This is a genomic window from Flavimaricola marinus (assembly GCF_900184895.1).
Classification (GTDB): Bacteria; Pseudomonadota; Alphaproteobacteria; order Rhodobacterales; family Rhodobacteraceae; genus Flavimaricola; species Flavimaricola marinus.
In genome coordinates this window covers 1-52,325 of the sequence record NZ_FXZK01000017.1, presented here as the reverse complement: position 1 = coordinate 52,325, position 52,325 = coordinate 1, and the positions used below count along the sequence as shown (strand labels likewise).

The 52,325-nt window shown below is 60.1% G+C and carries 55 protein-coding genes and 1 pseudogene; 39 read left to right on the top strand and 17 right to left on the bottom strand.

The features are described from left to right. On the bottom strand, positions 1–533 hold a 533-nt coding region (locus LOM8899_RS24020; protein ID WP_442345831.1), incomplete at its 3' end, for a hypothetical protein. A 68-nt stretch (positions 534–601) separates the two neighbouring features. On the opposite strand from LOM8899_RS24020, the gene kynU reads away from it, so the two are divergent. Next, positions 602–1,798: a kynureninase gene (gene kynU / locus LOM8899_RS21260; protein WP_211096249.1), complete on the top strand. Its 1,197-nt coding sequence runs from the start codon at positions 602–604 to the stop codon at positions 1,796–1,798. A gap of 266 nt (positions 1,799–2,064) precedes the next feature. Beyond that, positions 2,065–3,267 (top strand): aminopeptidase P family protein, encoded by a 1,203-nt coding sequence (locus LOM8899_RS21255; protein WP_093994253.1) that lies wholly within the window; start codon positions 2,065–2,067, stop codon positions 3,265–3,267. A gap of 39 nt (positions 3,268–3,306) precedes the next feature. On the opposite strand, the gene LOM8899_RS21250 is transcribed toward LOM8899_RS21255, so the two are convergent. Genes LOM8899_RS21250 through hutI form a run of 6 tightly spaced genes read right to left on the bottom strand, consistent with a single transcriptional unit; the run spans position 3,307 to position 10,665 of the window. Next, on the bottom strand, positions 3,307–4,383 hold the full coding sequence (locus tag LOM8899_RS21250) for a GlxA family transcriptional regulator (RefSeq protein WP_228069645.1): 1,077 nt from the start codon (positions 4,381–4,383) through the stop codon (positions 3,307–3,309). 42 nt (positions 4,384–4,425) lie between these two features. After that, positions 4,426–5,466 carry an aromatic ring-hydroxylating dioxygenase subunit alpha gene (locus tag LOM8899_RS21245; protein WP_093994252.1) on the bottom strand — a complete coding sequence of 347 codons (1,041 nt, stop codon included), beginning with the start codon at positions 5,464–5,466 and terminating at the stop codon, positions 4,426–4,428. A gap of 3 nt (positions 5,467–5,469) precedes the next feature. Then, entirely contained in the window at positions 5,470–7,140 is a 1,671-nt protein-coding gene (gene hutU / locus LOM8899_RS21240; protein WP_093994251.1) for a urocanate hydratase, read from the bottom strand. Continuing rightward, positions 7,137–7,937, bottom strand: coding sequence for an N-formylglutamate deformylase (hutG, locus tag LOM8899_RS21235; protein ID WP_093994250.1), 801 nt, complete (start codon positions 7,935–7,937; stop codon positions 7,137–7,139). Before hutG ends, hutU begins: the two co-directional genes overlap by 4 nt. Then, positions 7,934–9,475, bottom strand: a complete 1,542-nt coding sequence (hutH, locus tag LOM8899_RS21230) for a histidine ammonia-lyase (protein ID WP_093994249.1) — start codon at positions 9,473–9,475, stop codon at positions 7,934–7,936. Before hutH ends, hutG begins: the two co-directional genes overlap by 4 nt. Beyond that, positions 9,472–10,665 (bottom strand): imidazolonepropionase, encoded by a 1,194-nt coding sequence (gene hutI / locus LOM8899_RS21225; RefSeq protein WP_072704121.1) that lies wholly within the window; start codon positions 10,663–10,665, stop codon positions 9,472–9,474. The genes hutH and hutI overlap by 4 nt, the downstream gene beginning before the upstream one ends. Positions 10,666–10,740: 75 nt before the next feature. Between hutI and LOM8899_RS21220 the strand changes: the two genes are divergently transcribed. From LOM8899_RS21220 to LOM8899_RS21210, 3 genes are read left to right on the top strand one after another with little or no spacing between them, the layout of a single operon-like run. Then, a complete protein-coding gene (locus LOM8899_RS21220) occupies positions 10,741–12,111 on the top strand; it encodes a formimidoylglutamate deiminase (protein WP_093994248.1) in 1,371 nt (456 codons plus the stop codon). After that, positions 12,108–12,809 carry a histidine utilization transcriptional repressor HutC gene (hutC, locus tag LOM8899_RS21215; protein ID WP_072704116.1) on the top strand — a complete coding sequence of 234 codons (702 nt, stop codon included), beginning with the start codon at positions 12,108–12,110 and terminating at the stop codon, positions 12,807–12,809. Before LOM8899_RS21220 ends, hutC begins: the two co-directional genes overlap by 4 nt. A gap of 41 nt (positions 12,810–12,850) precedes the next feature. Beyond that, positions 12,851–15,856 (top strand): aminotransferase class III-fold pyridoxal phosphate-dependent enzyme, encoded by a 3,006-nt coding sequence (locus tag LOM8899_RS21210; RefSeq protein ID WP_211096248.1) that lies wholly within the window; start codon positions 12,851–12,853, stop codon positions 15,854–15,856. Between the two features lie 2 nt (positions 15,857–15,858). On the opposite strand, the gene LOM8899_RS21205 is transcribed toward LOM8899_RS21210, so the two are convergent. Continuing rightward, positions 15,859–16,731 carry a LysR family transcriptional regulator gene (locus LOM8899_RS21205; protein WP_093994247.1) on the bottom strand — a complete coding sequence of 291 codons (873 nt, stop codon included), beginning with the start codon at positions 16,729–16,731 and terminating at the stop codon, positions 15,859–15,861. An 84-nt stretch (positions 16,732–16,815) separates the two neighbouring features. On the opposite strand from LOM8899_RS21205, the gene LOM8899_RS21200 reads away from it, so the two are divergent. Together LOM8899_RS21200 and LOM8899_RS21195 are read left to right on the top strand one after the other, a co-directional pair. Continuing rightward, positions 16,816–17,613, top strand: a complete 798-nt coding sequence (locus tag LOM8899_RS21200; RefSeq protein WP_093994260.1) for a phytanoyl-CoA dioxygenase family protein — start codon at positions 16,816–16,818, stop codon at positions 17,611–17,613. A 24-nt stretch (positions 17,614–17,637) separates the two neighbouring features. Then, complete coding sequence (locus LOM8899_RS21195; RefSeq protein ID WP_093994246.1) at positions 17,638–18,873, top strand: MFS transporter; 1,236 nt, start codon at positions 17,638–17,640, stop codon at positions 18,871–18,873. Here LOM8899_RS21195 and LOM8899_RS21190 read toward each other — a convergent pair. From LOM8899_RS21190 to LOM8899_RS21175, 4 genes are all read right to left on the bottom strand, one after another. Continuing rightward, complete coding sequence (locus LOM8899_RS21190; RefSeq protein WP_093994245.1) at positions 18,870–19,913, bottom strand: PLP-dependent cysteine synthase family protein; 1,044 nt, start codon at positions 19,911–19,913, stop codon at positions 18,870–18,872. The genes LOM8899_RS21195 and LOM8899_RS21190 overlap by 4 nt on opposite strands. Positions 19,914–20,124: 211 nt before the next feature. Further along, complete coding sequence (locus LOM8899_RS21185) at positions 20,125–20,658, bottom strand: sulfite exporter TauE/SafE family protein (protein ID WP_245820679.1); 534 nt, start codon at positions 20,656–20,658, stop codon at positions 20,125–20,127. A 189-nt stretch (positions 20,659–20,847) separates the two neighbouring features. Beyond that, a complete protein-coding gene (locus tag LOM8899_RS21180; RefSeq protein ID WP_219929034.1) occupies positions 20,848–21,144 on the bottom strand; it encodes a DUF6522 family protein in 297 nt (98 codons plus the stop codon). Between the two features lie 9 nt (positions 21,145–21,153). After that, on the bottom strand, positions 21,154–21,567 hold the full coding sequence (locus tag LOM8899_RS21175; protein WP_093994244.1) for an RrF2 family transcriptional regulator: 414 nt from the start codon (positions 21,565–21,567) through the stop codon (positions 21,154–21,156). A gap of 139 nt (positions 21,568–21,706) precedes the next feature. On the opposite strand from LOM8899_RS21175, the gene LOM8899_RS21170 reads away from it, so the two are divergent. From LOM8899_RS21170 to LOM8899_RS21135, 8 genes are all read left to right on the top strand, one after another. Beyond that, the gene (locus LOM8899_RS21170) at positions 21,707–22,117 is read left to right on the top strand and encodes a group III truncated hemoglobin (RefSeq protein WP_093994243.1); all 411 of its coding nucleotides are present in this window, start codon (positions 21,707–21,709) and stop codon (positions 22,115–22,117) included. 15 nt (positions 22,118–22,132) lie between these two features. After that, on the top strand, positions 22,133–22,606 hold the full coding sequence (locus LOM8899_RS21165) for a hemerythrin domain-containing protein (RefSeq protein ID WP_093994242.1): 474 nt from the start codon (positions 22,133–22,135) through the stop codon (positions 22,604–22,606). 13 nt (positions 22,607–22,619) lie between these two features. Next, positions 22,620–23,315 (top strand): 5-formyltetrahydrofolate cyclo-ligase, encoded by a 696-nt coding sequence (locus tag LOM8899_RS21160; protein ID WP_093994241.1) that lies wholly within the window; start codon positions 22,620–22,622, stop codon positions 23,313–23,315. Beyond that, positions 23,312–24,523: an NnrS family protein gene (locus LOM8899_RS21155; RefSeq protein ID WP_093994240.1), complete on the top strand. Its 1,212-nt coding sequence runs from the start codon at positions 23,312–23,314 to the stop codon at positions 24,521–24,523. Before LOM8899_RS21160 ends, LOM8899_RS21155 begins: the two co-directional genes overlap by 4 nt. A gap of 4 nt (positions 24,524–24,527) precedes the next feature. Then, a complete protein-coding gene (locus LOM8899_RS21150) occupies positions 24,528–25,196 on the top strand; it encodes an NnrU family protein (RefSeq protein WP_245820677.1) in 669 nt (222 codons plus the stop codon). 72 nt (positions 25,197–25,268) lie between these two features. Then, positions 25,269–25,712: a CBS domain-containing protein gene (locus LOM8899_RS21145; RefSeq protein ID WP_211096247.1), complete on the top strand. Its 444-nt coding sequence runs from the start codon at positions 25,269–25,271 to the stop codon at positions 25,710–25,712. 145 nt (positions 25,713–25,857) lie between these two features. Continuing rightward, a complete protein-coding gene (locus LOM8899_RS21140) occupies positions 25,858–26,139 on the top strand; it encodes a DUF6455 family protein (RefSeq protein ID WP_133065085.1) in 282 nt (93 codons plus the stop codon). Next, a complete protein-coding gene (locus LOM8899_RS21135; protein ID WP_211096246.1) occupies positions 26,136–26,405 on the top strand; it encodes a DUF6455 family protein in 270 nt (89 codons plus the stop codon). Before LOM8899_RS21140 ends, LOM8899_RS21135 begins: the two co-directional genes overlap by 4 nt. Positions 26,406–26,411: 6 nt before the next feature. On the opposite strand, the gene LOM8899_RS21130 is transcribed toward LOM8899_RS21135, so the two are convergent. Further along, on the bottom strand, positions 26,412–26,726 hold the full coding sequence (locus tag LOM8899_RS21130; protein WP_093994237.1) for a carboxymuconolactone decarboxylase family protein: 315 nt from the start codon (positions 26,724–26,726) through the stop codon (positions 26,412–26,414). A gap of 10 nt (positions 26,727–26,736) precedes the next feature. Then, complete coding sequence (locus LOM8899_RS21125; protein ID WP_093994236.1) at positions 26,737–27,432, bottom strand: cyclic nucleotide-binding domain-containing protein; 696 nt, start codon at positions 27,430–27,432, stop codon at positions 26,737–26,739. Between the two features lie 260 nt (positions 27,433–27,692). Between LOM8899_RS21125 and LOM8899_RS21120 the strand changes: the two genes are divergently transcribed. The 19 genes from LOM8899_RS21120 to LOM8899_RS21035 all read left to right on the top strand — a co-directional run bounded on the left by LOM8899_RS21120 (position 27,693) and on the right by LOM8899_RS21035 (position 48,574). After that, entirely contained in the window at positions 27,693–30,425 is a 2,733-nt protein-coding gene (locus LOM8899_RS21120) for a nitrate/nitrite transporter (protein WP_093994235.1), read from the top strand. A gap of 13 nt (positions 30,426–30,438) precedes the next feature. After that, entirely contained in the window at positions 30,439–34,179 is a 3,741-nt protein-coding gene (locus LOM8899_RS21115; RefSeq protein ID WP_093994257.1) for a nitrate reductase subunit alpha, read from the top strand. Beyond that, the gene (gene narH / locus LOM8899_RS21110) at positions 34,176–35,699 is read left to right on the top strand and encodes a nitrate reductase subunit beta (protein WP_093994234.1); all 1,524 of its coding nucleotides are present in this window, start codon (positions 34,176–34,178) and stop codon (positions 35,697–35,699) included. Before LOM8899_RS21115 ends, narH begins: the two co-directional genes overlap by 4 nt. A 1-nt stretch (position 35,700) precedes the next feature. Continuing rightward, positions 35,701–36,405 (top strand): nitrate reductase molybdenum cofactor assembly chaperone, encoded by a 705-nt coding sequence (gene narJ, locus LOM8899_RS21105; RefSeq protein WP_072779869.1) that lies wholly within the window; start codon positions 35,701–35,703, stop codon positions 36,403–36,405. A 12-nt stretch (positions 36,406–36,417) separates the two neighbouring features. Further along, the gene (gene narI / locus LOM8899_RS21100; RefSeq protein WP_072779868.1) at positions 36,418–37,167 is read left to right on the top strand and encodes a respiratory nitrate reductase subunit gamma; all 750 of its coding nucleotides are present in this window, start codon (positions 36,418–36,420) and stop codon (positions 37,165–37,167) included. Positions 37,168–37,172: 5 nt separating this feature from the next. After that, positions 37,173–37,970 (top strand): peptidylprolyl isomerase, encoded by a 798-nt coding sequence (locus LOM8899_RS21095; RefSeq protein ID WP_093994233.1) that lies wholly within the window; start codon positions 37,173–37,175, stop codon positions 37,968–37,970. 100 nt (positions 37,971–38,070) lie between these two features. Then, positions 38,071–38,559 (top strand): hemerythrin domain-containing protein, encoded by a 489-nt coding sequence (locus LOM8899_RS21090; protein ID WP_245820687.1) that lies wholly within the window; start codon positions 38,071–38,073, stop codon positions 38,557–38,559. After that, entirely contained in the window at positions 38,549–39,166 is a 618-nt protein-coding gene (locus LOM8899_RS21085) for a carbonic anhydrase (RefSeq protein WP_093994231.1), read from the top strand. The genes LOM8899_RS21090 and LOM8899_RS21085 overlap by 11 nt, the downstream gene beginning before the upstream one ends. Next, positions 39,163–40,440, top strand: a complete 1,278-nt coding sequence (locus LOM8899_RS21080; RefSeq protein WP_093994230.1) for a molybdopterin molybdotransferase MoeA — start codon at positions 39,163–39,165, stop codon at positions 40,438–40,440. The genes LOM8899_RS21085 and LOM8899_RS21080 overlap by 4 nt, the downstream gene beginning before the upstream one ends. Positions 40,441–40,456: 16 nt before the next feature. After that, positions 40,457–40,975, top strand: a complete 519-nt coding sequence (locus LOM8899_RS21075) for a DUF2478 domain-containing protein (RefSeq protein ID WP_093994229.1) — start codon at positions 40,457–40,459, stop codon at positions 40,973–40,975. Between the two features lie 169 nt (positions 40,976–41,144). Further along, positions 41,145–42,494, top strand: a complete 1,350-nt coding sequence (gene hemN / locus LOM8899_RS21070) for an oxygen-independent coproporphyrinogen III oxidase (protein WP_093994228.1) — start codon at positions 41,145–41,147, stop codon at positions 42,492–42,494. Positions 42,495–42,593: 99 nt separating this feature from the next. Next, a complete protein-coding gene (locus tag LOM8899_RS21065; protein WP_072779861.1) occupies positions 42,594–43,208 on the top strand; it encodes a TetR/AcrR family transcriptional regulator in 615 nt (204 codons plus the stop codon). After that, positions 43,205–44,368: an efflux RND transporter periplasmic adaptor subunit gene (locus LOM8899_RS21060; RefSeq protein ID WP_072779860.1), complete on the top strand. Its 1,164-nt coding sequence runs from the start codon at positions 43,205–43,207 to the stop codon at positions 44,366–44,368. Before LOM8899_RS21065 ends, LOM8899_RS21060 begins: the two co-directional genes overlap by 4 nt. Beyond that, a complete protein-coding gene (locus LOM8899_RS21055; protein ID WP_093994227.1) occupies positions 44,365–45,501 on the top strand; it encodes an ABC transporter permease in 1,137 nt (378 codons plus the stop codon). Before LOM8899_RS21060 ends, LOM8899_RS21055 begins: the two co-directional genes overlap by 4 nt. A 3-nt stretch (positions 45,502–45,504) precedes the next feature. Then, complete coding sequence (locus LOM8899_RS21050; RefSeq protein ID WP_093994226.1) at positions 45,505–46,215, top strand: ABC transporter ATP-binding protein; 711 nt, start codon at positions 45,505–45,507, stop codon at positions 46,213–46,215. Then, entirely contained in the window at positions 46,212–46,625 is a 414-nt protein-coding gene (locus LOM8899_RS21045) for a hypothetical protein (RefSeq protein ID WP_306456565.1), read from the top strand. The genes LOM8899_RS21050 and LOM8899_RS21045 overlap by 4 nt, the downstream gene beginning before the upstream one ends. Before the next feature lie 227 nt (positions 46,626–46,852). Then, positions 46,853–47,083 (top strand): DUF1858 domain-containing protein, encoded by a 231-nt coding sequence (locus LOM8899_RS21040; RefSeq protein ID WP_093994224.1) that lies wholly within the window; start codon positions 46,853–46,855, stop codon positions 47,081–47,083. A 93-nt stretch (positions 47,084–47,176) separates the two neighbouring features. Next, positions 47,177–47,635, top strand: a complete 459-nt coding sequence (locus LOM8899_RS23275) for a hypothetical protein (protein ID WP_133065084.1) — start codon at positions 47,177–47,179, stop codon at positions 47,633–47,635. Between the two features lie 192 nt (positions 47,636–47,827). Continuing rightward, entirely contained in the window at positions 47,828–48,574 is a 747-nt protein-coding gene (locus LOM8899_RS21035) for a hypothetical protein (RefSeq protein ID WP_245820674.1), read from the top strand. A gap of 120 nt (positions 48,575–48,694) precedes the next feature. Here the strand turns inward: LOM8899_RS21035 and LOM8899_RS21030 are convergent, their stop codons facing one another. From LOM8899_RS21030 to LOM8899_RS21020, 3 genes are all read right to left on the bottom strand, one after another. Further along, entirely contained in the window at positions 48,695–48,922 is a 228-nt protein-coding gene (locus LOM8899_RS21030; RefSeq protein WP_093994223.1) for a hypothetical protein, read from the bottom strand. A gap of 168 nt (positions 48,923–49,090) precedes the next feature. Next, positions 49,091–49,348, bottom strand: coding sequence for a helix-turn-helix domain-containing protein (locus LOM8899_RS21025; RefSeq protein ID WP_093994222.1), 258 nt, complete (start codon positions 49,346–49,348; stop codon positions 49,091–49,093). A 124-nt stretch (positions 49,349–49,472) separates the two neighbouring features. Beyond that, on the bottom strand, positions 49,473–49,733 hold the full coding sequence (locus LOM8899_RS21020) for a hypothetical protein (protein WP_093994221.1): 261 nt from the start codon (positions 49,731–49,733) through the stop codon (positions 49,473–49,475). 203 nt (positions 49,734–49,936) lie between these two features. On the opposite strand from LOM8899_RS21020, the gene LOM8899_RS21015 reads away from it, so the two are divergent. The 5 genes and pseudogenes from LOM8899_RS21015 to LOM8899_RS20995 form a co-directional block, all read left to right on the top strand. Then, a complete protein-coding gene (locus LOM8899_RS21015; protein ID WP_093994220.1) occupies positions 49,937–50,290 on the top strand; it encodes a hypothetical protein in 354 nt (117 codons plus the stop codon). 43 nt (positions 50,291–50,333) lie between these two features. Continuing rightward, positions 50,334–50,948, top strand: coding sequence for a lytic transglycosylase domain-containing protein (locus tag LOM8899_RS21010; protein ID WP_093994219.1), 615 nt, complete (start codon positions 50,334–50,336; stop codon positions 50,946–50,948). Beyond that, positions 50,945–51,238: a TrbC/VirB2 family protein gene (locus LOM8899_RS21005; RefSeq protein ID WP_093994218.1), complete on the top strand. Its 294-nt coding sequence runs from the start codon at positions 50,945–50,947 to the stop codon at positions 51,236–51,238. Before LOM8899_RS21010 ends, LOM8899_RS21005 begins: the two co-directional genes overlap by 4 nt. Further along, positions 51,231–51,509, top strand: a complete 279-nt coding sequence (locus tag LOM8899_RS21000) for a VirB3 family type IV secretion system protein (RefSeq protein ID WP_035252740.1) — start codon at positions 51,231–51,233, stop codon at positions 51,507–51,509. The genes LOM8899_RS21005 and LOM8899_RS21000 overlap by 8 nt, the downstream gene beginning before the upstream one ends. Then, a pseudogene (locus LOM8899_RS20995) lies at positions 51,499–52,325 on the top strand (VirB4 family type IV secretion/conjugal transfer ATPase); the annotation flags it as partial. The gene LOM8899_RS21000 and the pseudogene LOM8899_RS20995, both read left to right, overlap by 11 nt.

The following is a 52,325-nucleotide window of genomic DNA, read 5'->3' as shown; positions in this document are numbered from 1 at the left end:
AGCCACCCGCCGGAATCACGTCGCTTAACGCCTTGAACCGAAACGTCGCTCCCGGGCGACCAGTGCTTTTTTGAAATCACGACTATCCCTCCCGAATGTTCCAAGCTCAGGATAGTTGCGCCACACAAATTGAGGCAGAACCGATTTAAGGGCAAAGCGACAAGAATGTTGAACAGCAATTCCGCAAGGCGGAGGCTGCCAACCCGATCCCCAAGACCAAGCTGATGGGCCTGAAAGGGCTTTGGAAGATCGACATGTCTGGCGCAGGTCTTCTGCTGAAAGAAATTCGGCGCGCGCGAAAGGCCGGAGCGGATTTTCATATTTCTACGACCAACGCACCTTCCCTGCGCATCCTGAAAAGACTGCACGTCTTTGATGAGCTGGGCTCTGATAATCTGCACAATAACAAGGGCGAAGCCATTGCTGCCGCCGTGGCTGGTGCCGACGACAATATCTGCAAGGACTGCAAGCTGCGGGTATTTTTGGAATGCGCCCAAAAATCGGGGCATCGAAATGAAACCCAACAATGACATGCACGGCTGTCAGAGCGGACAGGCATGTTGCGAAGGAAAGACGCATACACGTTGAGAAAGGACAAAAATTGACTGATTTTGAATGGACAAGACAGCAATTCGATCTGCCAGAAGGCATGATCTATCTGAACGGCAACTCACTTGGCCCGATGCCGCGCGCCTCCGTGCCTGCCATGACCAACTTTCTCACCGACGAATGGCGTACAGAGCTGATCAAGAGCTGGAATACCAAAAACTGGTTCACGCAGACCAACACGCTGGGTGACCGCGTCGGGCATTTGATTGGGGCGGGAGCGGGCACCACGGTGGTCGGCGACACGCTGTCGATCAAAGTGTTTCAGGCCGTTGCTGCCGGCATGGCCATGGTGCCGGAGCGCCGCGTGGTTTTGTCGGACAGCGGCAATTTCCCCACGGATCTTTATATGGTCGAGGGGCTGATGAAACTAAAGGATGCGGGCTACACCCTTCACACGCCCGCCCCCGAGGATGTTATGGAGGCCATCACCGAGGAGGTCGGCGTGGTGATGCTGACCGAAGTGGATTACCGAACGGGCCGCCGCCATGACATGAAAGCCGTTATTGAAAAGGCGCATGCAGTTGGGGCAGTGGTCGTGTGGGACCTGGCGCATTCAGCGGGCGCGGTGCCGGTCGATGTGGGCGGATTTGACACCGATTTCGCCATCGGCTGCACCTACAAATACCTCAATGGCGGCCCTGGCGCCCCGGCTTTTATATACGTCGCGCCCCGCCTGCTGGAGACGGTAGAGCCGTTCCTGTCGGGCTGGTACGGCCACGAGGCACCTTTTGCCTTCGACACCGACTACCGTCCGATGCCGGGCAAGATCGAGCGGATGCGCATCGGCACACCGTCGATCGCGTCCTTCGCGCTTTTGTCGGTTGCATTGGACATCTGGGACAAGGCCGACATGGGCGAGGTTCACGCCAAGTCCATCGAACTGTCAGAGTTGTTCATCCGCGAGGTTGAAGCCCGATGCCCCGGCCTGAAGTTGGTCAGCCCGCGCGATCCGGCCGCGCGCGGCAGCCACGTGTCCTTCGCATTCGAGCACGGCTATGCCGCCATGCAAGCGTTGATCGCTGACAACGTGATTGGTGATTTTCGGGCCCCTGACGTCATGCGCTTTGGCATCACACCGCTGTTCGTGAATGAGGCCGATATCATCGATGCCGTCGACAAGCTGGAACGCATCCTTGAGGAAGAACGCTTCAAGGACGCGGAATTCCAGAAACGCGCGTTGGTCACGTAGACTCTCATCACGATGAGGCCAACGGCTCGGATAACGAAGAAAAAATTGGCTGAAGAATTGCCAAAAGCGACATGAAGTGGCGTGAAGGTGTTAGCCGGGTTGCGTGTCAGTATCTTACCAGCGCGACGAGGGTCGGCGATGGCGTCGCCAGCACAAAGTGCACACCCTCTTTCACCATCCTGAACGCCGGGATCTTGCTTTGTCGTTTGCGCGATGAGGAGAGATTTCCATCTCCATCGCTCAAACGCTTGATAGGAGTTGGATTGATGGAGCGTCCACAACATTACCGCTTTCACCAGGGTCAGAAGACCCTGCCGTTTTCAGATGCCGAATATGAGGCGCGCCTAGGCAAACTGCGCGCGCAGATGGCTGAGATGGGCGTCGACGCTTGCGTCCTGACGTCGATGCACAACGTCGCCTATTATTCAGGTTTCCTCTATTGTTCCTTTGGTCGTCCCTACGCACAGGTTGTGACGCCCACTGAAACCGTGACCTTCAGCGCTGGCATCGACGCGGCGCAGCCGTGGCGGCGCGGTTATGGCGACAACATCACCTACACTGACTGGCAGCGGAACAACTACTGGCGCGCGATCCAGTCTGTGACAGGGTCGGGCAAGGTCATTGGCTTTGAAGGCGATCACATATCCTACGCGCAGTTGGGTTTGCTGGATGAATTCCTGGCCCCGTCGGCGAAGAAAGACATCGCGCCCACGACGATGAAACTGCGTATGCACAAGTCCGCGGCTGAGATTGAGTTGATCCGCGCAGGTGCTGCGACCGCTGACGTGGGTGGCTATGCGATCAAGGATGCGATCAAAGCAGGCGTCCGCGAGGTCGATGTGGCGATGGCGGGCCGTGATGCCATGGAGTTGGAAATCGCCCGGCGTTTTCCGGACAGCGAGATCCGCGATACCTGGGTCTGGTTCCAGTCCGGCATCAACACCGATGGGGCCCACAACCCGGTGACAACCCGCGTTCTGGAGCGTGGCGATATCCTGTCGCTCAACACCTTCCCGATGATCTCAGGCTACTACACCGCGCTGGAACGGACATTGTTTGTTGAAGAAGTTGACGCCGCCAGTCTGAAAATCTGGGAAGCCAACGTCGCCGCGCATGAGCTAGGCATTAGCCTGCTGAAGCCGGGTGCAACTTGCGCCGAGGTTACGCACAAGATCAACGATTTCTTTGCAGAGCATGATCTGCTGCAGTACCGGAGCTTTGGGTACGGCCATTCCTTCGGCGTTCTGTCGCACTACTATGGCCGCGAGGCGGGTCTGGAGTTACGCGAGGACATCGATACGGTGCTTGAGCCGGGCATGGTGATCTCGATGGAGCCGATGCTGACCATTCCCGAAGGTCAGCCCGGGGCAGGCGGCTACCGCGAGCATGACATCCTTGTCATCACCGAGGATGGCAACGAAAACATCACGGGTTATCCGTACGGCCCTGAGTTCAACGTGGTTGGCTAGTTTGCAGACATCTGAAGTGAGCAATAACTATTGCTCACTTCATTCACTTTTCTGTTTGTTTTTCTGGTGCGCAGAAGGAGAGTTTCCAAACCGGTCCTTGTAGTGGCGGGAAAGTACTCCAGTAGAACTGAACCCGCTCGCAATGGCAATTTCCGCAACAGTCATATCAGTTTCAACGACAAGTGCGCGTGCTCGATCCAGCCGGATGTTGCGGTACGCAATCATGGGGCTTTCCCCCAAATATTGCTTGAATTGACGCTCGATCTGTCGACGAGACAGCCCGGTTATCTCACTCAGCTCATCAAAGGATACCGGCTCTTCGATATTGTTGTACATCGCCTGAACGACCTGAACCAATTTGGCGTTGCGGGTACTTAGCGCGCGAGCAAGTGAGGACCTTTGTGCTGCGTGCGGTGCCAATTCACCGTAGTTGAGGCACATGTCAGAGACGACAATCGCGAAATCCCGACCATAATCGCGCTGGATGATCGAAAGCATCATCTCGGTTGCAGCAGCACCGCCACCACATGTCCAGAGATCACCGTCAATCTCGAACCGCTTCGGCGAAGGGATCAAGTCAGGATACCTTTCCACAAACCCGGGCTGGTTTTCCCAATGCATGGTGAAGATGCGATCGTTCAGCAAACCTGCACGTGCAAGAGTGGCGGCGCCCGTACAAATCCCCCCGACCTTGCCACCAAAGCGGACGTGTTTGCGAAGCCGCGCAACCGTCGCGTCTGACGCCGCGTCCAACCCCTGATTGCCTGAGCAGACCAGCAAACGCAGGTCTTTTGGCAAGGAATCCAGGCTGCCATGGACGCTTACATCCATCCCGGAAGATGAGGTGATGGCCTGACCATTCTCGGAAAAAACGGTCCATCGATAGAGTGGCTTTTGCGCAAGCTGATTGGCGATACGCAGTGGATCAAGGGCAGCACTGAAGGCCAGCAGCGTGAAACGCGGCAAGAGCAAGAACCCCAGATCCAAAGGTACTTTGAAGTCTTCCACAGGGAAGAAAAACGCACCTTCCGGGACTACTTCAGGTCCGAGGCCAAGATCAGGGTCATTTTGGTTCACCACAACGGCAATGCTAATGGCCCGAGCGGCCTTGTCCAAGCCGACATCGAGAATTTGGGGTGGACCCAGTGGCACATACCGCTATTCGGCCATTTGCCGGTCGACTTGTCGTTCTTCGTTGATCATGGCCTGCAACTGGCGGCGGAAGCGCAATTGCCCGCCGTCAATGGGCAGATCAATATGTGGCGAGGTCTTGTTGCTCATGCCCTTTTGCACTTCGTTCAGCACGTCCCTGTCCTCTTCGAAAGCGTGCTGAACGTCTTCGGACATCATCCTGGAAAGCTCGTCGTCATCGGGCCTGATGTTGCGCAATTGGAACCAGTAATAGCGCGTCCGCCCCTCATCTGTGGGGGTCATGAAATTGTAGCTGTCCATGATGAAGGTGTTTTCGTGCAACGAACCGTCCGGCCCTCCGGTGCCGGCGGGGGTGAACACCGCCTTGATGAGCGCATGGGACGGATGGCGCACTTCGTAATGCTGAAGGCGGTCGCAGTTGCCCTCGAACTCCACCACTTTTCTGTAAAATGGCGCGGGTTCGTGATCCATCATCCAGCGGTGCACGATCACGCCATTTTCGGTTTTGGTGATCCGCAGCGGCGTGTCCTTGGTGGCGTCCGCGGCAAAGCTGCTTTGGTGCACCCATGCCACGTGGGTCGGATCCAGCAGGTTGTCGCACATCAGCAGATAGTTGCAGTCCAGTTCCATCGCGGCACCGCGATTGATGCCCCAGGCCGGGTTGTCGTAATTCTCGATCTCGAAGATGTCGGCCGGATCGGCCAGCGCGGGGTTACCCATCCAGATCCAGACCAGCCCGTATTTTTCGTGCAACGGATAGGCGTGCACCTTGGCATTGGACGGGATTCCGCCGGATCCGGGCGCCCAGACGCATTGGCCGACGCAGTTGAATGTCAGGCCGTGGTAGCCGCATTCGACAGTATCGCCTTTGATGCGCCCTTTGGACAGGGGCAGCTTGCGGTGGGGGCAGGCGTCTTCGAGGGCGACAAGCGCGCCAACCTCGCTGCGGAACACGCAGATTTTCTCGCCAAGCACCATGATCTGTTGCAAGTCGCGGGTTATCTCATGATCCCAGGCGGCGACGTACCAGGCGTTTTTCAGGAACATGTGTTATCTCCCCAGAATGCCGGGCAAGTTCAGCCCTTTTTCGCGCGCGCAGTCCAGCGCGATGTCATAGCCCGCGTCGGCGTGGCGCATGACGCCGGTGGCCGGATCATTCCACAGGACATTGGCGATCCGGCGATCCGCGTCTTCGGTGCCATCACAGCAGATCACCATGCCGGAGTGTTGCGAGAACCCCATGCCGACGCCGCCGCCGTGGTGCAGCGACACCCATGTCGCGCCGCCTGCGACGTTCAGCATCGCATTCAGGAGTGGCCAGTCTGAAACCGCGCCAGAGCCGTCTTTCATCGCCTCGGTTTCGCGGTTGGGCGAAGCCACCGACCCACTGTCCAGGTGATCGCGGCCAATGACCACAGGTGCCGACAACTCGCCATTGCGCACCATCTCGTTGAAAGCAAGGCCGAGCTTGTCGCGCAGGCCCAGACCGACCCAGCAGATGCGGGCGGGCAGGCCCTGAAACGCGATCCGCTCGCGCGCCATATCGAGCCAGTTGTGCAGATGCGGGTCGTCGATCAGTTCCTTGACCTTGGCATCGGTCTTGTAGATGTCCTCGGGATCACCCGACAGCGCGCACCAGCGGAACGGCCCGACGCCGCGGCAAAACAGCGGGCGGATATAGGCGGGCACGAAGCCGGGGAAGGCAAAGGCGTTCTCAAGCCCTTCCTCCTGCGCGACCTGACGGATGTTGTTGCCATAGTCCAGCGTCGGCACGCCTGCGTTCCAGAAATCGACCATCGCCGCGACCTGGATCTTCATCGAGGCGCGCGCGGCAGCCTCGACAGCCTTGGGATCGCTTTCCTGCTTTTCGCGCCACTCCGCAACGCTCCAGCCTTGGGGCAGGTAGCCGTGGACCGGATCGTGGGCCGAGGTCTGGTCGGTGACCATATCCGGCCTGACGCCGCGCTTGACCAGTTCGGGGAAAACATCGGCGGCGTTGCCGATCAGAGCCACGGACTTGGCTTCACCCGCCGCAGTCCAGCGCTCAATCATCGCAAGCGCTTCGTCCAGATCGTGCGTTTTCTCATCCACATAGCGCGTGCGAAGACGGAAATCGGCGCGGGTCTCGTCGCATTCGACAGCCAGACAGCATGCACCCGCCATCACCGCGGCCAGCGGCTGCGCGCCGCCCATGCCGCCAAGACCCCCAGTTAAGATCCACCGACCTTTCAGGTTGCCTTCATAATGCTGGCGGCCCGCTTCCATGAAGGTTTCATAGGTGCCCTGCACGATGCCCTGCGTGCCGATGTAGATCCACGACCCGGCGGTCATCTGGCCGTACATCGCCAGGCCCTTTTTATCCAACTCGTTGAAATGATCCCAGGTGGCCCAATGCGGCACTAGATTGGAGTTGGCGATCAACACGCGCGGCGCATCCTTGTGCGTGTTGAACACGCCTACGGGTTTGCCCGATTGCACCAGCAGCGTTTGTGTATCGTCCAGATCCTTGAGCGCCGCGACGATGGCGTCAAAGTCTTCCCAGGTGCGCGCGGCACGGCCGATGCCGCCGTAAACGACCAGCTCGTGCGGGTTTTCAGCTACATCGGGATGCAGGTTGTTCATCAGCATCCGCATGGGTGCCTCGGTGAGCCAGCTTTTGGCGGTGATCTCGGGGCCGGTCGGGGGGTATATGTCGCGCAGGTTGTGGCGGGGGTTGGTCATGATGTGCCTCCTAGGGTCGGGGCCAGATCGGCCAGAGTGGTCAGGATTTCGGCCAGATGCGGGCGCAGCTTTGCCGCTTTGGTTTCGTCATAGGCCCAGGGCGCGGCTTCGTCTTGCAGGTAGGTGGACTGTGCCAGTTCCATCTGGATTGCATGGACGCCCTGTGCGGGCTGGCCATAATGCCGCGTGGTCCAGCCGCCCTTGAACCGGCCATTGGACGTGCTGGAATAGTCAGCGGCCCTTTCGCAGATCTGACGTGCGGATTGCTCAACGGCTGGCGCACAGGTGCGCCCCTGGTTCGTGCCGATGTTGAAATCCGGCAAGGTGCCTTCAAACAGGAACGGAATGCGCGACCGGATCGAGTGGCAATCATACAGGATCGCGCAGCCGTGCAAGGCATGCACGCGCTTCAGCTCGGCTTCCAGCGCCGCGTGATAGGGCGCGTGAAAAGCCGCGCGGCGGGTGTCGATATCCGTCGCCGTGGGCGGTTCGGCCCAGATCGCGGCACCGTCGAAATCGGTGAGCGGGACCAGGCTTGTCGTGTTCTGGCCGGGATAAAGGCTTTCCCCCTGCGGATCACGATTGGCGTCGATCACGTAGCGGTGGAAATTGGCGGTAACGGTCGTCGCGTCGGGCAGCAAGCCCGCATAGAGCCGGTCGATATGCCAATCTGTATCCGCCAGCTTGCGGCCATTTTCGTTCAACGTCGCCATGATGGCGTCAGGAACGAAGGTGCCTGTGTGCGGCAGGCCCAGAACGACAGGGCCGCTGCCCTGGGTAACGGAAACCGGATTCATGCCGCGTACCCTCTGACAAAGGCAGGCAGGTCCACAGACGCGGCCAACGCACCGTTTTCCACCAGAGCAGCGGCCGCCTCAAGTGAGGGCGCCATGTAGCGGTCTTCGGCAAGGCTGGGCACGGCCTCGCGCAAGGTTGCCATCGCCACCTGAAGCGGTGCGCTGGTTTGCAGGGGCGCGCGGAATTCGATGCCCTGCGCACCGCACATCGCCTCCACCCCGAGGATCACGTTCAGGTTCGCGTTCATCCGCAACAGGCGGCGCGCGGCATGGGCTGCCATGCTCACGTGATCTTCCTGGTTGGCAGAGGTGGGCGTACTGTCGGTGGTGCAGGGGTTCGCCAGATGCTTGTTTTCGCTCATCAATGCGGCAGTCGTCACCTCGGCGATCATCAGGCCGGAGTTGAGGCCGGGATCAGGCGTCAGGAAGGGCGGCAGATCAAAGCTGAGCGTTGGATCCACCATCAAAGCCACGCGCCGCTGTGCAATCGCGCCAATCTCGGAAATGGCGACAGCGATCTGATCAGCGGCAAAACCAACGGGCTCCGCGTGGAAATTCCCACCCGAGACGATCAGATCGTCCTCGACCAGAACCAACGGATTGTCGGTGACAGCGTTGGCCTCAACCTCAAGCGTGCGCGCCGCGAAATGCAGCAGGTCCATCGCGGCGCCCGTCACCTGTGGCTGGCAGCGGATGCAATAAGGGTCTTGCACGCGGGTGTCGCCGTCCTGGTGGCTTTCGCGGATTTCCGAGCCCTCCATCAGCGCGCGTTGGGCGCGGGCCACAGCGATCTGGCCGGCATGGCCGCGCAGGGTGTGGATGGCATCCTGCAAAGGCGCGGTGGAGCCCATGATCGCGTCGGTGGACAGCGCACAGGTCAGCACGCTGGTCGCGGCATTACGCCAGGCGCCCCACAGACCCACCAGCGCGCAAGCGGTCGAGAATTGCGTGCCGTTGATCAGGGCCAGCCCCTCTTTGGGACCCAGAACAATGGGCGTGATCCCCGCCTTGGCCAGCGCCTCACCGGCCGGCATGCGGGTGCCGTCATAGGTGGCTTCACCCTCTCCGATCATCGCTGCGGCCATATGGGCGAGCGGGGCCAGATCGCCGGACGCGCCAACCGACCCCTGGCTGGGAATCACCGGCGTGACGCCGCGCGCAAGCATGTCTTGAAGGATCTCGACTGTGGTCATGGCAACGCCAGAGGCACCGCGCCCCAGCGACAACAGCTTGAGCACCATCATCAGTCGCGTCGTGGGTTCGTCCAATGGCTCTCCGACACCGCAGCAGTGGGACAGGATCAGGTTGCGCTGCAGAGTGGCCACGTCTTTTGCCGCGATCTTGACGCTGGCCAGTTTGCCAAACCCAGTGTTGACGCCGTAAACCGCCGCGTCACCGTTGGCGGCCTTTGTCACCAGTTTCTGCGCAGCGGCGATGCCGGCATGGCAGGCAGGGTCTAGCGCGACAGCATGGCCTTTGGCCCAGATGTCCTGCAACTGGGCCAGGGTTGCGACACCCGGCGTAATCGTGATTGTCATAGCGATCCCCTGAAGATGCGTTGGTGAAGCGGGTTGAACCCAATGCGGTAGGCAAGTTCTGCCGGGTGGGTCACGTCCCAGACACACAGATCGGCCTGCGCCCCTGCGGTGATGCGCCCGCGATCGGCCATGCCCAAAGCCGCCGCCGCATGGGCGGTCATACCCAGCAAGGCCTCAAGCGGTGTCATGCGAAACAGCGTGCAGGCCATGTTCATCGCCAGCAGGGGCGAGGTCAGCGGGGATGAGCCGGGGTTGCAATCGGTGGCCAGCGCCATCGGCACGCCGTGATTGCGAAAGGACTGGATCGGCGGGCTTTGGGTTTCGCGCAGGGTGTAGAACGCGCCGGGCAGCACGACAGCCACCGTGCCAGACGCCGCCAGGGCTTGCGCATCCGCATCGGTGGCATATTCCACATGATCCGCGCTGAGCGCGCCGTATTCTGCGGCAAGCTGCGTGCCGCCGATGTTTGACAACTGCTCGGCATGCAGCTTGACCGGCAGCCCCAATTCCACGGCGACGTCAAAGACGCGGGCGATCTGGCCTGTGTCAAAGGCGATGCCCTCGCAAAACCCATCCACCGCATCGACCAGCCCTTCGGCATGGGCGGCGCGCAGGGTGGGAATGCAGATCTCGTCGATATAGGCGTCGGGCCTGCCCTTGTATTCGGGCGGCACAGCATGGGCACCAAGAAAGCTGGTGCGCACTTCGACAGGCCGCGCCTGCGCGATCTGACGGGCCACGCGCAGCATCTTCAACTCGGTGTCCTGATTCAGACCGTAGCCGGACTTCACCTCGATCAGGGTGATGCCTTCCGCGATCAGAGCGTCCACGCGGGTCAGCGCATCGGCCAAGAGCGCGTCCTCGGAGGCCGCGCGGGTTGCCGACACGGTGGATACGATCCCGCCGCCTGCGCGGGCCACCTCTTCATAACTGGCTCCGTTCAGGCGCAGCTCAAACTCCGCCGCCCGGTTGCCACCAAAGACAACATGCGTGTGACAGTCGATCAGCGCGGGCGTGACAAGCCGTCCGCCCAGATCATGCGTTTGCGCGTCGGCATAGGCTGCGGGACGCTCTGCCGCCCGACCGACCCAGGCAATGCGGGCATTCGCAAGGGCAATCGCGCCGTCTTCGATCAGACCGTAGGTCTGGTTGTCTTTCAGTGTCGCGATCGTGGCATTCGTCAGGAGCATGGCCGACTCACTTGCAAATTACGGTGCTTAATGTCTTTATGTGCGTACATAATAATCTGTCAAGCGGAGTGTGCCATGCAGATGATCTGGGCTGAAACGGCCTTGTTGCCGACCGGCTGGGCGAACAAAGTGCTTGTCGAGATTGACGGGCAGGGCCGGATCGGCGGCGTGCAACGCGGGGCCTCTGCGCCGGATCAGGCCACGCAGGTTCCGCTGCTGCTGCCCGCGCCGGTCAACGTGCACAGCCATGCGTTTCAACGCGCCATGGCGGGCCTGACAGAACGCCGTGGCCCTGATCCAAGCGACAGCTTCTGGACCTGGCGGCAGCTCATGTTCCGCTTTCTGGACCGTCTGACGCCCGAGCATATCGAGACGATCACCGCCTTTGTGCAGATGGAAATGCTTGAAGCGGGCTACGGCGCGTCGGTCGAATTCCACTATCTGCATCACCAGCCCGGTGGCGTTGCCTATGACGATATCGCGGAAACATCCGCCCGTGTCGTCGCGGCGTCGGATCGCACCGGCATGGGGCTGTGCCTGCTGCCTGTGCACTATCAGTTCGGCGGCTGTGATCAACGCGGGCTGAGCGCGGGGCAAATCCGGTTCGGCAATACGTTCGAACAGTTTCAAACGCTTCATGACGCGGCAGCGGCCCACATCAAACAAGCATCCGCCGACAGCGCCATCGGTGTCGCCCCGCATTCCCTGCGCGCGGTCGGGATCGAGGATCTCAAGGGCTACAACACCGCCTTTCCCGATGGACCCATTCACATGCACCTTGCCGAACAACGCGCAGAGGTTGCTGAGGTTGAGGCGCATTGGGGCGCGCGGCCGGTGGCCTGGGCGCTCGATAACATGCAGTTGGATGGGCGCTGGTGCCTGATCCATTGCACCCAAATGACACCGGACGAGACCATCGCGCTGGCCCGTTCCGGTGCCGTCGCCGGTCTGTGTCCGATCACTGAAAGCAGTCTGGGGGACGGGATCTTTGACGCGGTGCGCTGGCTGGACAATGGCGGGGCTTTTGCCATCGGGTCAGACAGCAACATCCGCATTTCGCTAAGCGAGGAATTGCGCACGCTGGATTACTCGCAACGCCTGCGCGACGGCACGCGCGCAGCACTGGCGACGCCGGACAAATCGACCGGTCGGCGAATGTTCGACGGGATGCTGCAAGGCGGCGCACAGGCCTCTGGCCGAAAGACCGGGCGCATCGAGGCGGGATGCTGGGCCGATATGCTGGCGCTGGATACACTCTCTGAACATATGTGGGGCAGGCAGCTCGACACCGCGCTGGACGCCTGGATTTTCGCAGGCGACGATCGCCTGGTGACGGATGTTTGGTCCGCTGGCCGCCATATGGTAAAGCACGGCCGGCATGTGCAGCGCACCAGTATTGTCGCTGCCTATAAACGCACGATTGACGCATTGAGAGACGCCTTGTGAACTCGCCCACGTTTCGGAACTGGCAAAGCGTGCAGGACGAAGTCCTGCGCCGCATTCATGCCCGCGAATGGCCGCCCGGCGCCCTGATCCCCAACGAAGCCGATCTGGCGATCGAGTTTGGCTGCGCCCGGTCCACGGTGAACCGTGCCTTGCGATCCTTGGCTGAAAGCGGTTGGCTTGACCGCAAACGCAAGGCGGGTACTCGGGTTGCCGCGCAACCGGTTGCCAAGGCAACGCTTGATATCGCGGTGATCCGGCATGAGGTCGAGGAACACGGCGCGACCTACGGCTATCAATTGATTTCGCGCAGCGTTGCCGTGCCGCCGGCCCCTGTCAGCGGGACGATGAAAACCAGAGCGCAAGACAAGCTGCTGAATCTGCGCGCGCTGCATCTGGCCGATGACGCGGCCTATGCTGTCGAAGACAGGTGGATCAATACAAGCGTGGTCCCCGACGCTGCGGCGGAACCGTTCGATGTGCTCAGCGCCAACGAATGGTTGATGCAACACGCGCCCTACACGCACGGGGATATCGCCTTTTCCGCCGTGCAGGCCGACCAGCAGGATGCGGAGGTGCTTGGGATCGCCCCCCACAGCGCCTTGTTTGCCATTGACCGGGTGACTTGGGACAATGCGGTATCCGTCACAAAGGTCAGGCTGCTTTTTGCGCCCGGCTACAAACTGCGCACGCAAATCTAGGTGGCCCGCGTTTCGGCTTTTCCAGAACCAAGGACATTTCCATGCGGCACATCCAGCATTGGCAGACGGCCCTGGCACAGCATTGGGGCATCACTGCGGAGCTGAGCCCGCTTGACGGTGAGTATGATCTGAATTTTCTGGCGAAAGCCGATGATGACAGCGGGTACATCCTCAAGGTCATGCGCACGGGATGCGAAGCGTGGCTGGTGGATATGCAGGTCAGCGCCTTCGAGCACATCACCGCGAAACGACCTGACCTGCCGTGTCCGGTGGTTGTACGGGCCGCCGGGGGCGCATCGGTTGTGACTTTGAAGGACGAGACAGGCGCGGAACGCCTAGCCTGGGTTCTGCGCCAACTGCCAGGGCGCTGCTATGCCCATGTGGCGCCAAAAAGTCGGGCGCTGATCCACCAGATCGGGCAGGTGCTGGGCGGGACGGCCCTGGCGCTGGCAGATTTCGAGCATGCCGGTTTGGTGCGTGATTTCAAATGGGATCTGATGCGCGCCGGGTGGATCGCGGATCAAACGGGTTGCATCCCCGATCCGGCGCGGCGTCGGATCGTCGAGGGGATCCATGCCCGGTTCGCGGCGCTGAAGCCTGCGCTGGATGCCCTGCCGCATCAGGCGATCCACAACGACGCCAATGACTACAACATCCTGGTCGAGGGCACATGGAACGACGCGCGCCGCGTGTCCGGCCTGATTGATCTTGGCGATATGTGCGCCGCCCCGCGTGTGTGCGATTTGGCCATTGCTGCGGCCTACATCGTGCTGGATCATCCAAAGCCCGAAGCCGCGTTGGCGGCCCTTGTCGCGGGTTATCACGAGGCCAATCCGCTTGCGGCGCAAGAGGTGGACTTGATCTGGCCGCTGATGCGGATGCGGCTGGCGGTCAGCGTTGTGAACTCCACCTTGATGGCCGCAGAGAACCCCGATGACCCCTATGTCACGATTTCGCAGGCGCCCGCGTGGCGGTTCCTGGAAGGCTGCGCGCTGCACGGCGGATTGCTCAGCGCAAGGCTGCGTGCTGCCTGCGGCCTGCCCGTGGTCGAAGGGGCGGACCGTGTGGCGACATGGCTTGACCGGGAACGCGGGCATTTCGCGCCCCTGATGGGGTGCGATCTGTCGCAGGCCCCATTGGGGTCCTTGTCCGTCGAGGAATCGGCCTGGCCGCAGAACCCGTTTCATATGCCCCTGGAAGAAGCCGCCCGCGTGGGCGAGGAATTCGAGGATCACGGGCGCATGTGGCTGGGCTACTATCACGAGCCACGCCTGATCTATGCCGAGCCTGCCTTTCGCAAGGGGCCATGGAAGGCCAGCGACCGCCGCACGGTGCATCTGGCCGTCGATGTGTTTGCACCCGCCGGGACGCCAATGTTCGCGCCTTTGCGGGGCGAAGTGTTCATCGCGGAGTATCGCGCGGGGCATCTGGATTACGGTGGGGTGATCATCCTGCGCCATGAAACGCCCGAGGGTGATCCGTTCTTCACGCTCTATGGGCACCTCGACCCAGAGTTTCTGGACCGCCTGCGCGTGGGTCAGGTGATCGAGAAAGGTGAGGAATTCTGCCGCCTTGGTGATCCAAGCATGAATGGCGGCTGGGCACCGCATGTGCATTTCCAGCTTGCGCTGACCACTGAAGGGATCGAGGCCGACTGGCCCGGTGTGGGCGATCCTGACGAGATGTATCTGTGGCGCGCGGTCTGTCCCAACCCGGCCGCCTTGCTGAACCTGCCCGACGACAAGCTTTGCTATGTCCCGACAGACAAGGCTGGGATCAGGCAGGGTCGTGAGGCGCATTTCGGCGGCAATCTCAGCCTGACCTATGATGACCCCGTGATGCTGGTGCGCGGCTGGCGGCACCATCTCTTTGACGAATGGGGCCGCCCCTATCTCGACGCCTACAATAATGTGCCGCATGTGGGCCACGCCCATCCGCGCATTCAGGCGGTGGCGGCGGATCAGCTCAGGCGGATCAATTCCAATACGCGTTATCTGCATCCCGCGCAGACCGCTTTTGCGGACAAGATCCTGTCCAAGATGCCCGGCCACTTGCAGGTCTGCTATTTCGTGAACTCGGGGTCTGAAGCGAACGAGTTGGCTCTGCGGCTAGCGCGGGCGCACACCGGTGCCAAAGGTATGGTCACGCCCGATCATGGCTATCACGGGAACACTACGGGTGCGGTCGATATTTCTGCTTACAAGTTCAACAAGCCAGGCGGTGTTGGCCAGGCCGATTGGGTGGAGCTGGTGGAAATCGCAGATGACTACCGCGGCTCGTTCCGCCGCAACGACCCTGAGCGCGCCCAGAAATTCGCAGACCTTGTCGATCCTGCGATCGCGTCCTTGCGGCAAAAAGGGCAGGGCGTCGCGGGGTTCATCGCCGAAACCTTCCCGTCGGTTGGCGGTCAGATCATTCCGCCCAAAGGCTATCTGTCGGCGGTCTATGCCAAGGTCCGCGCGGCGGGCGGCATCTGCATCGCGGACGAAGTGCAGACCGGGCTGGGGAGATTGGGTGAATACTATTTCGGCTTCGAACACCAAGAGGTGCTGCCGGACGTCGTCGTGCTGGGCAAACCAATTGGCAATGGGCATCCAATGGGAGTGGTCGTCACGACCAAGGCAATTGCGGAGAGCTTTGACAACGGGATCGAGTTTTTCTCGACCTTCGGAGGCTCAACCCTGTCCTGCCGGATCGGACGTGAGGTGCTGCAGATCGTGGACGATGAAGGCTTGCAGGAAAACGCCCGCGTGATCGGCGGCCAGTTGATGGCAGGTCTGAAAGCGCTGGAAGCGAAACATGATTGCGTGGGCGACGTGCGCGGCATGGGGCTGTTTCTGGGTGTGGAACTGATCCGGACCGATGGCTCTGAGGCCACAGAGATATGCGCCTACGTCAAGAACCGCATGCGCGATCACCGCATCCTCATCGGCAGTGAGGGGCCAAGGGACAATATCCTCAAGTTCCGCCCGCCGCTGACAATTGAGGCGGAGGATGCGGGGATGATCATCGCTGTTCTGGATCAGGTCCTTGGCGAATGTGCCTGACTTCACGGTGAAAGCACATCAAGTATGGCGCGGAAATCGGGGCTGTCTTCCCGCAGGCTTGACCAGATCAGGGAGATCTCTGTTTTCGCCTGTGGCGTGGCAATCGGCACGGTCACAAGGGGTTTGCCGTCATAGCTCAGATCACCGGGCGGGCGGGAATAGCTGATGCCGACACCCACACCATTGGCAGCCAGCGATCGCATCATCTCCAGCGATGCCACCTTTTGCTGGATCACCGGTGTCAGGTGCATCCGCGCGAACAGATCGCGCATGAATCCCTGCGACAGGTCCTCATTGAACAGGATCAGGGGTATGCCCTCGAGGTCGGACAGTTCCAGCTCATCCCGTCCGGTCAGGGGATGATCAATTTCGACAAAAGCCACAGGCGCAATATCGGTCAGCTTGCGGCGCATGAAATTCCCTTCGAACCCAACATCATAGGAAATCACGAAGTCCAACAGTCCTTCGGCCAAATCGCGCGCCAGATCCGCAAAACGCCCTTCGCGTCCCGAAAAGGACAATGCTGGAAAACGGTCCGCAAGTCGTTTGAGCGCGGGCGCCAGATACCACGGCGCGATGTCTGCAAAACAGCCAACGCCCCAAGTATGCGTAGCGTCGTGGCCCTGCTCAATCTCGGTTGCAAGCGTCAACAGGGACCGCGCCTGCGCAATGAGACGGTGCCCGAAAGGGGTGATCTCGATTGCTGACCCTTTTCCGCGCAGGAAGATCGCTCTCCCTAGGTGTTGTTCGACCCGAGTGATTGCGACCGAAAGCGATGGCTGCGACACATTCAGTTGCGCCGCTGCTTTGGTCAGACTGCCTGCGTCGGCAACGCCGACGATATATTCATACTGGCGCAGGGTAATGTTTAACATGAAGCTATTATTAGTATGATAAAATATTATTAGAAGTTAAATCTTTTGTTGCGTATGCCTGCCCCGAATACGGAGGATCACAAGATGCACGCACTTCTTACCCAAGACCATGTCGATACCTTCCAGCGCGATGGCGTTGTGCTGATCAAGGGTCTGTTTGCCGATCATGTCGAGACGATCCGCGCCGGTATCGAACGCAACATGAAAGAACCCGGTCCCTATGCTGCCGAGAACCTCAAGGAAGGCGAGGGCGGCCGTTTCTTCGATGACTATTGCAACTGGACCCGCATTCCCGAATTTGAAGAGGTGATCCGCAACTCCGACGTGGGTGAAGTGGCCGCCGACCTGATGCAATCGAAGCGCGTTCAGGTGTTCCATGATCATGTGCTGGTCAAGGAGCCGGGCACGTCGAAGCCGACGCCCTGGCATCAGGACGGCCCATATTACTTCGTCGACGGAATGCAGAATGTCAGCTTCTGGTCGCCGATGGACACGGTCAGGGGCGCAAGCCTGCGCTGTGTCGCGGGCAGCCATGCCTGGGAAAAGCCCGTGTTGCCGACCCGTTGGCTCGCAGAGACCAGTTTTTACCCGAACGAGGATGACTACATGCCGGTGCCGGATCCCGATGCCGAAGGCATGGAAATCCGCGAATGGGAGATGGAGCCGGGTGATGCGGTGGCCTTCAACTATGGCACGCTGCATGGCGCGCGCGGCAACACCACAGAGTCCCGCCGCCGCGCATTTTCCTTGCGCCTCGTTGGGGATGATGCCCGCTATGTAGAGCGCCCCGGTCCGACCTCGCCGCCGTTTCTGGGCCATGGCATGACACCGGGGCAGATGCTGCGCGAAGATTGGTTTCCTGTGATCTACCAACGGACCTAACGACTTCTGAAAGGCCCCGTGCTCATGACACAGCCAGATCATAAATCGCCCGTGCTGGCGATTGTGACGATCCTGCTGTGTGCAGGCCTTTTGTTTGCGGGCAACGGGTTGTTCCAGACCCTGCTGCCCATTCGCGCGGGGCAGGAGGGCTATACCGCCGCGATGATCGGCGTAATGGGCACGGCCTATTTCGGCGGCTTTACCATCGGCTGTTTCGTTGGGCCGAGACTGATCAGCGCGGTTGGCCATGTGCGTGTATTCGCGGGGCTAACCGCGCTTTTGACAGCGACGTTTTTGGCCTTTCCGCTTTATGTTGACCCGTGGGTCTGGGGCGGCTTGCGCATCGTCAGCGGTATTTGCATCGCCGTGATCTATGTCGTCGTCGAGAGCTGGCTGAACGACGCGTCCTCAAACGCCAATCGCGGGCGGGTCTTGTCGGTTTACATTATCGTGACAAACATCGTCACGATGATTGGACAGTTGTTGGTGAACGCCTCTGATACAGCTGGTTCGACCCTGTTTCTGGTCGTTGCAATCCTGATTTGTCTTGCGATTGTGCCGATCAGCCTGACGCCCACGCCGGCTCCTACTCCAATTCCAGCGGCGCGGCTGGACCTTCGCAAGCTCTATGCGGTATCTCCGGTGGGTATTGTCGGCTGCTTCTCATCAGGCATGGCTGAAGGTGCGTTCTGGTCGCTGGGTCCGGTATTTGCGCAAGGGCGGGACATGATCACCAGCGACATCGCACTGCTGATGGCAGCTTTCGTGTTGGGCGGCACGCTGTCACAATGGCCACTTGGCTGGATTTCAGACAAGATTGATCGGCGAATTGTGATTGGGATAGTGTCTTGCGGCACCGTGCTTTCAGGATTGGCCATTGGCTTTGACGTGACCGCGCCCGGGGCACCGATACTGATGCTGGCAGTACTGCACGGCGCGCTCATGATCCCGATCTATGCCTTGTGCATATCCCATGCCAATGATGCCGTCCCCAACGCGCTGATGGTGGAGACCAGCGGCGGATTGATCCTCGCCTTTTCCGTTGGGGCCACAATTGGCCCTGTAGCGGCGTCCCTGTTCATGAGTGGCAATTCCGAAGGCGGGTTGTTTCTTTTTATCGGTCTGGTGTTGTTCCTGTTTGGCATCTTCGCGTTTTTCCGGCTCGCTGTGGACACGCGCCAGCGGATCAAGGACAAGGTACACTTCGCGGCAACACCGGCGGCATCACACACCGTATTCCCGCGAGAGGACCAGCTTTAGCTGTAGGTTTCTTCCAGAACAACGTCGAAATCCTGGTAGTCGCCAATGCAGTCACGCACCCACTCCGGGTTGTGATAGGTATCCAGATACCGATCTCCACTGTCACAGAGCAGGGTCACGATGGAGCCCTCTCGTTTTGCCTGTCGCATATCCTGCGCAATCTGCAACGCCCCCCAGAGGTTTGTCCCGGTCGACGAGCCGGTCTTGCGCCCGATCAGTTTTTCCAGCCACAGCATCGTCGCAATGCTGGCCGCATCGGGCACCCGGATCATCGCGTCAATGACGCCGGGCTGGAAGGAATGCTCAACCTTGGGCCGCCCGATCCCTTCGATACGACTGGATTTATCTGACCGCAGATTGCAATCACCGGTCATGTAACCATCATAGAAAACTGAGTTTTCAGGGTCCACGACTGTCAGCTGTGTATCATAGCCCTTGTAGCGGATATAGCGACCCAAGGTGGCCGAAGTGCCGCCTGTGCCCGCGCTCATCACCAGATGGGCCGGGACGGGGTGGGGTTCATACGCCATCTGCGTGAACACGCTTTCGGCGATGTTGTTGTTGCCGCGCCAATCGGTTGCCCGTTCGGCATAAGTGAACTGATCCATGAAGTAGCCGCCGATCTGCTCGGCCAAGGCGACGGAAGCGTCATGCATCTGCGGTGCGCTGTCCACGAAATGCGTCTGACCGCCATAGAACTCGATCAGACGGATCTTGCTGCGCGCGGTGCTTTTGGGCAGGACCGCAATGAAAGGAACCCCGATCATGCGGGCAAAGTAGGCCTCGGACACCGCTGTGCTGCCAGAGGACGCCTCAACCACGGTTGTGCCTTGCGTGATTTTGCCGTTGCACAGGGCGTACAAAAACAGCGATCGCGCCAGCCGGTCTTTCAGACTGCCGGTCGGGTGGGTGCTTTCGTCCTTGAGGTAGATATCGACGCCTTCGAGCCGCGGGATCGGGAGTTTGAACAGATGCGTATCGGCCGAGTGGCGGGCATCCGCGTTGATCTTGTTGATTGCGTCCGTGATCCACTTGCTCATGTTATCATCCCGCGCTCTTCCTAGATTGATTTCAGCAAGAGCAATACGGCCCCGCCGGACGCAATGAAAAGCATCACAAAGCGCCCGATGTTGCGACTCATGTAGCCTCTATCCCGCTTTTCATTAGCATACCCCACGATCAAACCGGGCAGCATCAGCAGCGCAGGAAATGCCAGATGTAACGAAAAGACACCCGCGACACTCCGCGCGATCAGAGATGAGATTTAGGAAAACGTAAAGACCAACACCATTGTCGGCCGTGTCTTTTCAATTGGTTCGTTTTGATACAGGACGACCAGAGCCCCCCGGGAATGCCGGTGGCAGTCCCCATCACCCCAACGGCCACGCCACAGATTGCAAGATTGCCTGATGTCATCGCAAGTGCTTTTGCGAAGACAGTGATTGCAACAGCCACAAGGATCTTAAGGGCAAATACAATACCCAGAATGTCGCCCGGCAATAGCATGATGATTGCCGCACCAATCAATGTGCCCACAAAGATCGTCGGAAGCAGCAGTGTCACCTCTTTGCGCACCACGAAACTTCTGCCGTCGCCCAACATCAACAATGAAAGAAACAAGTTCACGAACAGCATCGGGCCTGGCACGCAATCAAGACTGATCAATGCAAGTAGCGGGGCGGCGATCATGCCAAACCCCATGCCGGTAGAGGTCTGGACAAGGGATGCAAAGACGACAAAACCGTTGGCGACCAAAAGAGATGGGAGCGACTGCGTCAGTTCCAATTCATCTCATCCCTTGTCGCGATTGCGCGGGCGGATTGACCGCTGGGAAGTGGGGCGGGTCACACCCGCTGCGCAATCAACTGAACGCCTTGTGCGGTTTTCTCAAGCGGTATCGAGCAATAGCCGAGCCCGAAAACTTTATCGGATGATCCTCACGGCGAAAGCCGGGCACGCCTGCCCCTCCGTCGCTTAGGCAGTGCGCCCGGGGGTATCGAACAGCGTACGTTTCAGAACCTCACCCTGAGCGTCGACGGTTAAACGCAACGTCCGACCATTGTAAAAGAACGTGATACGCCAACGACCTGCGTCCTCCTCCACCCCGGTCTCACTACGGCTCGTGATCGTACCTTGTCGCATCAGGTCGGGCACGTCGGCGGGGGCCAAATCAAACGATGTGGCGATCAGTTCGGCCGGGACCAGAAAGCGGTTACCGTCAAAGGTAATCACGTCCGGCGTTGTGGTCGGCCTGGAACTTGATGTCGTCATTTGTCTGCCTCATATGCTCTGCGATTGGCGCAATGCGATGTCGGCGAGCGTGCTGCGGTCGAGCGATTCCAGAAAAGCGGTCTCGGCCACACGCAGCCGTGCTTTGAGACCGCAGGAGCCATCGAGCGTGCAGGCATTTCCGGTGGAGAAGCATTCGACCATGGGCTGATCTTCCTCCAGCAGCTTGATCAACGCCCCGAGCGGGATATCACTTGCCGGTTTGGCAAGCCGTGCTCCGCCGCCTCCCCCACGCCGCGTTTCGACGACACCGGCTGCCGACAACCGCTGCATGATCTTGCTCAGGTGATTGCGGGACAGACCGAACTCATCGGCCATCTCAGCCGTGGAGTGGGCGCGGTCCGGCGCACCAGCCATGCGCATCAGCATGCGAAGGCCGTAATCCGTAAAAGATGTGAGACGCAAAGGGCTCTCCACTACATGAATAGGTATTTACAATACCCATTAGCAGGTCTACGTCTTGGTGCAACGGAAAAACCCTCAGGACGCCAGAATGGTCGGCATGCAATCAGAACAACCTCGCATTTCATCAGCACGACCCGAGATGACCCGCGCGATCATGGACAAGATCGGCCTCGATCAAGGGATGCTGACGGATTTGGTACATCGATTTTACGGCAAGGTTCGCGCAGACAGTGTTCTCGGACCGATCTTCGCAAGCCGCATCACCGACTGGGAGCCACATCTTGCGCGGATGATAGCCTTCTGGTCGTCCGTCGCGTTGATGACAGGGCAGTATCACGGTGCACCGGTGCCGGCGCATGCGCATCTGCCGGTAACACGGACGCATTTCGACCGTTGGCTGAGCCTGTTTCGCGAGACCGCCTATGAGACCTGCCCACCTGCCGGTGCCGCGCATGTGATGATCCGCGCCGAGCGGATTGCACACTCTTTGCACATGGCCGTGGAGGACACGGCTCGCGCCAACTCAAAAACCGTTCCAAACCTGCGCTGACGAAAGGATGCTGCAATGCCTGATGCAAGCCCGCCACAAGACCCTGCTGAGCTGACCCGGTACATCGAAACGCGCTATCATGAGCGGCACCGCGAACAGCTTCCCGTGCTTGCCCAGATGGCCGAACGGGTCGAAACGGTGCATTTCGGCGATGATGATGTGCCGGAGGGTTTGTCCGCCCTGCTGGAGCGGATGATCGGCGAGATGGAAGTGCATATGAAAAAAGAGGAACTGATCCTCTTCCCCGCCATCCGCAAGGGGGGGATGCCCGGCATCGAAAACCCGATTGCGGTCATGCGTGCTGATCACGACGATCACGCCACCGAAATTGCCGAGATTCGCCGTCTGACCGGCAATTTGACCTTGCCGGCGGGGGTCTGCGGCACCTGGACTGCGCTTTACACCGGGCTGGCGGGGTTCCTCGGCGACCTGGAGGAGCATATGCGCCTGGAAAACGATGTCTTGTTCCCACAGTTCGAGCCGGCTTGAGGGCGCTCGCGAAATGGGGATCACAGACACTGGAAGCCGTTTCGCCTCGCCGCCGTGCCTCGCGGGCGAGATCGCGCCAGACTATTTTGATCCGATGGCGGTGGATCCCGAACAGGCGCGGGACGTGGCGCGATGGCGAACGTCGGAACGTGCGCGACTGCGCGCCGAACGCCAAGCGCTCAGCGTCAGCGACCGTGCAGCCGTGGGAGCGGCGGTCTCCAGGCATCTGCGAGAGCTGCTGTTAACGCGCTTTGACGGCGCGCAGGGCAAGGTGATCTCGGCGTATTGGCCAATCAAGGGAGAGCCCGATCTGCGACCGCTGATGGCCGATCTGCACGCGGCACGTGTCACAATTGCTTTGCCATTGGTCGAACACAAAGCGGCGCCGCTTGTCTTTCGCCGCTGGACCCCCGACACAATCATGGTGCGGGGGGATTGGAACATTCCCGTCCCGCCGCCCGAGGCAGACGCACTGACACCCGACATAACGCTGGCACCATTGGTGGGCTGGGACAGCGCAGGCTTCCGACTTGGCTATGGGGGTGGCTATTTCGACAGAACGCTGGCCGCGCTGCGTCCGCGGCCTTTTACCATCGGTATCGGGTTTCACTCCGCCTGCCTGATAACGATTTTCCCACAGCCTCACGATATTCCCTTGGACGTCATCCTGACCCAAGAGGGCGCGCAAGTTTTGAGACAAACACCATGAGCAGCACAGCTGAGCAAATGCGCGCCTGGCGTGGCCCGGCACTGCTTACATTCGGCTTTCGCCCCTTTTTCCTCGGGGCTGGGGTCTGGGCCGTACTGATCATGGCGCTTTGGGTGCCAATGCTGTCTGGTGCTCTGACAGTGCCGACGGCCTTCGATCCGGTGTCATGGCATGCGCATGAATTCCTGTTCGGGTATCTCTCGGCCGTCGTTGCGGGGTTTCTGCTGACGGCGGTGCCGAACTGGACCGGTCGTCTGCCGATTGTTGGCTGGTCGTTGGGCGGGCTGGCTGCGCTTTGGGTGGCAGGGCGCGTTGCCGTAGGGCTGTCGCTGCTGCTGCCGCCTCTCGTGGTCGCCGTCGTCGACCTCGCGATGCCGGTCGCCCTTGGGTTTGTGATCGCGCGCGAGATTGTCGCGGGCAAGAATTGGAAGAACCTTATCGTTCTCGGCATGCTGGCCGCGTTCACGCTTGCCAATGCGCTGTTTCATTGGGAGGCCGCGACTGGCTCCTATGCCGCGCAAGGCTATGGCCTGCGCCTGGGGCTTGGCGCTGGCGTGATGATGATCGCCGTGATTGGCGGGCGGATTGTGCCGTCTTTCACGCGCAACTGGCTCGTCAAACGTGGTGACGGACAATTGCCGACACCGCCGATGCAGAAACTCGACAAGGGCGCCCTGCTGCTGCTTCTAGCGGCGCTTTTGATCTGGGTCGTCTTGCCGGTCCACTGGGTCGCGGGCTTCGCGCTTCTTCTGGCGGGGGTTGCGCATGCCCTCCGTCTGGCGCGGTGGGCCGGGTATCGCACGGGACCCGAGCCGCTGGTTGCCGTTCTGCACGTCGCCTATGCCTTTGTGCCGCTGGGGGCACTCGCCATCGCCGCGGAAACTCTCCGGCCGGACCTCTTCGGGGCGGCAGCGGCACAGCATATTTGGATGGCCGGGGCGATCGGGCTGATGACGCTGGCCGTGATGACCCGTGCCACGCTGGGGCATACGGGCCAGCCGCTGACGGCCGGGATCGGAACGGTTGGTGTCTATCTTGCTGTGATTGTGGCGGTTCTGGCTCGGGTGGGTGCGGGGGTCTGGCCGTCCGAGGCGGACTGGCTGCACCTGATCGCGGGCCTTGGCTGGATCACGGGCTTCGGTGGGTTCGTCATGATTTATGGGCCTCTGCTGCTGCGATTACCGCCGGACAAGCGACCCGGAGACTAGGGAAGTGGGCTGGTTGGAATTTGCATTGGCTTGGGTGGGCTTCATGGTCACCCATTCGCTCCCCTTGCGCGCTCCCGTACGGCCGTGGTTGCAGGCCCGGTTGGGCCAACGCGGGTTCACGATTGCCTATTCTGTTTTGTCGCTGGCCGCGCTGGTGTGGCTGATCGGAGCCGCCGGGCGCGCGCCTGTCGTGCTGCTGTGGAACTGGACGCCGTGGCAGGCGCATGTTCCACTTGCTGCGATGCTGCTCGTCTGCGTGATCCTGGCGCTCGCCATCGGGCGGCCGAACCCGTTTTCCTTCGGCGGCGCGCATAACGACCGCTTTGATCCGACGCACGCTGGAATTGTTCGGATGACGCGGCACCCGATACTTCTGGCATTGTCGCTTTGGGCGTTGGCGCATATCGTGCCCAACGGCGATCTGGCGCATGTGCTCTTGTTCGGATTTTTCGCGATCTTCGCCGCGATCGGCGGGCGTCTTGTCGACCGGCGGCGGCAGCGTGACATGGGGGTGGCGTGGCACCGTCTGCATGCCGAGGTGACATCCAGCCTTGGGACTGCCAGACCGACCTCCTGGGGCGCGGCGATCGTCCGCGGGATCGCTGGCGTCGCGTTTTATGTCGGCTTGATCTGGGTGCATCCATGGTTGTTTGGTGTCAGCCCGCTGGGCTGAGAAAACCCATGATTGATTCCGATCAAGGCGCGCGCACCGAGATCGGCTACAGTATCTTGCAGCAGTTGATGCATGGAACCGCTTCCGATGAAAACGCTTCGGCAAATCCTGGACGAGAAGGGCACGGAGGTCTTCAGTGTGACGCCTGATGCCACCGTTCTTGATGCCATCCAGGCGATGGCCGATCATGACATCGGGGCGCTTGTTGTTCTGGATGGTGAGATGCTGGTCGGGATTATTACCGAGCGGCATTACGCACGAAGGGTTTTTCTGAAGGGCAAATCCTCTCCCAAAACCAAAGTCAGGGACATCATGACAACCCCGGTTGTCTGCGCCGATCCCGGCCAGTCAACCGATCAGGGTCTGGCTTTGATGACGGAAAAGAAGATACGTCATTTGCCGGTCATCCGTGAGAACCGGGTCATTGGCATTGTCTCGATCGGCGATCTGGTAAAAAGCAAGATCAGCGACCAGCGCTTCGTGATCGACCAACTGGAGCGATACATATCCGGGTAGCGAGCGCTTTTGTGGTGCCCGGATAACCGGTGACGCCGCGCGTCTCATTTTGAGCCGAATTGCGCCAGATCAAGGTATTCAGTGATTCTACGCATAAGGTGAGCATGTGCAACACAGGGGAGGTGTGTCTGCCATGACAACAAGCTTGTTCGAGACAACGATTGGTGCCTTCGAAGAACGCATGGCGCTCAGGCGGAAAATGCTCAACGTCACGGGTGTCACGCTCCCAAAACGGCGTATCCCGAAGGACGTGGAAGACAAAATTCGCGACACCATTATCAACTGCTACGAATGCAAGAGCGGCGACACCTGCGCAAGCTGGCTTGCGACAGCGGAGGATGGCGTGCCGCCGCCCGCGTTCTGTCCGAACCGGAACACGATCCTGCGTTTGAAGGCAGACGGCTACACAAAGGAACCGGGCGCATGACCATTCGTGAGGCACTTGGCAGCTTTTACGCGGTCCGCGAGGCGCGGTTGGGCCAGATGGGAGATATGCTTGATATCACCGGCGCGATGACGGCCCTTGAACGCGGGCTGTGTGGGGACTCGGAGCTTCAGTCAGCCGTCATCAGATGTCTGAACTGTCGGAATGACGAGGCCTGCAAGGCTTGGTTGGCAAAGGCCGAGCACGGTGCTCCGCCACCGTCCTTCTGTCCGAACGCACAGCTGTTTGACGGGCTGAGACCGCGCTAAGTCACTTTACGCGCCGAGAACGTCCTCGATCCAGGTTTTGGCCGCCACGGCCCGCGGCAGGCCCAGCGTGCCGATCGCCAGTAGCGCCACTTGCGTGAGCGCCGCATTCTCGACGCCCTCGGTCTTCGCCCGGCGGCTGTGCGAGTGGACGGCCCCTTCGGAGGCCGCCCCGATCGCAAGCGCCAGTTTCACCAACCGTTTCTCGCGATCGGTCAACGGACCCGCCTCTGCGCAGGCTGCGCCGAGGCTGGAATAGGCGCTCCAGATTTCGGGGTGTTGCTCTGCAAGGTCACCGGCCGCACCGGGCATGGATTTTGTCATTGGACGCTCCTCACGTTGTATGATCATCGATCAGGGGATTGGGCTTTGCGAACCGGGCAAGGTCATCGGGATCGACGATTGAGATATGGTTCGAGGAGACCTTTACGCCATAGGGCTCAAGGCCTTTGAAGGCGCGGCTCAGGTTTTCCGGTGTCATGCCGAGAAAGGAAGCCAGACGCCTTTTCTCCATTGTCAGGTCGAACTCGGTCGACCCGGAAAGCGTTTGCTGACGCAGGATGTAGTTGGCCAGCCGCTCCAGCGACGTGCGCAGTTTCAGATCCTTGGTGTTCTTGACGACCGACCGATAGCACTGCGCCAATTCAGTCACGATCGCCCGTGCGAAGGCGGGGTCCTTGGAAAAGATTTGCCGCACGTCCGTGGAAGGAACTAACACGATACGGCTTCTTTCCAATGTGCGGGCGGACATCAGATAGGGAAGGTCGTTGATGGTTGCCGCAAGGATGAAGGTCGAGATCGGCCGCACCGTGGCCATCGAACTCTCGCGGCCGTTCCAGGACGAATAAAGATCGACGGATCCGGTCAGAACGACATGTAGGAAATCAGGCCGGTCTTCTTCATGGATCAGATCGATGCGTGGCGGGAAATTCTGCACATAGGCGCCCCGCATCAGGGCATCAAAATTTGCCTCTTCCATCTCCGCGAACAGCTCGAGCGCGCGAATGTCTTCTTCATACGACTCAGGCATTGCAGACTTCGCGGCTCCCGATCCCTTTTTGACATATGTTTCGTCAATAATTGATAAATGTCAATCAACAGTATGACCTTTGCCGGACCCGAACTTGATCGCCGCGTGCACCGACTTGATAAATCTGCATAACATATTTATTTTGCTGTATTTTTCTGTTTTCTTGATCCAGATCAAGCACCGTTCACGCGACCTCCGCCACACCTGTCCGCAAGCCCGCAAAGGGCATTCTTGCCGTACAGATGCCAGGAGGACATGCCATGGACAGTGCCGGAACCGTCCCAAGATCAGACCAGAACAGAGCCCTCGCGCTCAGCACGATCGCCTTCACAGCCTGTTTTGCCGTCTGGACCATTTTTTCGATCATCGGGGTCGGCATCAAGGCCGAGCTCGGTCTCAACGAGGCTCAGTTCGGCCTGTTGGTGGCAACACCGATCCTGACTGGCTCGATCTCGCGACTGTTCCTGGGGGTCTGGACCGAGAAATACGGTGGACGTCTGGTATTCACCGCACAGATGCTGCTGACGGCGCTGGCCACATGGGCGCTGACATTCGCGTCAACCTACATCATGTATCTGGTCGCGGCGCTTGGTATCGGTTTGGCTGGCGGCTCCTTCATCATCGGCGTGGCCTACGTGTCTCGGTTCTACGATGCGGGCCATCAGGGGACGGCACTCGGCATTTTCGGGGCGGGCAACGTGGGAGCCGCGGTCACCAAGTTCGTCGCCCCCTTCGTCATGGTGGCTTACGGCTGGCAGGGCGTCGCGCATGTCTGGGCGATCGGGCTGGCGGTCATGGCCGTCATCTTCTTTCTGTTCGCCAAGGACGATCCGGAACTGGTGGCGCGGCGTAAATCCGGCGTCAAGGCGCCGAGCCTCACCCAGCAGTTCGCGCCGCTCCGGAACCTCCAGGTCTGGCGCTTCTCGCTTTATTACTTCTTCGTCTTCGGCGCCTTCGTGGCGCTGGCGCTCTGGATGCCGCACTACCTGATTGATGTCTACGGGCTTGATGTCAGGGCGGCCGGGATGGCGGCTGCGGCGTTCTCCCTCTCAGCCTCGCTCTTCCGCGCCTATGGCGGGCATCTCTCCGACAAGTTCGGCGCCCGCGCGGTCATGTACTGGACCTTCGGGTTCAGCCTCGTGCTGCTCTTCATGCTGTCCTATCCGCCGACGGATTACGTGATCCAGGGCAAGGACGGCACCATCACCTTCTCCACCGAGATGGCGCTCTGGCCGTTCATCATCACACTCTTTGTCCTCGGCTTCTTCATGAGCCTCGGTAAGGCGGCCGTGTTCAAGCACATCCCCGTGTACTATCCGCACCATGTCGGCGCGGTCGGCGGACTTGTGGGCATGATCGGCGGCCTCGGGGGATTTGTCCTGCCGATCGGCTTTGGTGCCCTGCTTGAGTTGACGGGGATCTACACAAGCTGTTTCGCGCTTCTGTTTGTGCTGGTCGCGATTGCACTCGGCTGGATGCACCTGTCGGTGCGCGCGATGGAGCGGGCGGCGCATGGTCCCGCACTCGATGCGCTCCCCGAGCTGCCCGAGATGCAGGAGATCCACTCACCCGAGAAAACGGCCATGCCCCGGACGCTGACCGAGTGGCAGCCCGAGAACGCCGACTTCTGGCAGCAGAAAGGGCGCGCCGTCGCCCGCCGCAATCTGTGGATCTCGATCCCGGCGCTGCTCCTGGCCTTCTCGGTCTGGATGGTCTGGTCGATGGTTGTGGCCCGCTTGCCCGCCATCGGGTTCGACTTCACCTCGTCCCAGTTGTTCTGGCTGGCTGCCCTGCCCGGCCTGTCGGGCGCGACTTTGCGCATCTTCTACAGTTTCATGGTGCCGATCTTCGGCGGCAGACTTTGGACAACTCTGTCAACGGCATCGCTGCTGCTACCGGCCATCGGGATCGGCTATGCCGTTCAGAACCCCGAAACGCCCTATCTGATCTTCCTCGCCCTGGCACTTCTGTGTGGCCTCGGTGGCGGCAACTTTGCCTCCTCCATGGCCAACATCGCCTATTTCTTCCCGAAAGCGGAGAAGGGCAATGCGCTGGCACTGAATGCGGGTCTCGGCAACCTCGGTGTCTCGGTCATGCAATTCCTCGTGCCGATCGTGATCACCGCCGGTGTATTCGGTGCCATGGGCGGATCGCCAGTCACTCTGGATGACGGCAGCCAGCTCTGGATGCAGAACGCAGGCTTTGTCTGGGTGCCCTTCATCCTCGTCGCCACGGCGGCAGCCTGGCTTGGCATGAACGACATTGCCGACGCCAAGGCCAGCTTCCGCGATCAGGCGATTATCTTCAGCCGCTTCCACAACTGGGTCATGTGTGTGCTCTACACCGGCACCTTCGGCAGCTTCATCGGCTACTCGGCCGGGTTTCCGCTGCTGACACGGTTGATGTTCCCGGAAGTGAATGCATTGCAATACGTGTTCCTTGGACCCCTCGTTGGAGCGCTGAGCCGCGCGGGCACGGGCTGGATCAGCGACCGTTTCGGCGGCGGGCGGGTCACCTTCTGGACCTTCGCCGGCATGATCGTCGCGGTCTTCGGGGTGATCTCCTTCCTGCCGTCGGACGGGCAGGGCGGCAGCTTCATGGGCTTCTTTGCCTGCTTCATGGCTCTGTTCTTCCTGACCGGCGTGGGCAACGCCTCCACCTTCCAGATGATCCCCGCGATCATGGGACGCGAGATCCCGCGCCTGATGCCGGAACTCGATGCGGTGGCAAGCCGTAGGCAGGCCGAACGCGAAAGCGCTGCCATCATCGCCTTTACCTCGGCGATCGCGGCTTACGGGGCCTTCTTCATCCCCAAACTCTACGGCACGTCGATTGCCATGACCGGAGCCCCGAATGGCGCGCTCTGGGCCTTCCTCGGCTTCTACGTGATCTGCCTGGTCGTGACCTGGGTCTACTACACCCGGCCCGGCGGGCTTCTCTATGACATTGAACGCGGTCGCGGCACAGGTGCCGCTGCGCAACCTGCTGAATAAGAAAGGACGCCAGATGAGCCACCTGCTCGACAGATTGAACTTCCTCCAGTCCAGGGACCTTGAACAGTTTTCCGATGGCTTTGGCAAAGTCACCCGCGAGAACCGCGACTGGGAAGACACATACCGCAACCGCTGGCGTCACGATAAGGTCGTGCGCTCCACACATGGGGTAAACTGCACCGGGTCGTGCAGCTGGAAGATCTACGTGAAATCCGGCATCGTCACCTGGGAGACGCAACAGACCGACTATCCGCGCACGCGGGCCGACCTCCCCAACCATGAACCGCGCGGCTGTGCCCGAGGCGCAAGCTACAGCTGGTATCTCTACAGCGCGAACCGGGTGAAGAACCCGCTGGTCCGCGGACGGCTGATGAAGGTCTGGCGCAAGATGCGCGAAACCATGAGCCCGATTGAGGCCTGGACCAAGCTGCAGGCCGATCCGATCCTGCGGGCCTCCTACGTGGAGACCCGCGGCAAGGGCGGGTTCGTGCGCGCCACATGGGACGAAGCGACCGAGATCACGGCGGCTGCCAATGCCTACACCGCCAAGACCTATGGCCCCGACCGCGTGTTTGGCTTCTCCCCGATCCCCGCGATGTCAATGGTCAGCTACGCCGCCGGCTCGCGCTACCTGAGCCTGATGGGCGGCGTCTGCATGTCCTTCTACGATTGGTATTGCGACCTGCCGCCGGCCTCTCCGATGACATGGGGCGAGCAGACGGACGTGCCGGAAAGTGCCGACTGGTACAATGCGGGCTACCTGCTGCTCTGGGGCTCGAACGTGCCGCAGACGCGGACACCGGACGCGCATTTCTACACCGAGGCGCGCTACAAGGGCACCAAGTCCGCCGTGATCTGCCCCGACTATTCCGAGGCCGCCAAGTTCGGCGATGTCTGGCTGAATGCCAAGCAGGGCACCGATGCAGCCTTGGCCATGGCCTTTGGGCACGTGATCCTGCGCGAGTTCCACCTCGACCGCCAGGCCGCGTATTTCGAGGACTATACCCGCAAGTACTCCGACTTCCCGATGCTGGTGAAACTGGACGAACGTGACGGGAAGCTCGTCCCGGGCCGCTTCCTGCGGGCCGACGATCTGGACGGCAAGCTCGGAGAAGAGAACAACCCCGAATGGAAGACCGTCGCCTATGACGAGCAATCCAAAGGGCTTGTCGCCCCCAATGGGTCGGTCGGCTATCGCTGGGGCGAAGACGGGGAGTGGAACCTCGAAGAAAAGGCACATGAGGCGGACACCAGCCTGAAGATGTCCTTCGTTCTGGACGAAGACCATGACGATGTGGTCGGCGTCGATTTCCCCTACTTTGGCGGGGAGGCGTACGGTCAGTTTGCGACCGACGCCGATCACCCCAGCGTGCTGACCCGCAACATCCCCGTCAAGAAGATCAAGACGGCGGATGGCGAGATTTCCGTGGCCACGGTTTTCGATCTGTTCTGCGCCAACTACGGTCTGGATCGTGGACTGGGCGGGGACTGGGTCACCTCGGACTATGCCGATGACATGCCCGGCACCCCTGCCTGGGCGGAAAAGATCACCGGGGTTCCGGCCGACAAGATCATCCATGTCGCTCGGGAATTCGCGGACAACGCCGAGAAGACACAAGGCAAGTCGATGATCATCATCGGGGCCGCGATGAACCACTGGTTCCACATGGACATGAACTATCGCGGTGTCATCAACATGCTGGTGATGTGCGGCTGCGTCGGCCAGTCCGGTGGTGGTTGGGCGCATTACGTGGGGCAGGAAAAACTGCGCCCGCAGACTGGCTGGCAACCTCTGGCCTTTGCGCTCGACTGGAACCGTCCGCCACGCCACATGAACTCGACCAGCGCGTGGTATGCCCATACCGACCAGTGGCGCTACGAGACGCTTGAGGCCTCGGAGATATTGTCACCGACCGCCCCCGAGGGGGATTGGGACATCAGCCTGATCGATTACAACATCCGTGCGGAACGCATGGGCTGGTTGCCCTCGGCACCACAGCTCAAGACAAACCCGCTGGAGGTCGCAAAGGCCGCGAAGGAAGCGGGCAAGGAAATCCCGGCTTATGTGGCCGAGAACCTCAAGTCGGGCGATCTGGAAATGTCCTGCGAGGACCCGGACAACCCCGCCAACTGGCCACGCAACCTGTTTGTCTGGCGCTCCAACCTGCTGGGCTCCTCCGGCAAGGGCCATGAATACTTCCTCAAGCACCTGCTCGGCACCGACCACGGCGTTATGGGCAAGGACCTGGGCGAAGACGGTCGCCAATTGCCCAAGGAAGCCAAGTGGCATGAAGACGCGCCGCGCGGCAAGCTGGACCTGCTGGTGACCATCGACTTCCGGATGAGCACCACGGCGGTCTACTCCGACATCGTTCTGCCGACGGCCAGTTGGTACGAAAAGGACGACATGAACACGTCGGACATGCACCCCTTCATCCACCCGCTGCAGGCGGCCGTGGACCCTGCCTATGAAAGCAAATCCGACTGGGAGATCTTCAAGGCCATCGCCAAGAAGTTCCAGGAGATCGTGCCGGGCTATCTGGGCAAAGAGACCGACATCGTCGCTCTCCCGATCCTGCATGACACCCCTGCCGAGATTGCACAGGACCAGGTGAAGGACTGGAAGAAAGGCGAATGCGACCTGATCCCTGGCAAGACGGCGCCGGCTTACGTGGCAGTCGAACGCGACTACACCGCGATCTATGATCGTTTCACGGCGCTTGGACCCGCGCTCGACAAGCTGGGCAACGGCGGCAAGGGGATCACCTGGAACACGGAGGAGGAAATCGACAACCTAGCGGCATTGAACGGCCTGCAGTTGGACGGAGCCGCGGCCGGACGGCCGAAGATCGACAGTGCGATCGATGCCTGCGAGGTCATCCTGATGCTGGCCCCAGAAACCAATGGCAACGTGGCCGTGAAAGCCTGGGAAGCGCTAGGCAAGGCGACAGGTCGCGAACACGCGCATCTGGCCGAAGGTGAGCATCACCAGAAGATCCGCTTTCACGACATCGCCGCACAGCCGCGCAAGATCATCTCGAGCCCGACATGGTCAGGGATCGAGAGCGAGAAGGTCAGCTACAACGCAGGCTATACCAACGTTCATGAACTGATCCCCTGGCGGACACTGACAGGACGGCAACAGCTCTACCAGGATCACCTGTGGATGTTGGCCTTCGGCGAAGGGCTCATGTCCTATCGACCTCCGATCGACCTCAAGACGATCACCAAGGAGGTGCAGGACGAAGGTGACACCCTTGTGCTGAACTTCATCACACCCCACCAGAAATGGGGCATCCACTCCACCTATACCGACAACCTGTTGATGCTGACGCTGAACAGGGGCGGGCCGGTGGTCTGGATCTCCGAAGTGGACGCCAAATCCGCCGGTATCGTCGATAACGACTGGATCGAGGTCTACAACACCAACGGCGCGTTGACCGCTCGAGCGGTTGTGTCCCAACGGATCAAGGAAGGCACGACCTTCATGTATCACGCTCAAGAAAAGATCGTGAACACACCGGGGTCCGAGAAGACCGGACACCGGGGAGGGATCCACAATTCGGTCACCCGCACGGTCCTGAAACCCACCCATATGATCGGCGGCTACGCCCAGCAATCCTACGGCTTCAACTACTACGGCACCGTAGGCTCGAACCGGGACGAGCTCGTGGTCATCCGCAAAATGAAGAAAGTTGACTGGCTCGACCGCGAAAAGAGCTGGAAAGCGCCTGCACAGGAGGCAGCAGAATGAGAATCCGCGCACAAATCGGCATGGTGCTGAACCTCGACAAATGTATCGGGTGCCACACCTGCTCTGTCACCTGCAAGAACGTCTGGACGAGCCGGGATGGCGTTGAATACGCCTGGTTCAACAACGTGGAAACGAAACCGGGCACCGGCTATCCGACGGACTGGGAAAACCAGAAGCGCTGGAAAGGCGGCTGGGAACGGACCAAGGCAGGCAAACTGCAGCCTAAGCAGGGCAGCAAGTGGCGCATCCTGTCCAACATTTTCGCCAACCCATCCATGCCGGAAATCGACGACTATTATGAGCCGTTCGACTTCGACTACGATCATCTGAAATCCGCCCCCGAGATGGAGGCGTTTCCGACGGCACGTCCCCGCTCCAAGATCACCGGCGAGCGTATCGAGAAGATTGAGAAGGGTCCGAACTGGGAAGAAATCCTGGGCGGCGAATTCTCCAAACGGTCCGAGGACTATAACTTCGAAGGCATCCAGAAGGAGATTTACGGGGAATACGAGAACACCTTCATGATGTATCTCCCCCGCTTGTGCGAACACTGCCTTAACCCGGCCTGCGCGTCCTCGTGTCCATCGGGTGCGATCTACAAGCGCGAGGAGGACGGCATCGTCCTGATTGACCAGGAGAAGTGCCGGGGCTGGCGGATGTGCGTCTCGGGCTGTCCCTACAAGAAGATCTACTACAACTGGGAATCCGGGAAATCCGAAAAATGCACCCTGTGCTATCCGCGGATCGAAAGCGGCAACCCGACTGTCTGCTCGGAAACCTGCGTTGGGCGCATCCGCTACCTCGGCGTCATGCTCTATGATGCCGACAAGATCGAAGATGCGGCCAACATGGAGAACGAACAGGATCTCTATGATGCGCAGCTTGGTGTCTTCCTCGACCCCAGAGACCCGGTGGTTATTGAGACGGCCCGTGCCGACGGCATTCCCGAGGATTGGATCAAGGCCGCGCAGGAAAGCCCGATCTGGAAGATGGCAATGGAGTGGAAGGTCGCCTTCCCGCTGCATCCCGAATACCGGACGCTGCCAATGGTGTGGTACATCCCGCCACTCAGCCCGATCCAGAACGCGGCGGAAGCCGGGGCGATCGGGACCGATGGTGGCATGCCCGACGTCAAGAACCTGCGCATTCCGGTGAAATACCTCGCCAACATGCTGACGGCCGGAGACGAAGAGCCGGTGGTGCACGCGCTGGAGCGTATGCTGGCCATGCGGTCCTACATGCGGACCAAGACCATCGAGGGTGTGATCGACGAGGCCATTGCGGCCCGCGTCGGCCTGAGCGGTCGCGTAATCGAGGACATGTATAAAATCATGGCCCTTGCAGATTACGAAGACCGGTTCGTCATCCCGACCACGCACCGCGAGCAGGTCGAAGAAGCCTATGACCTGCGTGGCGGCTGCGGCTTTACCGACACCAATGGATGCGGCGGCGGATCAACCAAGGGTTCCCTCTTCGGTGGTTCCAAAAGGCCCCTCAAGATGCCCACGGAGGCGATGTGATATGGACCGGACTTTGAAAGCACTCTCGCTCATTCTGAGCTACCCGACACGCGAGCTGCAGCATGCCATGCCCGAGATCGGCGCCGTTCTGGCCTCGGACACGCGTTTGACAGCAGCAGCCCGTCGGGCGTTGCGCCCGCTGGTGGAGGAGCTTGGCGGGCGCGACATCTATGACCTCGAAGAACAGTTCGTGCTGCTCTTCGACCGATCGCGGACCCTGTCGCTCAACCTCTTCGAGCATGTCCACGGCGAAAGCCGGGACCGGGGCGGGGCGATGGTGTCTCTGATCGAGACCTATCGCGCGGGCGGCTTCGAGCCGAATACATCGGAACTGCCTGATCACCTGCCGGTCCTGCTGGAATTCCTGTCGACGCGTCCCTTCTCGGAAGCACAGGACATTCTCGCGGATGCAGCCCATATCTTTGAGGCGTTGAACGCACGACTTGGCCGGCGGGAAAGCAACTACGGTGCTGTGTTTGCCAGCCTCTTGCAGCTGGCAGGCGCAAAGGCCGACCAGGGCGCAGTGGCCGAGATGCTGGCGCAGCCCGATGACGATCCTTCCGATCTGGAGGCCCTCGACGAGGTTTGGGAAGAAAGCGAAGTGCTTTTCGGCCCAGACCCGAATGCGGGGTGCCCGCAAGTTCGTGACATGCTTTCGCGCATGGACACACCCGTCAATCCCGCACCGCACCACGCGGCCGAATAGGGAGAAAGCACCATGTTTGCCAATTTCGATATCGATTTCATCATCTTCGGCATAATGCCCTATGCCGCGTTGACCATCCTCGTGGTCGGCTCGATCGCCCGCTACGATCGGGATCAATTCACGTGGAAGAGCTCATCGAGCCAGCTTTTGCGTCGCAAGCAACTGATCTGGGGGTCGATCCTGTTTCACGTCGGCATCATCACCGTCTTCTTCGGGCATCTGGTCGGGCTCTTTACCCCGGTCTGGGTGCTGGACGCGATTGGCGTGCCGTACTGGGTCAAGCAATGGATGGCCGTGCTCATTGGCGGCCCTGCGGGCATCGCTGCATTGATCGGTGCGACAATGCTATTGCATCGCCGCTTGGGCGACAGCCGTATCCGGATGACATCCAGCTGGGCTGACATCATTATCATGGTATTGATCTGGTGGCAGCTGGTGATCGGCCTTCTGACCATCACGCAGACCCTGCAACACATGGATGGCGCAGAGATGGTGCGTTTCATGACCTGGTCGCAGAGCATCGTGTCATGGAACCTGAACGCCTGGGCCATGGTGGTTGACGTGCACTGGCTCTACAAACTGCACATCTTCCTCGGGCTCATCATCACGGCACTGTTTCCGTTCACCCGGCTGGTGCACATGGTGTCCGGTTTTGCCGCGCCGTTCCGGTACCTGTTGCGCCCCGGATACCAATTGGTGCGCTCGCGGCGGCAGAAACCACTGCCCAAGCGCGCTGCGCCCAAAGCAACGCCGGCGGAGTAGGGATCATGAATGCAGCAATGTTTCCCGATCTGATCGTGAACGGCGAGCATGTGCCGCACACGCTCGTCGCCGCAGAAACGCAGAACCAGGACGCCCCAAAGGGCAAGCCCGGAATTGCCTGGCGGAAGGCGGCCAACGCAGTTGCGATCCGAACGCTGCTTCTGCAGGAAGCCCGATCACGCGGCATTGCCGCTGACCCGCAGGAGGTGGGGCCGGGCCGTTTCGAGACCGACGAGGAGGCCCGGATACGGGGCCTCCTCGAAGAGGCCATCGATGTCGGAGTCCCCGATGACGCTGCAATCGAGGCCGAGTGGAGCAAGGATCCCTCGCGCTTTCGGTCCCCGCCACTTTGGGAGGTGTCACATATTCTCATTGCCTGTGATCCAAGAGACGCGGAAGCCCGAGACCGTGCGTTGAACCGCGCCAAAAAACTGTTGGACATCGCGTCAAACGATCCGAAAGCATTTGCCGCCCTGGCCGCCCGCGAAAGTGACTGTGGGTCGAAATCCTCGGGCGGAGCTTTAGGCCAATTGGGTCCGGGAGATACAGTCCCGGAATTCGAGGCCGCACTGCGCACTCTGGCTGAGGGGGAGGTCACATCCGAACCGGTCCTGACACGGCACGGGTACCACATCATTCGCATGGACGCTCTGGCCTTGGGACAAGTTCTCCCCTTGGCTGCGGTGCGTGCCAGGATTGCGGAGGCGCTCGAAAAGGCCGCATGGGCGCGCGAAGCGCGGCGGTTCGTCGACCAGTTGGTCCAATCCGCAGATATCGAAGGGGCGGATTTGAAGCAGGTCTGAACGGGAGGAAGGACCGATGGCGCGAGATCGAGACAGACGTCTGAACACGGCACGCAGCGCAACACATCGCCTTGGGACGCTAGAGAATCCATTGGATTTCATGGCCGAAGACCACCTGCGTGAGCGGGAAGTCTGCACCCTGATCGATCGCATGGTGGAGGGAGAACCGGTCGATCACGAAGACATCGCAATGATGCGCACATTCCTGATCGACGATTTGCCAAAGCATCTTGCGGACGAGGAGAGTGACCTCTTTCCCTTGATGCTGGAACGATGCGATCCGGACGAGGAAATTGACAAGATGATCACGCGTCTGCAAGCCGATCACCGCCATGCGATTGGCGATTCCCCGGCTATTGCCGCGTTGATCGTGGCCCAAGCGGATCGCAAAAAGCCGTTGTCCGAAACGGACTGCGCCAAGATGTCGGACTTCGCCACGCATGCGCGGCGCCATCTGATCCTCGAGAATGCCATCCTCCTTCCGCTAGCCCGCGCGCGGCTGACCAAAGCAGATCTCGAAAAGATGCGCGCGCATATGTTGGAGCGCCGTGGACAGGCAACCGAACAAGGAGCGGAACATGCTGGCTGATCTTCTGGAGCGGAATGCCCGGTGGTCTGACACGATCAATGCCGAGGAGCCGGGTTACTTCCCGAGGCTGGCACAACAGCAATCGCCCGAGTTCTTCTGGATCGGCTGCTCTGACAGCAGAGTGCCTGCCAATGTCGTCGCCGGGCTGGATCCCGGCGAAGTGTTTGTCCATCGCAATGTGGCCAATGTGATCCACTCGAGCGACATGAACATGCTTTCGGCGCTTGAGTTTGCCGTCGATGCGTTGCGTGTTCGCGAGATCATTGTCTGTGGCCATTATGGCTGCGGCGGCGTGAAGGCCGCCACGGAGGACCTACCGCATGGCCTGGCCGTTCATTGGTTGGAGCCGATCCGCCGCCTGGCCCGCGCCTACGCCGTGGACCTCGCGCGGGAGGATTGCGCGGAAGCAAAGCAAGACAGGCTGGCCGAATTCAACGTCATCGAAGGGGTTCGGCGTGTTGCGGAAACGCCGATCATGCAGAGAGCTTGGCGCGCAAAAGCCAACATCCGCATTCACGGGCTCATCTATGGCCTGAAGGACGGGCGGTTGCGCGATCTCGACAGCACTGTGGGCCCGGGGCATTTCCAACAGGAGGCTGCAAAATGACTGTTCTCACGAGGATCGAAGAGCAGGGGTGCGGATGCGGCACTGCTGATCATCCGGGGGATTTGATATCAATCGATGAAGCGGTTGCGCAGATTTTGCGGAACGCGGGACACGTTCGGGAGTCCGAAGAGGTGGCGCTTGCCGGGGCGCGTGGCCGAACTCTGGCCGAACCTATTGCTGCAATCGCGGCCGCACCCCCGTTTGACAATGCCGCGATGGACGGGTTTGCGCTGAACACGGCCTGCCTGGTCGGGCCGGGACCGTGGCGGCTTCCCGTTGTCACCCGCATTCCGGCAGGGCAGCGCGGCTCGGAACCGCTGCCGATGGGCGCGGCAGCACAGATCTTTACTGGCGCTCTGATGCCCGATGGTGCGGATGCGGTCGTGATGCAGGAAAACGTCCGACGCACAGAAAACACCATTATCGTTTCGCATGAGATTCTGGCAGGCGCGCATGTCCGGCGCAAGGGCGAGGACATGGCGGCGGGCGACATGGTTGTCCCTGCGGGCCGCACCCTGACGGGGCGTGATATCGCAGCCTGCGCGGCAGCAGGGCGGGCAACCGTTTGCGTGCGCCGTCGGCTTCGGGTTGCGCTTGTTGTCACCGGTGATGAAGTGAATTCCCCCGGCCGGACATTGAGCTCTGGCGGCATCTGGGATGTGAATACGCCGATGCTAAGCGCTCTGATCCCTGCTCCGGAGATCGAATTGGTCGATGTCCTGGGGTTTCGGGACAATCGCGCAGCTCTGCGGCAGCAGCTCAGCGCGCTTGCCGACGAGGTCGACCTGATCGTCACCACCGGCGGGATATCGGTGGGTGAGGAAGATCATGTCAAACCCGCCTTGAGTGATCTTGGTCTGGATATGGTGTTCAGCGGCGTTGCGATAAAACCCGGCAAGCCGGTCTCGTACGGTCGTTTGGGACAGGCGCATTGGCTGGGGCTGCCAGGCAATCCGCTCTCCGCATTCGTCACCTGGCAGCTTTTCGGAACGGTGCTTTGCCAGTCCCTTGCCGGGAACAGCGCGTCATCGCCCGACCGCCGTCATGTGGTGCTGTCACAGGAGTTGCGCCACAGCTACGGGCGATGCGAAGTGCGGCTCGCGGAAATCTCAGGTTTCGACAGCACAGGCCGTGAGATCGTCCGCTTTGACAAGACCACCCATTCCGGCCGCGTGGCGCGGCTTCCCGCAGCAGATGGCGTCATTTTGATTCCGTCGGAAGTTGAAGTTCTGCCGGAAGGTGCGCTGGTCGAGTTCCAGCCCTTCCGTGATTGATAAAGGAAGAAAGACCATGAAGATTGCTTATACGATGGGCCCTGGGCGCGGTGATACCGATCAGTTGCTTTTCACTTTGGCGCAACACCTCGCGTCTGACGGGTATCGAACATGCGGCACGGTTCAGATCAACACGGATTGTGGCGCGCATCCGTGCGACATGGATGTCAAGGTGCTCCCGGATGGGCCTGTGTTGCGAATTTCCCAGAACCTCGGGGCCGGGGCGAGGGGATGCCGACTGGACCCTGCCACTCTCGAAACGGCTGTTGGACTGGTCGAGACAGGGCTTGAGGCCACCCCGGAGCTGCTGATCGTGAACAAGTTCGGAAAGCATGAGGCCGATGGTCGGGGGTTCCGTTCGGTGATCGCAGAGGCCATTGCGCGCGATATGCCCGTTCTTGTTGGGGTCAACGCATTAAACTTGGAGGCCTTTCAAGACTTCGTGGGCCCTGAAGCAACAGAGCTCGAGCCTTCCCTGGAGGACTTGGTCCGTTGGCTACAAACTGTGTTGAACAAGGAACGGGATGTGGCCTGAGACCTTTCACGCCGCATCTGTGATCTCGGTCAAGGACGGATCAAGGGTTGTCGGTGAGAATGATCAGAACATGAGCTGATTGAAATGGCTTTTGGAAGACAGGCAACAATCGCGCGACATTTTTTCCCGGAATCAAGTCGGGGCATGATCGGAGCAGATCGGAACATCAATGACGGACACGCTGAAAACCTACATGAGCCGCAATGTACCGCGCTACACGAGTTATCCGACTGCCCCGCACTTCTCCAAGGCGGTAAGGCCAGCGGATTACGCCAACTGGCTCTCCTCGCTCTCTCCAAAGGAACCCGTATCTCTCTATTTGCACGTTCCCTATTGCCGCGAGCTTTGCTGGTATTGCGGGTGCAACATGAAGTTGGCCCGAAAAGATGCGCCTGTCGCGCAATACGCGCAGACGCTCAACCAGGAAATCCGTCTTCTGGCCAAACAATTGCCGGACCGCATGTCGATTTCTCATTTGCATTGGGGTGGGGGGACACCGACGGCGCTGGTGCCGGATGATCTGGAGCGCGCGATGCAGAGCGTCCGGGACAATTTCGACATCACCGCTGACGCCGAACTTGCCATCGAGAGCGATCCGCGCACGCTCACGGATGAAATGATCCGGCGGATCGGACAGTTGGGCTTCACCCGCGCCAGTTTCGGCGTGCAGGAATTCGATCCGAAGGTTCAGAAAGCCATTAATCGCGTCCAGCCACCCGAAATGGTGCGCCATTCGGTCGAAGAGTTGCGCCTGGCAGGGGTGGCGGGCATCAACTTCGATTTGATCTACGGCCTGCCGCACCAGACTGTCGCCACGCTGCTGGAAACGATCCGCCTCTGCATCGACATGCGCCCGGACCGGATTGCGCTCTTCGGCTATGCACATGTGCCTTGGATGGCCAAGAAACAGCGACTGATCGATGAAACCGCGCTGCCGGGGAGCGCAGAACGGCTTCGACAATCACAATCGGCCGCCAGCGCGCTGGTCGAGGCGGGGTACGTCGCCATCGGACTGGATCACTTCGCACTTCCAAACGATTCCATGGCGAAAGCCGCCAAGGCAGGCACCCTGCGGCGCAATTTCCAAGGCTATACCACGGATCGTGCCGAAACCATGCTCGGGGTTGGATCGACATCCATCGGTCGCACCCCTTCGGGATATGTGCAGAACCTGTCGGAAACCGGGGCTTGGGCACGGTCCATCGACGCCGGTGTTTTGCCGGTCGCCAAGGGCGTCGCCCTGAGCCAGGATGATACTTTGCGGGGCCATGTGATCGACCGGCTGATGTGTACCGGCGAAGTTGATCTTGATGCGGCGGCCCTGCGGGCCGGTGTCTCGCAGAATTGGTATCACATCCATGAGCAGGAATTGGCCACGCTCGAAGCGGACGGACTGATTGCGCGCCGTGCTGGCCGGATCTCTATGACCAAGGAAGGCGCGCCGGTTGTGCGAGTGGTTGCAGCAGTCTTTGATGCCTATCTTGCGACCAATATCGCGCGGCATGCAGTGGCGGTCTGATGAACGTCAGGTCCTCCGGGCGGGGGGCCGCAGAACGGCACTTGAAGAACGAAAGGAGAGATATTAGTTAGTAATAGATAACTAACTAGGACAACAGAAATGCCGCGCAAATCCGCCGATGATCGCAAGGCAGAGATCGTTGCAACCGCCCTGAGGTTGGCTGATGAGCTTGGGCCGGACCGGCTTACGACCCAGGCAGTCGCGGATGCCGTTGGGCTGACCCAACCCGCGATCTTCCGACATTTCCCGACGAAACAGGCCCTTTGGCAGGCGGTGGCAGAGGTCATCACTGAAAGGATGACAAACGCATGGCAGGGAGCACTGGCGAAAGAGCGTGAGCCGGATCGACAGCTGGTCGCGCTCGTTCTCGTTCAATTTCGCCAGATAGAAGCCAATCCCGCGATCCCCGCGATCCTGCATTCACACGAATTGCAAACCGAAAACAGCGATCTGCGGCAGAGTTTCCGCGTACTGATGACGCGGTTTCAGGGACTGCTGCAGGCAGAGCTCACCCGCGCCCGTGATACGGGGCGCGTTCGCTCCGATCTTGTCCCGGAAGATGCCGCGGTCCTGTTGATTTCGCTGATTCAGGGGATGGCGCTGCGTTGGTCACTCGGCGACCGCTCGTTCCCGCTTGCGACAGAGGGCGAGCGACTTCTCGACGCGCAGATGCGCCTGTTTCGGGGCGCCCCAGACGGGGAGCCAAGCTCATGAAACGCAGAACACGCCGAAGCCTCGTTGCCATTGCCGTCATCGCATTGATCGTCATGGCCGGTTGGTTCTTTCTGACCGAACGCCCCATCGCGGTGCAGGTGGTCACCATCGATCGGGATGTTCCGGTCCGGATCTACGGACTTGGCACGGTGGAGGCGCGCATCGTTTCCCGGATCGGGTTCGAGGTTGGCGCCGCCTTGACCGGTCTGGAGGTCGATAATGGCGATGCCGTTGCGCGGGGTCAGATACTGGCGCGACTGCACGCCGCCGAACAGGAGGCCCGGGTGGCACGTGCCGCCGCATCCGCCGAAGCGGCGGACGCGACACTTGGACGAACCCGCGCGAACGTCGTGCGTGCACGTGCCGTTCTTGCACAGCGTGAGGCGACCAATACCCGTCAACAAGCCTTGGCCGTCCGCAACACGATCTCTGCGCAAAGAGCGGAGGAAGCGCAGCGCGACGTGGACGTCGCGGCCGCGGAGCTTGCCGTGGCCGAAAGCGATATCGCGGTCGCGCTGGCACAACGTGCCGATGCCGAAGCTGCATTGCGCTACGAGCAAGCGCTCCTCGATCATCATGTTCTGAGGGCACCCTTCGACGCGATTGTCGTTGATCGACATGTCGAGGCGGGCACGGTCGTGCGTGCGGGCGAGCCGATTTTCACGCTGATGGACCCCACAACCGTTTGGACACTGGCTTATGTCGACGAAGCGCGTGCCGGTGCCATTGCCTTGGGCCAGTCGGCAGAAGTTCGGCTGCGGTCGCTGCCACACGAGGTCTTTAGCGGCACGGTGGCGCGGATCGGTATCGAGAGTGATCGCGTCAACGAGGAGCGGCGCGTCTGGATCGCCTGCGACCGCTGTCCGCCGCAAGTCTATCTGGGAGAACAGGCCGAAGTCAGGATCACCGTCGCTCTTCTGACCGAAGCCTTCCTTGTGCCCGAGATTGCCGTCAGCGGTTTCGATGGGCACCAGGGCCGCGTCTGGGTGGTGCGGGACGAGAAACTGACCGAGGTTTCTGCGGTGTTCGGCCACCGCACGGAAGACGCACGGCTGGAGATCGTGAGCGGACTGGCCGAGGGTGACCAGGTGGTCTCGGCTCCCGCGAAAGGCCTGTCCGAAGGGCGGATGGCGCGTGTCTTGGGGGGAGGGGCATCATGAACCTCGCCTACCGCGATGTGCGTCACAACCTGTTTCGATTTGTGCTGACCTGTCTTGGCCTCAGTCTGCTGATGGCGGTCGTGCTGGCGATGATCGGGATCTACAATGGTCTGGTCGCCGACGCATTAAATATCGTGAAGGCACCGCAAGCCGATCTTTGGGTGGTGGAATCGGGCACGCAAGGCCCATTTGCGGAGGCCTCAAAGATCCCCGGCAGCACGCGTGATGCCGTCGCCCGGCTGCATGGCGTGGCAGAAGCGGGCAGCATCACCTACCAGACCGTCGAGGCGCGCCATGCGGGCGACACACTGCGCCTGTATGTCATCGGCTATGAGCCAGGGCGCCCCGGCGGGCCGCAGGCAATTGCCGAGGGGCGCGGTATCACGCAGACCCATTTCGAACTAGTGGCCGACCGGCAGACCGGGCTTGTGGTCGGCGACCGCATCCGCCTCGGCCGCAACAGCTTTGCTGTCGTTGGCCTCGTCGAGGATACGATGAATTCGGGCGGCGACCCTGCCGCGTTCATCACACTCGTCGATGCGCAAACCCTGCAATCGCAACTTGCCCCGCCAGCCCAGCGAGTCCAGACCGCGCGGGGTGCCGGCCTGCTGGAAAGCGCCGACACCGTTGCGGCGGTCATCGCCCGGCTCGAACCCGCGGCCGATCCGCAGGGTGTCGCCACCACTGTTCGTCAGTGGAAGCACCTCGGCGCGCTGACGCAGGCAGAGCAGGAGGCGATCCTGATCGGGTCGGTCGTGGACCGCGCCAAGCGGCAGATCGGCCTGTTCCTCGGTATTCTGCTGACGGTCTCGGCCGTGGTGATCGCGCTGATCATCTACACGATGACGATGGAAAAACTCAAACAGATTGCCACCTTGAAGCTGATCGGCGCGCCCGATCGCACCATCGTCAGCCTGATCGTGCAACAATCGTTAGCCCTGGGTATGGTTGGCTGGAGTTTCGGCCTGATCCTGATCCTGCTGGTCAAGGACTACTTCCCCCGCCGCGTCGTGCTGGAGCCGGTGAATGCGGCGGCACTCGGCGGGATTATCATCGTGGTTTGTATCGTCGCCAGCGGGCTTGGTGTCCGCGCAGCGCTGAAGGTCGATCCGGCAACAGCGATCGGAGGCTGAACAATGGATGACGCGCGCCAGCCCCTGATCGAGATCGCCGGCGTCTCCAAGCATTTTGGCGAGGGCGAGGCGCGCGTCGATGCGCTGCGCGACATTGGCCTGACCGTACGCCGTGGCGAGGTGGTCGCCCTGCTGGGCCCATCGGGTTCGGGCAAGACCACACTGCTCAACGTCATCGGCTGCATTATCGCGCCGACCGTAGGCCGGGTGACGCTGGACGGCGAACTGGTCTATGACAACCGCGCCCTGCGCGGCGATCTGCGCCGCCTGCGGCTCGACAAGATCGGCTTCATCTTTCAGTTCCATAACCTGCTTCCGTTTCTCAACGCCTGTGACAATGTCGCCTTGGTGTTGACGCTGGCGGGTCGATCGTCTGCGGAGGCTCAAGAGCGGGCTGTGGAGTTGCTCGATTATCTTGAAGTAGGCCATCGCAAGGACGCCATGCCGGCACTTCTGTCGGGAGGTGAAGCGCAACGCGTGGCCATCGCACGTGCCCTCGCGAACAGCCCGCGCATCATTCTGGCGGACGAGCCAACGGCGGCGCTGGACAGCAAACGCGCGGGGATCGTGATGGATCTGTTGCGCAAACTGGCTGCCGAACAGGATGCCTGCATTGTCGCTGTCACCCATGACGAAAAGATCTATGACCGCTTCGACCGGTTGTTTCACCTGCGCGATGGGGTTCTGGAAGATCAAGAGGAGGAAGTGTCGTGAAGAACCTTTCAAACAGAAATTGGCCAATGAAAACTGCTGCAGGCGTCGCCATTGTCTTTGGAGTTCTGACCATACTGTCCGGTGGCAGAGTGCTTTTCGGTGGTGAAGCTGCGCAGGCAGCAGCTGGCAACGCGGTTTACTTCGTATTGTGGTTCAATTTTCTATCGGGGTTTGTCTATGTTCTGGCTGGTGTTGGGATAGCGATGTTGCGTCGCTGGGCGGTTTGGATCGCTATCACAATAGCTGTCTCGATCGCGGCTGTGTTCGCACTTTTTGGTCTGCACATCTATGGGGGTGGAGCCTTCGAGATGCGCACGGTGGGCGCGATGACCTTGCGCCTCATCGTTTGGGTGGCCATTGCCATCATCGCAGGCAGGACCATTCTTGCTAAACAACACATCGCAGAGTGAATTAAGTTCATTCGCTTCAACGCTTGGAGCCCGGTGTTAGGTGAACTGGCTCCATGCATGTTGCTGCAAAAGCGCAATCGATCTTGGGAATGCTAAAGCTACGGCGGGAACACCCGCATCTTCCGAGCTAAGGTTTGAAATATGCTTGTGACAGCGAGTTTGTGCTAGCGCAAAGACGCTGCGACCGACTCCGTTAGGATGAAAGTTTAGGCACTCGTGAGGCTGATATGCAAAGGCCCAAATGTGACGACCTGAATGATCTCTCGCTATGCGCGCTGATGACGCAATGGCCGCAAACAATTCCAGTTTTCATTAAGTATAAAATGTTGTGCGTCGGTTGCATGGTGAGTTCTTTTCACACGGTCGAAGACGCCAGCAAAGAACATGGCGTTGACGATGCACTTTTTAAGGCTGACCTTCGCAAATGTATGGGGTGTCAGAAAACGCCAGAAATCTAACCACGTCACCGAGGCCTCGAACTGCTTGGAATAATCGTGGCAAGACTTTGAAACATGACGAGTCAGGTAAATGCAGACTAAGGCTCTGCTTCAATGAGGCGCAAGGTAAATGGCGATGCAAGAATTTCGCAAAAAGGAAAGATCTTGGGCGTGACAAAAACTAGCATTCTGATCTTTGCACTTGTAGCTAGTGCTGGGCCATTGCTTGCCGACACGGTTTGTCGGTTGGAGCTTCAGGAACGAGCTGGCCCACAGTTGATGGCAACACTCACAATGACTGATGCAACCGCAACTATTGAGTATGAACCTCAGACCGGATTTCTCTACCCGTTCACCTTCGATTGTTCTTCTATTGAAAAACTAATCTGTGTGACCGTCAATCGGTGGTCTCTACATGCAATATCCTTTGAGTATCCTTCATACGCAATTACGCTTTCAGTGCTCGATAGAGAAGCGTATGGCACTGCGGCGACAAATACCACAATCAGATTATGGACAATCATTAACTGTGTCGGTGACACTGAGTTTGACTGGCTCAGTCGGAGACCATAGCGTTACAATCCGCAGTTTGCGGGCCTGTGCTTCGGGAGCCAGAGTTGCCGTTTGATGTGCGACGGTAGACGTAGTCCAGAACGGTCCATTTGAATTAGAATGAACATAATAAGCCTTACGCGTATTTATACTTATTGTTGCGGTAGTATATTATCGTATGTATGCTGAGCCTTGTTGCAAAGGGCCCTCAGCATGCGTCATCTACTCAAGAAACTCCTCCCCTCGTTCGCAGTCGCTTTGGCTGTGGCGGGTCTTCCGCTGCCGATGGCCGCCCGCGCGCAGACCTACCCGATCGATTGCGCGATCCTCTTGTGCCTGTCAGGCGGTTGGCCTGCTTCCGTGCCATGCGCCAGAGCTCGCGCCGAATTCATCCGACGCATTACGCCATGGCCGGTGGAACCGCCGCTACAAATCTGGCGCTGTCCTATGGGTGTTTCCTATGAGACTGCCCCAGCACCAAGCAGTGCAGAACGCATCTTTGAAGCGTTCTTCCAGAACAACAACACTGGACCGCGACAATCCTTTCCAGCGCGCGATGCCGCTGACCCAATTGAGGCTGCATGGCGCACTCCAGAAGCCCCAGATGACCTTGTTCGCGCCGATCGGGCCCTTCGGCTTGTTCAGGACCGCGCGGACATCGACATTAGCGGACCTGAATTCAACTTCGTACGATCCATCCGAGTCTTTGATGTCCGGTATGCCCGACAGCACGAATCCGGTCGTGATGGTGACTGCAACCGTAGCGCCACCGTGGTCCTCGGCACTTATGGCATCCAAGGTGACTTCGCCTGGCAGAGGTCTTCCATAGCCGCCCTACCAGCCGACCATGTCGGTCTCGAACGCTGGGGCCAGAATTGCCCCGGCATCTATCACCGTTCCGTGTTCGTCGATTGGCGTGACTATGAGGGCAATTATGGGTTTGAGCAGGTAAACTACTGACCTACCGCTGCATTGGCTGGCCACGGAACCCGGCTCCTTTGAATTGTACGACGGCACCGCTTACGCATCGCGGTCCACAGGCTATTTGGCGTTTCGGCAACCACTGCGGGCTCTCTGTCCTCACCCGCCCTCGTCTCTTCCGATCCGCGTGAGCGCGTCGAAGTCAATTTCCTGTTTCTGTTCCGCAGTGAGATCCGGCCGGATTTCCGACACCGGTTGGGGCCCGTGGACGTCCCACATCACCGCATGCGCGCCTGTAGTCCAGCGATAAACCCAACCAACAACGCTGCACCCATCGGTCCCGATCAGATTGGCGATCGCGACGCCCTCACCTTTATCATCGTTCACTGTTTACTGACTTCCTGCACTGTGGCGCTGAATTTGCGGCATGGTGTCATAAGGCGCTCACTCGCGCCGCAGGCCGCACGTGGTGGATGTTGGCTAACTGCTCTTCATTGAGGTAGCTGATCTCACGCGGGGACATCCAAAGCAGAACGCCCCAGAATTGCATTGTTTTCAAATCTTGTGGTCGGGCTCCGTGGCGGCTTCGACGATCGCCAGAACCTCCGATAAGTCGAAGCCAAGCGCCCGGGACAATACGATGAACTCGACAACGTCGATCCGTCGCTGGCCACTTTCAATGCGCGCCACGAGAGACTGATGACAGTCGAGCCTGTCCGCCAAGTCTTTCTGCCCCAGACCCGCGTGTTTTCGGGCCTCGACCAAAGACTGACAAAGGGCCAGATGCCCGGTACTCCAGATTGTTTTCGACACGCGTCACATACCTTTTGTGACGTCGCTAGCGGATGAAATCTGTTATCTAAAAAGTAGATATTTGAGGGTGTTATCGGCGTCTGGTTTCCAAGGGATGCAAGTCTGATGCATGCCCAGTGGCCCATCAATCCCCCACCAGTTCCAGAAACCGCCCGTAGTCCTGACTGACTTCGCGGGCTTCTTCGAAGGCCCGCGCACGCTCCAGCTCGAGGCAGCGGAAGTAGTCCTGAATGTCCGCGATGTAGACCTCGAAGTCCTTGCGGATGATGTCGGCATAATCCCGGGCCGCTTGCGAATCGCTTGGGACAAAAGGCCGGACCGGGGCAAGACAGGATCCGGCTTGGCTTGCGACCGGAACGAGCATCAGCAATGCCACAGCCTGCATCGTCACCCACCGGCTCAACCGCAGGTTTCTGAAACCCCTATTTTCCTTGATAGACGCCAATGGCCGTGCCTAGAGTTTGAGTAACTGAGATACAGCCGTATCTGCCGCATTATATCTTGCGGTTAATAATATACTATCGTAACTCTGGGCTTCAAGTGGGAATGCCCGGATGTTGCGTGTTTGAAGAAAGCGTGAGCCGGGCCATGAACTGGGACATCGAAGCACCAAATGTGGTTACGGAAGCACGTTTCCGCGAACTCGTGGAAAGTGGCTATAGCGCTGAAATCCTGTGTCAGGAGTCGGCACATAAGAAGGGCCCCAGCTATTACGGGGTCTGGATCATGCGTGTGGTCTCTGACGAGGGCGTGGAAAAGTTGCTGGTCACAGCCCGTACCCGAACGACCTATAACGACATCAAGATCCGCGAGTTCAAGACCATTACGGGCGTGGTCTCCTTCCTTATCGGGATCGGCTTCTCCCATGCCGATGTCCCGCTCGAGGAAGGCCAGCGGACAACGCACAAACTGGCTACAACCGACAAGGGCGGCAGCAAGTAGCCTTCTCCTTTTCTGGTATCTCGCAGGTCCCGCCACAGCGCAAATGGTACTGGTCATGGAGAGCGATGGCTCTCTGACCCCGTCCCGCTCCCAGGACAGCTTTGCCCGCAATTACAATGACGGCATTGGCCAGGGGTCCGCTGCTGATGAGCTGGCGATCCTCGGTGAGATTGACGTTAAGCCAGACGAAATCCAGATGGCAGCCCTCTCGCGGCCCGCTCCCCTGCCCCGTGCCGAAGTTCTCTCGGCCATCGAGGCCACCGCCCTCCGCTATGCCAGTCATCCCGGGCTGCGCCGCACGGATCTCTCGGTTCGTGATTGGCTGACGCTCTACCGTGCCAATATCGAAGTCGAGAGCGCCTATCGGCAGGATGCGGTCTCGAGCGCTGGCGCCATTGGCCTTGGTCAATTGATGCCAGCAACCGCCCGCGATCTCGGTGTCGATCCACGCGATCCGCTTCAGAACCTCGACGGCTCCGCCCGCTACCTCGCGATGATGCTGGAGACATTCGGCGATCCGCGTCTGGCGCTGGCTGCCTACAACGCCGGACAGGATGCAGTGCGCCAATACGGCGGCATTCCCCCCTACCGAGAAACCCAGAACCACGTGGCCCGAGTCATGGCCGTCGTGGCCCGATTGGAAGGAACAAATTCATGAAACACATATCCAACCTGTTTATTGCCTCACTCGCGCTGTTACTGCTCATTGCAGAACCGGCTCTTGCGCAAAGCATCGATCTCTCGCCGATTCAGAGCCTGTTGCAAGGCATCGTCGATGCGCTGACCGGCCCGCTTGGCGTTGTCATCGCCACGCTGGCCGTGCTCGGCGTTTTCTTGAGCTGGTTCTTCAACATCATCGATCTGCGACAGGCGCTCTGGGTTCTTGTCGGCATCGCCGGTGTTGCCGCCGCTCCCACCATCGTTGCCGCGGTCTTCGCCGGTGGCTGAGCGATCGCCCCTCTTTCTGGGTCTCGTGCGCCCACCGAAGCTTCTGGGCCTGCCCATCATGTATGCGATGGTCTGGCTCTTTGGCTCGGTGCTGCTTTTTGTCTGGATCCAGCACATTGCGGTGCTGGGCGTGGCCGCCCTGCTCTACCCCGTGCTTTGGAAGGCCGCAGACTGGGACCCGCGCTTCATCGACGTGATGATGACCGCGTTGCAGGAGACGCCACCGACGCGGAACCGTTCCATCCATGGCGGGGACAGCTATGCACCCTAATACAGCCTTGGACGAAACGCTCGATCTCCGCACGATGACGCCCGACTGGTATGCCCGCGAAACTCGCCTCGCGCATATGCTGCCTTACGTCAGCCTGGTCGATGACCGCACCGTACGGACGCGGGTGAACGAGCTCTTCCAGTGCATTCGGCTCGACGGGGTCAACAGCTACACGACGGATGATGCCTATCTCGACAAGGTGACGGCGCTTTTTGCCCGGATCATCGCGCAGCTGGGGCCGGAGTTCAGCTACTACGTCCACAAGGTCTCGAAGGCGATCACGCCGGACCTCGAGCCAGTGCGCGAGGACAGTTTTGCTGGAGAAGTGGACCGGCTCTGGCGCAAGAAACTCGAGAGCAGTGGCCTGCGCGACAAAACCTTGACGCTCAGCGTTATTCATCGCCCGCCTCCCAAAAGCGTCCTGCCCTTCCTGAACCGCAGCGCGCCAGACCGGCTGAAGGAAGCAACCGAGAAGCGTCTGCGTCGTTTGGGCGAGGCCGTAAGTGTGTTCGTGTCGGGCCTGACGGAGCTGAATCCGCGCGTCCTGTCGGCCAAGAGTGGCGAGTTGATCGGGTTTCTGGGAGCCCTCAACACAGGTCAGGAACTGCCGCTCTATCCGACAAACACCTACGGCTTTCTGTCATTCAACGTGGCCAACACGCGAGTGACGTTTCAAGGAGATCACTTCGAGCTCTCCGAAGGCGTCGTCGGCCATCGCTACGGCAAGAGCTTCACCATCGGGGAATACTCCGAGGCCACCTCCTGCACCATGTTCGACATGCTGAACCTGCCTGTCGACATGATCGTCACGCACTC

What these genes read in the sequence shown, in the direction of transcription:
- LOM8899_RS21035 (WP_245820674.1), top strand. Translation starts at nt 47,828, where the DNA reads ATGCGTCATCTACTCAAGAAACTCCTCCCCTCGTTCGCAGTCGCTTTG.
- LOM8899_RS21195 (WP_093994246.1), top strand. Translation starts at nt 17,638, where the DNA reads ATGACACAGCCAGATCATAAATCGCCCGTGCTGGCGATTGTGACGATC.
- LOM8899_RS21040 (WP_093994224.1), top strand. Translation starts at nt 46,853, where the DNA reads ATGCAAAGGCCCAAATGTGACGACCTGAATGATCTCTCGCTATGCGCG.
- LOM8899_RS21080 (WP_093994230.1), top strand. Translation starts at nt 39,163, where the DNA reads ATGACTGTTCTCACGAGGATCGAAGAGCAGGGGTGCGGATGCGGCACT.
- LOM8899_RS21160 (WP_093994241.1), top strand. Translation starts at nt 22,620, where the DNA reads ATGGGGATCACAGACACTGGAAGCCGTTTCGCCTCGCCGCCGTGCCTC.
- LOM8899_RS21135 (WP_211096246.1), top strand. Translation starts at nt 26,136, where the DNA reads ATGACCATTCGTGAGGCACTTGGCAGCTTTTACGCGGTCCGCGAGGCG.
- LOM8899_RS21120 (WP_093994235.1), top strand. Translation starts at nt 27,693, where the DNA reads ATGGACAGTGCCGGAACCGTCCCAAGATCAGACCAGAACAGAGCCCTC.
- LOM8899_RS21005 (WP_093994218.1), top strand. Translation starts at nt 50,945, where the DNA reads ATGAAACACATATCCAACCTGTTTATTGCCTCACTCGCGCTGTTACTG.
- narH (WP_093994234.1), top strand. Translation starts at nt 34,176, where the DNA reads ATGAGAATCCGCGCACAAATCGGCATGGTGCTGAACCTCGACAAATGT.
- LOM8899_RS21020 (WP_093994221.1), bottom strand. Translation starts at nt 49,733, where the DNA reads ATGCAGGCTGTGGCATTGCTGATGCTCGTTCCGGTCGCAAGCCAAGCC.
- LOM8899_RS21145 (WP_211096247.1), top strand. Translation starts at nt 25,269, where the DNA reads ATGGAACCGCTTCCGATGAAAACGCTTCGGCAAATCCTGGACGAGAAG.
- hutG (WP_093994250.1), bottom strand. Translation starts at nt 7,937, where the DNA reads ATGAATCCGGTTTCCGTTACCCAGGGCAGCGGCCCTGTCGTTCTGGGC.
- LOM8899_RS23275 (WP_133065084.1), top strand. Translation starts at nt 47,177, where the DNA reads ATGAGGCGCAAGGTAAATGGCGATGCAAGAATTTCGCAAAAAGGAAAG.
- LOM8899_RS21245 (WP_093994252.1), bottom strand. Translation starts at nt 5,466, where the DNA reads ATGTTCCTGAAAAACGCCTGGTACGTCGCCGCCTGGGATCATGAGATA.
- narI (WP_072779868.1), top strand. Translation starts at nt 36,418, where the DNA reads ATGTTTGCCAATTTCGATATCGATTTCATCATCTTCGGCATAATGCCC.
- LOM8899_RS21170 (WP_093994243.1), top strand. Translation starts at nt 21,707, where the DNA reads ATGACCCGCGCGATCATGGACAAGATCGGCCTCGATCAAGGGATGCTG.
- LOM8899_RS21180 (WP_219929034.1), bottom strand. Translation starts at nt 21,144, where the DNA reads ATGACGACATCAAGTTCCAGGCCGACCACAACGCCGGACGTGATTACC.
- LOM8899_RS21055 (WP_093994227.1), top strand. Translation starts at nt 44,365, where the DNA reads ATGAACCTCGCCTACCGCGATGTGCGTCACAACCTGTTTCGATTTGTG.
- LOM8899_RS21155 (WP_093994240.1), top strand. Translation starts at nt 23,312, where the DNA reads ATGAGCAGCACAGCTGAGCAAATGCGCGCCTGGCGTGGCCCGGCACTG.
- LOM8899_RS21085 (WP_093994231.1), top strand. Translation starts at nt 38,549, where the DNA reads ATGCTGGCTGATCTTCTGGAGCGGAATGCCCGGTGGTCTGACACGATC.
- LOM8899_RS21220 (WP_093994248.1), top strand. Translation starts at nt 10,741, where the DNA reads ATGCAGATGATCTGGGCTGAAACGGCCTTGTTGCCGACCGGCTGGGCG.
- LOM8899_RS21090 (WP_245820687.1), top strand. Translation starts at nt 38,071, where the DNA reads ATGGCCGAAGACCACCTGCGTGAGCGGGAAGTCTGCACCCTGATCGAT.
- narJ (WP_072779869.1), top strand. Translation starts at nt 35,701, where the DNA reads ATGGACCGGACTTTGAAAGCACTCTCGCTCATTCTGAGCTACCCGACA.
- LOM8899_RS21010 (WP_093994219.1), top strand. Translation starts at nt 50,334, where the DNA reads ATGGTACTGGTCATGGAGAGCGATGGCTCTCTGACCCCGTCCCGCTCC.
- LOM8899_RS21075 (WP_093994229.1), top strand. Translation starts at nt 40,457, where the DNA reads ATGAAGATTGCTTATACGATGGGCCCTGGGCGCGGTGATACCGATCAG.
- LOM8899_RS21050 (WP_093994226.1), top strand. Translation starts at nt 45,505, where the DNA reads ATGGATGACGCGCGCCAGCCCCTGATCGAGATCGCCGGCGTCTCCAAG.
- LOM8899_RS21210 (WP_211096248.1), top strand. Translation starts at nt 12,851, where the DNA reads ATGCGGCACATCCAGCATTGGCAGACGGCCCTGGCACAGCATTGGGGC.
- LOM8899_RS21190 (WP_093994245.1), bottom strand. Translation starts at nt 19,913, where the DNA reads ATGAGCAAGTGGATCACGGACGCAATCAACAAGATCAACGCGGATGCC.
- LOM8899_RS21165 (WP_093994242.1), top strand. Translation starts at nt 22,133, where the DNA reads ATGCCTGATGCAAGCCCGCCACAAGACCCTGCTGAGCTGACCCGGTAC.
- hutI (WP_072704121.1), bottom strand. Translation starts at nt 10,665, where the DNA reads ATGCTCCTGACGAATGCCACGATCGCGACACTGAAAGACAACCAGACC.
- LOM8899_RS21095 (WP_093994233.1), top strand. Translation starts at nt 37,173, where the DNA reads ATGAATGCAGCAATGTTTCCCGATCTGATCGTGAACGGCGAGCATGTG.
- LOM8899_RS21065 (WP_072779861.1), top strand. Translation starts at nt 42,594, where the DNA reads ATGCCGCGCAAATCCGCCGATGATCGCAAGGCAGAGATCGTTGCAACC.
- LOM8899_RS21205 (WP_093994247.1), bottom strand. Translation starts at nt 16,731, where the DNA reads ATGTTAAACATTACCCTGCGCCAGTATGAATATATCGTCGGCGTTGCC.
- LOM8899_RS21115 (WP_093994257.1), top strand. Translation starts at nt 30,439, where the DNA reads ATGAGCCACCTGCTCGACAGATTGAACTTCCTCCAGTCCAGGGACCTT.
- hemN (WP_093994228.1), top strand. Translation starts at nt 41,145, where the DNA reads ATGACGGACACGCTGAAAACCTACATGAGCCGCAATGTACCGCGCTAC.
- LOM8899_RS21255 (WP_093994253.1), top strand. Translation starts at nt 2,065, where the DNA reads ATGGAGCGTCCACAACATTACCGCTTTCACCAGGGTCAGAAGACCCTG.
- LOM8899_RS21130 (WP_093994237.1), bottom strand. Translation starts at nt 26,726, where the DNA reads ATGACAAAATCCATGCCCGGTGCGGCCGGTGACCTTGCAGAGCAACAC.
- hutH (WP_093994249.1), bottom strand. Translation starts at nt 9,475, where the DNA reads ATGACAATCACGATTACGCCGGGTGTCGCAACCCTGGCCCAGTTGCAG.
- LOM8899_RS21200 (WP_093994260.1), top strand. Translation starts at nt 16,816, where the DNA reads ATGCACGCACTTCTTACCCAAGACCATGTCGATACCTTCCAGCGCGAT.
- hutU (WP_093994251.1), bottom strand. Translation starts at nt 7,140, where the DNA reads ATGACCAACCCCCGCCACAACCTGCGCGACATATACCCCCCGACCGGC.
- LOM8899_RS21060 (WP_072779860.1), top strand. Translation starts at nt 43,205, where the DNA reads ATGAAACGCAGAACACGCCGAAGCCTCGTTGCCATTGCCGTCATCGCA.
- LOM8899_RS21015 (WP_093994220.1), top strand. Translation starts at nt 49,937, where the DNA reads ATGAACTGGGACATCGAAGCACCAAATGTGGTTACGGAAGCACGTTTC.
- LOM8899_RS21125 (WP_093994236.1), bottom strand. Translation starts at nt 27,432, where the DNA reads ATGCCTGAGTCGTATGAAGAAGACATTCGCGCGCTCGAGCTGTTCGCG.